The organism is candidate division WOR-3 bacterium, assembly GCA_016867815.1.
Classification (GTDB): domain Bacteria; phylum Hydrothermota; class Tepidihabitantia; order Tepidihabitantales; family Tepidihabitantaceae; genus UBA2258.
This window is the reverse complement of record VGIR01000018.1, coordinates 1-40,567: the sequence shown is the minus strand read 5'-3', so window position 1 is coordinate 40,567 and position 40,567 is coordinate 1. Positions and strand designations below refer to the sequence as shown.

The following is a 40,567-nucleotide window of genomic DNA, read 5'->3' as shown; positions in this document are numbered from 1 at the left end:
ATTCCAGCGAGACGATAAACCCACCCATTTCGAGATCGCCATGAAATCACTCGCCATTCAGCTTCTCTTTGCCCACACCCCGCAGGCCCGCGGCCGGGGCGAGCGGATCAACGGCTCGTTACAAGACCGGCTGGTCGCAGAACTCGACCATCACCACATCACCGACCCCGAAAAAGCCACCGACTACCTCAATCGGGTATTCATACCCAAGTACGCCAAACGCTTCGGAGTCAAACCACGAGATCCCAAACAGGCCTTCCGATCGATTCCCGAGGGACAAGACCTGCGCACCGTCCTCTGCGCCAAGTCCACCCGCGAGGTCCAAAACGACAACACCATCAGCTATCGCGGAATCATCTACCAGCTCAAGCCCAATACTCGCAGTTTCCCTATCGCCGGATCCCAAGTCAGCGTGCAGGAGTGGTTTGACGGCTCGATCCACGTCCGACATGAAAAGGCCGGCACCATTCCCGTCACCCGCGCCATTGACCGGTCTCGGCCACAGCGTCCGCCGAAGAGGACCCCCTATGACGTTTTCGCTGCGGTTTAGGTATGACGGAATCGCTGCAGTTTGACATAACCGCCGGGCAGTAGCCCCAACCAAGTGACATAGACGAGTGAGACATACAGGAACTCGAGCTAGGATTGTTGCCCACCAAACGCTCCGACAGCGCTCCAAACGCCTCAACCGCAGGCGGTCAGCGGCACTGCCCGGCACTAGTGCCCGGAAGGCGTCGACACCATGACGCGAGGCTGAGAAGCGGCCAGCCGGATGGGCTTGACAAGCGGCCCGGCTTGCGGCAAGATTGGCGCAGCTAGGTCATGCAATAATAGGAGGTTGCGTGAAACTCAAGTTCGTACTACTGGCCATCTGCAGCCTGCTGTGTGTCTCCGCCACTGCCCAGTGGCTTGAGACAGAGATCTGGCTGCCCGATTCGCTCGGAGGCATGGTCTACCCGCAGTCGATCGTCTACGACTCGGTGTCGGACGCCTGCTACGTAGGCGGCGTAGCCGGAAGGTGCGTAATCGCAGTCGACTGCTCGACCAGCCAACGGATCGCCCGCATCCCCGCCGGAATCGACGTGCAGGCGCTCTGCGTCAACACGCAGAACCACAAGATCTACGCCGCGAACCAGACCAGCGACAGCGTGACGGTCATCAACGGTTCCACCAACCAGCCGGTCGCCACGATCGCCGTCGGCAACGAACCGTTTGCGCTCTGCTACAACCCAACCGACAATAAGGTCTACTGCGCCAACGCCTCGAGCGACAACGTGACCGTCATCGACGGCGCCACCGACTCGGTGCTGGCCACGGTCGCGGTCAAAGACATGCCCTACGCACTCTGCTACAACCCTTACGGCAACACGGTGTACTGCGCCAACTTCGGGCGCGACACCATCTCGGTCATCAGCGGAACGAGCAACACGGTCGTCGCCAGCGTCCCGGTGGGCGACAAGCCGTTTGCCCTCTGTTACAACTCGCAGGACCACAAGCTCTACTCCGCGAACCAGGGCAGTAGCAACGTGACGGTCATCGACGGCGGAACGAACGCGGTGATCGCGACCGTGAGCGCGGGGACCAATCCCTGGGCGCTCGGCTACAACCCCAACGACAACAAGGTCTACTGCGCCAACTTCTCGAGCGCCAACGTCACCATCATCGACGGCGCCACCAACCAGCGGATCACCACGGTGGCTGCCGGCAACGGCGCTGCCGCGCTCTGCTACAACTCCAAGAACAACAAGGTCTACTGCGCGAACAGCACGACCGCGACGCTGACGGTAATCGACGGTACGACCAATGGCGTGGTGGCGACTGTGGACGTCGGCAGCATGCCCCAGGCCGTCTGCTACAGCCCGGAGTGCAACCGCGTGTTCAGCGCCAACTACGGCGAGGGAGCGGTGGCGGTTGTCGACGGCGCGTCGAATGCGGTGGTTGCCAGGGCAGTAGTCCAGGCCTATCCGCAGGCGCTCTGCTACAACGCCCAGCGTGACAAGGTCTACGCCGCGGACGAGAACTGGAGCACCGTGGCCGTGATCGACGCGGCGACCAACCGCGTCGTCGCCAACATCAATCCCGGCTACGGCCCGCGCGCGCTCTGCTGGAACCCGGCGAACGACAACGTCTATTGCTCCAACGAGTACTCGGACTCGGTGGCGGTCATCAGCGGCGTGACCAATACGGTCATCGCCAAACTGTCCACCGGCAACGCCCCGCACGCTTCCTGTGTCAACCCGGCGGAAAACAAGGTCTACATCGCCAACATGGCAGCCTCGACGGTGGCGATCATCGACGGCGCGACCAACACCGTGGACACGGTCGTGCCGGCCGGCGTCGTGCCGAACAGCCTCTGCTACAACCCCGAGCACAACAAGATCTACGCCTCTACCTACGGCAACAACGTGGTCGTGATCAACGGCGCGACGAATCACGTCGACACGGTCGTCGCGGTCGGCAGCAGCCCGGTCGCGGTCTGCTACAGCACCGGCTCGAGAGACGTCTACTGCGCCAACCAATACGGCAACAGCATAACCGTCATCGATGGGGCTACCAATGCCGTGGAGACGACGATTGCGCTCGGCGCCGAGCCCTGGTGCCTGTGCTACAATCCGCAGGACAACAAGATCTACAGCGCCAACCGGGCCGACAGCAAAGTCACGGTCATTGACTGCGCGACCAAGCAGACAGACACGACCCTGACTGTCGGCTATCTGCCCCAGTCTCTCTGCTACGACTCGATCAACAACCGGATCTACTGCGCCAACGGTGGCGGTACGACGGTAACGGTCATCGACGGTGCGACCAACGCCATCGACACGACCATCACTGTCGGCGCCGAACCCAGCGACCTGGTCTGGAACCCAGCCGAGAACCGAATCTACGTCGCCGGCCTCTATTCAAGCAGCGTTGTGGTCATCCGCGACAGCGTGCCGGTCGGGATCGAAGGCGCGCCGCAGTCGGGAACGGGACCCGCGCCCCTTGGCACCACCATCGTCCGCGGCGTGCTGCGCTTGCCTTTGGCTTCAGGCGTCGAGCGTGAGACGTCAAGCTTCCTGCTAGACATCACCGGACGCAGCGTCCTCGACCTACGTCCGGGCGCGAACGACGTGTCGCGCCTCGCGCCGGGCGTGTACTTCGTCTGCGAAGTGCGGCCCCGCACTGGTGGCCGGACCGGGACCGTGACCAAGATCGTCCGAGCCGACTAGAATCGGTGTTCGTCGGGAAAGAGCTGCCCGCGTCGCTGCCGGCAGCCTTCTCTTTGCGGGACGGCGTTCAGGACTACTGCCGACCTACAAAACGACGCTACCGACGGGCAGCTGGCTCGCAGCCTGGTGCTAGTAGCCGCCCGCTGCGTCGGGGTGACATTGCGGATTTGGCTCGTCGCAGCGACATCTCCCGAGTGCGGTGAGGCCCGCCCGAATCATGCCCTCCGCCGCCCTGACCCGGAACGACCACTTCTCTGGGTCGCGATCGTACAGCGCCGCCAGTCGCGACTGCCGGGCAGCGTCAGCCGCGGTATCTTGATACTGATCGGCAGATTCCCAGTCCAGACCATCGACTTCGACGTACTCGAGTTTGACTCCGCGCCGGAACGCGATGGCCGGCCACTCGGTATCAACGCCGAAGGTAGCATCGCTACTGCTTTCCCGCAGCAACATGCCGGCAATGTCCCGGCTCATGCGGCGCGTCGCGGCACAAAGGTCCATCTCCTGTCCGAAAATGTGAGAGAAGAGGCTGTTGATCGGTCGCTCGGTCTCCCTTATCGCGAGCGGGTACGTCGAGTACGCTTGCTCTGATCTACCGATCACAACGAAAGGAGTATGAGCCGCCGTCTCGGTCACCCTATGCAACTCGTCCGGTCTTGTCTCTATCCACCTGAGCAGATGGTCCATATCAACATACTCGATGGCCGAGGCGCCGCTGGCGACAGCCAGGCGCAGAGCCTCGTAGCGCCCCCTGCTCCAATTCGGTGCGGAAGAGATCTGCTGCCGAACCGCCCCGACCTGATCGGCGAGTTGAGCGCTGTGCACATCCGAAGGCACGACTATCGACACGGCGCGAAATGTCTCGCTGATTCTCCTCCACGCTCGGGCGAGGCGCTGCGTCTCACCCCTTGGGTGCCAGGTGGCCGCGAGGGCAATGTCGTCAGGCATTCCGGGGTCCGTGCGAGTCACTATCTGCATTCTCCATCATTGACGGCGGACGTGGAGCATCCGCGACCATCGAAAGCGATACTGCTACACGCATACTCTATCAGGCTGGAGTCTATCATGACCACGGCTCGGTTCAATCCGAAACGTGCAGGCGTGTAAGACGGCCGGCGTGAGTCGGATGACTTCGCGCGGTTCCGGCGCTATACTGGCTGCGTGAATGGCCGGTCCGGACTGCGGTTCCGCATGGGGCGCTGAGCCGTGTGCGGACGCATAGCCCTCTTCTCCCCGCCGGACAAACTCTCCGACCTCTTCGGCGTCTCCATGGGCATCGGGTTCAAACGCCGCTACAACATCGCCCCCCAGACCGAGGTCGAGGCCGTCGCGCTCGACCGGGCGAGCCGCAGCCGTACCGTCCTGCGCCTGCGCTGGGGACTCGTGCCCTCGTGGGCCAAAGACGAGACCATCGGCAAGAAGCTGGTCAACGCCCGGGCTGAAACCGCCGCGACCAAACCCGCGTTCCGCCACGCCATCGCGCACAACCGGATGCTCGTGCCCGCGGACGGATACTACGATTGGCAGCCCACAGACCACCTCAAACAGCCGTGGTTCATCCGCATGAAAGACGCGTCGCCGTTCGCCATCGCGGGCATGCACGAGATGTGGGAGCACGATGGCCGCAGCCTTGCCACCGGCGTCGTCCTCACGACCTCGGCCAACAAACTGCTCGAGCACATCAACGGACGGATGCCGGTCATCATCGCCCGCGACGACTGGGATGCCTGGCTCGACCCGGAGAACAAAGACTACGGCGCCCTCCTCCGCCAGTTCAAGCCGGACCTGATGGAAGCCTACCGCGTCGACCGCTGGGTCAACAACCCCAACTACGACACGGACCGCTGCATCCAGCCCCTACCGGACCAGCCTGCCTAGCCCGGCTCGCGCCTGCACGGCGTCTCCACCTTGAGCCCAATCTGACCCTAGCCGCTGCGTGTCAAACTGGATGGCCGGATGCCGAAGGCGGATCTTGGATCTGGGATCTAGAGTCCGAAATGCCCTAGGTGGTCGGGATTGGGGCAAGTCCCGAGACACCTTGAAGCGCTTCTTAGTCCATACGGAGAGGTAGAGCTTGTCTCAGGACTGGCCAGTAGCATAGATGCGCCACAGTCAGTTGTACCTGTTGTCTGGCACGAGTCCAATCTGTGGTAGCTCGCGGATGCGAAATTCGAGCCATTGGACAAGCTCGGTGTCCCCCCTGGTATCCACGACACAGTCTGCCAGAAAACGGAGAGAAGACAAGGAAGGCAGGCGCGGAGGGGATTCTCACCACAAAGACACCAAGACACAAAGGTCCAGGTGTCGGTCGGTTCAGAGATCGGAATGCAGAAGTGCGGCGCAAAGAAATCAGGCGATCTGGGGATCGCGTGGCGGAGGAACCGAAGGCAGAAGCGAGAGGTTGGCGAGTGGCGACCAGAAAAGCGGCGTGCTTGCATCCATCACTTGCGGCCCGTCGGCGGCAGTGCTGCATCTCTGCAGTTTAGGCCAAGTCCGCGCAAAACCGCCACAACTCCCGTATCCTCAATCTCGAAGCCTCTTTCTGGAGGGCCTGCCCCCCGCCGCCCCCGGGACTGCTCGGGGGGTAGCCCCCGAGATAGATCCAGGGATACGTTGGATTGCGGTCCGCCGAATCGTCTCGGGGAGTCCCTGGTCCTTCATCCTGCGGACAGTCCCGGCCGCAATTCGTTGAGGAACCCTGTCCGGATCTTACCCGGTCGTTCGGACCGGAGATTGCCGGGTTGCCGCCCATACTGCCCGCCGTTTCACTCGCACCGCAACCGGTCGAGCTACTCGATGAGCTGCCCTGACCGATACTACCCAGGGCGTCAGGGAAGCTGCGAGGACGCGAAGTCCAACCACAAGGACACAAGAATCAGGAAGGACAGGACGGCGGGAGTATCGTCCCGCAGGGGCTGCTGCGGCCGAGGATCGAAGATGGACGAGGGACTCTCCGACGACACAGACATCTGTATCCGCCCGGTGACGCCCTGTGACCAAGGAGAGACGCTTCATTGCCCCGGCCTGCCACTAAGTCTCGCATCTGCGCCATGTCACTTGATGGCACCATCAGTGCATATGGTCAGCCATGATGGAGTTGATGACACACCTCGCCGTGCTCCAGTGGGTGGCGCTGGCGCTGGCCTTCTATGTGCTCGCCGTCTGCCTCGGCAACCTGCTGACCATGCCGCGTCTGGGCAGGTACCCGTCTCAACCGCACTATCCGCGCGTCTCTATCCTCGTCCCGGCCCGCAATGAGGAGGAGAACTTGCCGCGCCTCATCCCGTCGCTCCTGGCTCAGGACTATCCCGACTTCGAAGTCGTCGTGCTGGACGACAATTCGACCGACCGGACCGCGCAGATCCTGGCCCAATTCGCCCGCCGCGACTCCCGCGTCCGCGTGCTTTCCGGGCTGCCGCGCCCGCCCGGATGGGTAGGCAAGAACTGGGCGTGTCAGCAGCTGTCCGAGGAGACGTCCGGTGACTGGATCCTCTTCACCGACGCCGATACGGTACACGCGCCGGGCGCGCTGCGGGCCGCCATGGACGCAGCTTTGCCCGGCCGGCTCGAATTCGTGTCCGCAATCGTCGGCCAGGAGATACGCACCTGGGGCGAACGCCTGGTCGTGCCTTTCTACAGCATCCACCACGTGTTCTGCACCATTCCTTTCGAACTCTGCCGCCGGCTGCACCTCCCGATATCCGCCGCCAACGGGCAGTTCATGCTCTTCCGCCGGCAGGCCTATGACTGGATAGGCGGGTACGCCTCGGTTCGGGGCGAGGTACTCGACGACCGCGCCTTCGCGGCCCGGGTGGTGGCGCACGGCCTGAACTGGTGCTTCTGCGACGCCCACCGATTCGTAACCTGCCGGATGTACAAGAACTGGGCCGGCGTCGTCGAAGGATTCACCAAGGGCGTATTCGCCGCGTTCGACCGCGCGCTGGCGCCTTTTGCCCTGGCGTGGGCCGGGATCGTGCTGCTGTTCTTCCTGCCGCCTGCAGTGCTCGTGCTCGCCGGGCTCGGTATCGCGCTCGCGCCTTCCCAGCTGCCCCTGGCACTGGCCGGCATCGCGGTGCCGCTCTGCTTCTTGCTGCTGTCCGGCCGGCGCTTCGGCGTGCCGTCCTACCTCGCCTTCCTCTACCCGGCGACGGTCAGCCTCGCACTGTTTGTTGCCGTGCGCTCGGTCGTCATGCTCTCCACCGGGCACGCGACCTGGAAGGGCAGGACCATCGAGGCCGCGGGCGAGAGCGGACCGAACCGGGCCCTGCGGCCGGCTCCCGGCTTGCGGACTGCGGCCCTGGTCTTCTGGTTCCTGGACGTAGGCCTGACCGCAATTGGATATGCGTACCACAGGCTGAGACGGTAGGAACAGAACCATGAAGAAGTTGGACACCAGGGACGCGATGCAGCGGGTGGTGCGGCTCCGGATGCGGGGAGAAGAGACGGATGAGATGTCGGAATGGAGAGTCCGGTTACAGAAGAGAAGTACGAGGAGATGAAGGAGCAATGATGAAACAGGAAACGGGAACCGGGTGCGAGGGAACGCGAAACGACAGAGAGGAGCGGAGCGGCCGGGCGGAGCCGGCAGGCCTGGACAGATGCCCGGGCAAGGTCGGGTGCTCCCGGACACGGCCGTCGAAGGCCGAAGGGCCGCTCGAGTGGAACCCGACGCAGTGGCTCGCCAGCTCGCCGCTGATCAGGCCAAGGAGAGTGGAGGTCGGATGAGGAATGCCGCAATCGTACCGCTCGCCATAGCCGGTGTCCTGCTTTCTGGGTGCGCTCTGTTCGATCCGGGGCGGGCCCACCTTCGCTGGCAGACGGAGATAGGGTCCAGAAACATGCACACGCCTGCTGTAGCGCCGGACGGCATGATATACGTCTCCACGGGTGACGGCATCTGGGGGTTGGACTCGACCGGCGCAATCAAGTGCAGCATTCCGGGGAGCGGCAATAGTGGCGCGCTGGCGATCGCCTCGAGCAGTCGCATCTACGAGGTCAAGTACGAGGAGCTCGTTCGACTGGCAGCGCTCGACCCGTTGAGCGGCCAGAAGGTATGGGAGTGTGTCGTCGACACTGGCCAGCCGTGGCGGTTTCAGGATCTCGCTCCGGCGCTGGGAGGTGACGGCACGGTGTACGTGCCGGGGTGCAGTTCGATGGTCGCGGTCAATCCGGATGGTGGCATCCGGTGGCGTTGCCCGACGGGAAGTGAATTGCGCGAGCCTCCCGTGCTGGGAGCCGACGGTACTATCTACGTGACAACGGTCGTAGGTTGCCTGGCGATCGGCCCGGATGGATCGGTGCGCTGGCGCTACTCGGTCCCAGGTGTCAGAGAATCCGGCCCGATGGCGATCGGCGAAGACGGGGTCATCTACATGCATTGCTTCAGCGGGCCGGTCGTAGCGCTCAACCCGGACGGAACGGAGAGGTGGGTGAGCCCGGTGAGCATCAGCCTTGACAATCCGCCGGTGATTGATGGATCCGGGATGATATACCTCGGTGACGGACTGGATACGCTCTTTTGCCTGAATCAAGACGGCACCCTCCACTGGCAGCGCCACAACTACCCCGCACCCGCCGGTTCGTGCGTCATCGGGGCAGACGGCAACGTGTACTTTGCCGGAAACACGGGCGGCTGGTGGACTGAACAAGAGTATCACATCGTGGCGTTCAGTCCGGAAGGCAGGAAGCTCTGGGAGTACTCGGAAGAAGGAGGAGCCGAGAGCGACCCCTGCCTTGGCCCGAACAACGCCCTGCTAGTCTCGCGCCATAACCGGGGCGTCTCCGCATTCTCCGTTTCGAGCACGGGCGGCGGCGGCCAGTGGCCGATGTACCAGCACGACCGCGCGCACACCGGACGGGCCGGGAAGTAGCAGCCATGGGCCTGAGGGCAGACGACCTGTTGTGAACTCGAACCACGAAGCCGGCGTACCATGCAGACCATGGTTGTGCTGCAGGTCGGTAGATTGCCATCTCTGGGAACCTCGCAGCCGTCCCGGCGCGATTCGCCCCGACCGGACCAAGGCAGGCGCTGCGTGTCACGCGCCAGCCACCTGATACAACTGGCAGTGACGTAGGCTCGCCTGGGAAGAAGTGGGAAGGAGAACGAATCTGGACTGTTTCGAAGAAGATCGCGGCGCGGAACGACCGACCGCGCGGTTGACGGACGGGAGCGGGAGGCCCGAAATGCCGGGGGTGGCGGAAACGATGACGACCGTTCCAGACGCAGACCGTAACATCTCCGGCGGGGAGAGAAGCCGTGCATGCCGACAATCGACCTCAGCCACATCGAACGCGAGGACAGGGCGAACGCCGGGCATGGCGTCCACTGGCCGGCCTGAATAGCCGTGAGGACCGGAAAAATGAGATGCGCACTTGTGCAGAGCGCTATGGCTGCCAGTATCCTGCTGACCGCAGGCGGTCAGCGGCACTGCCCGGCACTTGTGCCCGGAAGGCGTCGACACCATGGCGCGAGGCTGAGAAGTGGCCAGCCGGATGGGCTTGACAAGCGGCCCGGCTTGCGGCAAGATTGGCGCAGCTAGGTCATGCAATAATAGGAGGTTGCGTGAAACTCAAGTTCGTACTACCGGCCATACGCAGCCTGCTGTGTGTCTCCGCCACTGCCCAGTGGCTTGAGACCGAGATCTTCGTCGGCGCGTCGGTGGGCGACAAGCTCCGCGTAGTGCCGGAACTGCACCTGAGCCGATTCGACAATGTCGACGAATACCGCGGCCCCGAGTTCGGCTTCGGTGTGTCGCTGCAGTACTGGCCGCACGGAACGAAAGCCGGGAACACTCCCTGGTGACGACACCACCAGATGGAAGATAGCGCCTTGCGCAGTTGCGGTAGGCGCGTCGCAGTTGCTTCGATTTTCCCGGAGAACTCCGGCGGAGGCGGAGGTATTGTGGCGCACGAACTGACGCGGCATCTGGCCGAGCGTTGCGAGGTCCTCCTGCTCTGCCCGGGTGAGAGAACCGCGCTGGCGACGAATAGCCGCGGCGTGAAGGTACTGACCGTGGCCAGCGCCGGGCCCGACCAGGTCTACTACCCGTCGCTCGACCGCTCCACCTGCAACAGGACCATCGCCTGGCTGGACGAGTTCCGACCGGAAATAGTCCACAGCCACGACCCGATAATGCTAGGGGCGATAGCCCAGTACTACGCGCTTGGCCACTCGATCCCGTTTGTCATAACCCTTCACGGTCTTCCCAACCGGATCCTCGAGTTCGGCGCCTGTGAGCTGCCGGGGTTCCGAGCCCGCCGGCTGGTGCAGCCCGTAGTTCACTCCTACATCAGCCGCTTCCTCGCTGACTGCGACGGCATCGTAGCCATCAACGACTCGGTAATCCGGGCGCTGCGCGAGTACCCGCTCCGGGCCCGGGTCTTCCCTATCTCGAACGGCCGCGACCTGGCGCGTTTCCGCACCGGCCGCTTTGCCGACATGGACGGCAGGGCACGCAATCTCTGCTTCATCGGCTTCCTCTCCGAACGCAAGAACCAGATGTACCTGCTGGAGATGCTTGCGCACCTGCCGCCGGACTACCGCTTGCGGTTGGTCGGCAAGACGCTTGTCCCGGGCTACGAGAGAAGACTGCGCCGCTTCGCCTCCGAGCACGGTCTGAACAACGTCGAGTTCCTCGGCCAGCTGGACCAGTCTGCGATACCGGCGTGCCTGGCTGATACCCACGCCTTCGTCTCGGCCTCCCGGCTGGAAGTCCAGTCCCTGACCGTAATCGAGGCGCTTGCCTCGGGAACGCCGGTTATCGGTCTCGCCAACGAGACAGTTGACGAACTGGTTGACGACGCTGTGGGCCGAAGACTGCCCAGAGAGACGCCGCCTGCCGAGTTCGCCCGCTGTGTCGAGCGGGTCTGCAGCTTGCCCCAGGCCCGGTATGACCGGCTTTGCCGCCAGGCAACGGATCGCGTTGCACAGATGGACTGGACCCGGGTGGTGGATGCGACAGCGGCCGCATATGAGACCCTGGTCGCCGAATTCAGCCCGCTGACCAGGCCCGGACACGCCCCTGCTCTTGGGGTCCACGGCCTCAACCCCCTCACCTACATCTACGGCCATCTTAACATGAGCGCGTCCGCGCTCTTCTACTCCTGCCACCGCTACTGGCATAGGTTGGGGCGGCTGACCAACGCTCACCGGTCGCCGCAGGCACGCTAGCTCCGGGCCCGGGACCGTTCTCCCCGGCCGCTTTCCGGGCCTGCAGCCTGTCTCCGTGAGAATCCGACCGGGACGCGTGGCGGAGCGCTGAGCGTAGCGTGCACGAGTCGGTGAGCCGGTTTTCTTCTTGCGCTCGTTGGCCGGGATATATACAATCTACAATTGACCTGGAAACAACTGACTTCGGAGGATTCTTGAAGAGAGCTCTGATTCTATTCGCCTTTGTGCCGGCCCTTTTGCTTGCCGAAACCGTGATTCATACGCTGAACACGAGCCCGGGCGCTGTCCGGTTCTCGTCGCTCAACGGGTTCGATGTGGTCGAACTCCCCCAGGGAGCCCTGTCGCCCGACCCGGGCAAGCCGTCGCTGCCCGAGGTAGCGGTTACGCTCGCCATTCCCGCGAACGCGCAGGTGACCGGCGTTTCCGTCACGCCGCTGGCCGTGACCGAACTGGGCGTCTACAACGTCGTGCCGGCCCAGCCTCCCTATCCCCTTTCGAAGCAGGCCGCGGCCTGGGTTCCTCCGGACGCGCAAGTCTATGCTTCCAACACACCCTTCCCGGCCGGCATCCTGCTTGGGTATCACTCCGGCTCCGCCGCCGGGTTCCGGGTGGTCGCGGTCCGGGTGTCGCCGTTCTCGTTGCGGCCCCGGTCGGGATTGCTCTCGCTGCACACGCAGCTAATGGTGAAGGTGGACTATGTGGAAGGTGCGGACAGAACGACCCTGACGCCGTCGCAGCACGACCGGGCCCTTGCCGGGTTGCGCTCGCTGGTGCAGAACCCCGAAGACCTGGAGCGGTTCTCGCCGCTGGCGGCCAAGGCCGGTCTGCCGGAGATCAACTACCTCATCATCACGAACGACGCCCTCGCTCCCGAGTTCGTGCCGTTTGCCGACTACCGGAGCAGCCGCGGCCTGCGGGCAGAGATCCGCACCAAGGAGTGGATCGGCCGCAACTACGAAGGCCGGGACCTGCAAGAAAAGACCCGCAATTGCATCCGTAACTTCTTCGAGCACCGCGGTCTGTCGTACGTGCTGCTGGCCGGAGACAACGCGCAAGTGCCGTCGCGCCGCATCCGCGTCAGCGTCGGTGATGAAACCGGCGACATCCCGACCGACCTCTACTTCGGCGACCTCGACTATTCGTGGGACTCAAACGACAATGACCTGTTCGGCGAGATGTCCGACTCGGTCGACTTCTATGCCGATGTCATAACCGGCCGGGCCCCGGTCGACCGCGCCTCCCAGGTCCGGAACTTCATCGCCAAGGTGAAGACTTATGAGGGGAACCCGGCCACCGACTACATCAAGCGGAACTTGCTGCCTTCCGGCTGGCTCTGGTACAACATCGGCTACCACGGCAAGTTCGTGAACGACTCCATCGCCAACCTCACCCCGTCCGGCTGGACCGACGTCAAGCTGGAGAACCCGCCCGGCGCCGGCGTCGTGCGGGATTCGTTCGATAACGGTTTCGCTTTGTTCGACCCGGCCGGCCACGGCAACGAGGGCGGTGTCTATGACGAGAATGGCACGCCCATCTACCTGAGCAGCAGCGCCTCGCAGCAGCGCAATCGCCGGCGCTACAGCATCATGACTTCTCTGGCCTGCACGCCGGGCAACTTCGAAGCCGAGGACTGCCTCGCCGAAATCGCGCTCAACTGTGACTCGGCGGGCTGCATCGCCGTGATGATGAACTCGCGCTACGGCTGGGGCACGCCGCCTTCGATGGGCCCGTCGGAAAAGCTCTGCATCCGGTTCTACGACCACCTTTTCCATTCGCAGGAGTACGTCATCGGCACGGCCCACAGCCGGTCGCGCGAGGAGTACGCGGGCCCGGCCCAGAACAACTCCCTCTGGCGCTGGTGTATGACCGAGTTCAACCTGCTCGGCGACCCGGCCATCGACATCTGGACTGAAGCGCCGGGCCAGCTTGCGGTCTCGGCTGCCGACACGATATCAACCGGCGGGCAGAATCTCTCGGTCACAGTGACGCCGGGATTCGCGGGCGCGCGCGTGTGCGCCTGGAAAGGCGGCGAGGTATTCGCCACCGGACAGACCGATGGCTCGGGCCAGGTCTCGCTGGCAATCCACCCGGTCACGGTCGGCACACTGAAGCTGACCGCCACCGGTCACAACCAGCTGGCCGGGACCAGGGACGTAGTCGTCAAGGCCGGCGTGCCGGAACCGTACGTGACGTACCGCCGCAGCCGGATAGACGACGCAAACCAGTCCAATCCCAACGGCATCCTCGAACCGGGAGAGACCGCGAACCTGGTTCTCACCGTTGCCAACACGGGCAGCGGCGATGCCGACGACGCGAGCGTGGTGCTGCAGATCACGGGCGGGCGGGGCTCGGTGCTGGATTCGACCGCGGACTATGGCAACATTGCTGCCGGGGACTCCGCGACAACGCCCAGCCTCAGCATCGCGGCCGCGCCGGACGCCGAACCCGGCTCAGGCCTGCGATTTCTCGCCCGTGTCGCCGGCGGCGGTTCGAATTGGGACTTCGAATTCGAAGTCGTGCTTGGCTATCCGGGCCGGACCTGCGCCGACATCGACACCGGTCAGGTCGCGCTGACCATCACTGCCCGCGGCACCGCCGGCTACGACCGCGAGGGTGGTTGCAGGGGCCGGGGATTCCGCTTCCCGCAGAACGATACGTCGAGTCTGAGAGCCGCGAGCTTCTGTCTTGTTGGGTGCCCGGAGTACGTCGCCGACCGTTTCTACAACCTGGATAGCGGGTATGACAGCGACTGGCGGCTGGTGGACAGCGTCCGCTCCCGCGCCCCGATGTGGAACGCCGACGAGTACATGACGTCCGCCTTCAACGACGCCGGTCACTCCAACGCCCACAACGTCACGGTCCAGCAGCACGCTCTGGGAGTAGATGACCCCGGGAACAATGACTGGGTAATCATGGTCTATGACGTGCACAACGGGGGCGGCGAGGCGGTCACCGCCCACGCCGGCATCCTTGCCGACTTCGACGTCGTTGCCACGGACCGGCTGCATGACGTCGCCTTCACCGACGCCGGCCAGGCCACCGCCTTCATGCGCAACGTCCTATCCCGGAACCGCTGGTGCGGAGTGAAACTCCTGACCCATGAAGCAGCCGCCAGGCTCGCCTGCATCGACCACGGCCGCTACGTTGACTCCGACTCCGGTTTGAGCAACGACATGAAGTACCGCATCATGACCGGCTCGCTCGGCACACAAGGCTCTGACCGCCCCTACAACTGGTCGATCGCGGTTTCCACCGGCCCGCTGGGCCTGCCGCAGGGCGGGGACCGGCGCGTCGCCCTCGCGTTCGTGGCGGCCGGTGATTCGGCGACCTACCTCGACGCCTGCCAGCGCGCCCAGGACTGGTATGACGCGAACGTGGGCGTAGCCGAACCCGACCCCAAGCCGCAGGCCTCAAGCTACAGACTGGAAGCCTACCCCAACCCGGCAACGAACGCAGTCAATATCCGGTTCTCCACTCCCCTTTCCGGGCCCTCGTCTCTGCGCGTCTACGATGCTCAGGGTCGTCTGGTCCATTCGACATTCGAACAGAGACCTTCGCCGTTCCGGCTCGACCTGCGGTCAATGCCGGCCGGTGTCTACTATCTGCGGATGACGTCCGGCGACCAGACCCTGTCCCGGCGCGTGGCCATCGTCCGCTAGGACTGCGATCCAACTCCCGGGCCGCCCGCTCTTTGCGGGCGGCTTCCTTTTGACCTGGCGGGAAGCATCCGACAACCACAGATGGACGCAGATGAAGACAAGAACCAACCATCATGACCGGAGTTCGTGACTCCTCCTCTCACTCGATCCCCGGCTCCCTTGATCCCTCCATCCCTTCTCGGTGCTCGCGGACGCTTGACAATGTAACCCCGAGTCAATAGCATCTCGGCAGTGGATTCTGCCCGACGGGCCGTTCTTCTCGCCGTTCTGCTGCTGGCGGCAGTGGCACTCGCCGCCGACCAGGAGCCGACGGTCATCCGGGTGAGTGATGCGGTCGGCGATACGATTGACCGGTCTGAGCGCGACACCTTTCATCTGTTCCCCAATTCGGTCGGGTTCCAGCACGCCGTCATCGTCGAGCGGCGCGGCCCGGAGATACGCGCCGAGGTTACACTGGCAGGAAACGATACCGTCTGGGAGGTCGACTTCCGTCTCGCGCCCACCCAGCTGGAGAGAATCCGCTTCCTCGTTGACAATCGTGACTTTGTAGCCAAGGAAGTCGCGTCCGACGCCGGCGCGGCACAATCGCTGGCCGCCTTCTGGCGTTCGATCGAGGAGCAGCCGCCCGGCGAACCGGCTGTTCCTGGGACGACTGAGAACCGGTATGACTATGCGCTGCACGGAGCCACCCTGGGCTCGGTCGCAGGCGGCTGCCTCGGGTCACACGCCGGGATCACATATTCGTACACCGATGAGCCCAAAGAGTGCTGCCTGCCGGCAGTCGCGCATTACAGAGTCAATTCGGCCGTGTTCTGGGGAGCATCGTGCGGCATCACGGCCATCGGGACCGCAGCGGGTTACGCGCTGGGCGATAGACTCGACCGCAAGCAGACCGTCACGATGTCTGAACTGAAGGAAAGCACCAACTGGCGCACGGGCCTTGCCCTCGGCGCTCTCGTCCCAGGTGTGGTTCTCGGGTTCACGGTGTTCTGGCTCACCGCTTCCTCCCGGTACGGCGTGCTAGCAGACTGGTTTGCCCAAATCGACAACGACCCAGACAATTGGACGGCGCTGCCGATGGCTTTCACCGGACTCTGCATAACCGTTGAGGCTGCGACCATCGGGTACCGCATCGGCCGCGCCATGGACCGCAGGAAAGCAGAGGATGCCGAGATGCGACGCCGGGCGCTCGGCCGACAGGCGCAGCCATGAGCCACAAAGGAACCGCGCTGGTTCTGCTTGCGGCCGTTGCTACCTTTGCCGCGGCCTCGGAGCCGACGGTCGTCCGCATCAAGACTGCGTTCGGAGACACCATTCGTCGTGCCCAACGCGACAGCTTCCACCTGTTCCCGAACTCGGTGAACTTCCGGTACGCCGTGATTCTCGGCCTGCCCGGGTCTCAGGTCTACGCCAAAGTGGCACAGGCTGACGGCGATACGCTGGTGCCGGTCTACTACCGCATCCTGCCCGGTCAGTTGGAGAGGATCCGCTTTCTCATCGACTATCGTGATTTCGTCGCCGAGCAGCAGAAGACCGATACGACCGTCGCACCCAGCCTGAGGGCATTCTGGCGCGAGGTGGAATCGCGGCCGCTGCGGGATGAGCCGAGCGGGAACGCCGAGTCCGGTGCCGAGGATTCCCCTACCACTCCGTCGCTGATGACCGAGAACCGGTACCACATGACCATGGCAGGTGCGACTGCCGGGTCGGCTCTCGGCGGCTGCATCGGTTCGTGGGCCGGCATCAAGAAGGGCGTAGGCCAGGGATCTGCGGCCAACTGCCTCGACCAGAACATCACCGTACCCGTCTACTCGGTCAACCACCCGATTTTCTGGACCACGGCCTGCTGCCTGACCGCGGTCGGCACGACCGCCGGCTACATAGCCGGCGACAAGCTCGACCGCACGCGACCACCCGCGTTGCCGCTGCCGGAAGAAGGCAAGGAGTGGCGGACGAGTTGCGCCATCGGCGCGGTGATACCCGCACTCGCTGCGGGCGCGGGCTTCTTTCTGCTTGCAGGACCGCTTCACTACGGTAGGACCGGGCCGCTGAACGACATGCCGGACGACGGTTCGGTCCTGACCATGCTACCGATGGCGCTGACGGGCATGTGCATAGCAGTTGAGGTGACGACCATCGGCTACTACATCGGACGCATCATCGACCGCCAGAACGCAGAGAAGATAGCGGCGACGCGGCAGACACTGAGCCGCTAGAACTGGCGGTGGACCACCTGTCCACCGTAGATCGTCATCCAGACCGGGTTGTGACCCAGGCGATAGACGATGTGCCGGTAGTCCGGCACGTCGGTAACGACGACGTCCGCGGCCTTGCCCGGCTCCAGCGTCCCGACTTCTGAATCGATTCCCAGCGCTTTGGCGGCGCTGACGGTGATACCGCGCAACGCCTCCTCGATCGTCATCCCGTAATGGAGGCAGCCGAACTGCGCGGTCAGAGGCTGGGCCAACATCGGGCAGGACCCCGGGTTGAAGTCGCTGCCGAGCGCCATCACGATGCCGAGCTGGCGCATCTTCGCGACCGGCGACTTGTGGACCTCGCGCAGGAAGAAACAGGTCCCGGGCAGGAGCACGGCCACGACGCCGGCCTGTGCCATCGCCCGCAGGCCTGAGTCCGAGGGCTGCAGGAGGTGGCTGGCTGAGGCGGCGCCGACGCGGGCGGCAACCTCGGCTCCGCCGGAGGATTCGATCTCATCGGCGTGGATGGTGGGGACAAGACCGTGCTTCTTGCCCGCTTCCAGGATGCGAAAGCTCTCGGCCGCGTCAAAGACGAAGTCCTCGCAGAAGACGTCGCAGAACCGCGCAAGTCCGGCCGCCGCCACCGCCGGAATCATCTCGAGCTCGAGGCGCTCGATGTAATCCGCCTTGGGCGTGCGCTTGGGCACGCTGTGCGCGCCCATGAACGTCGGCACCACACGGCAGAACTCCAGCTCGCCCAGCCGCCGCGCCACGCGCAGCATCCGCAGTTCCGCCTCGGTGTCGAGCCCGTAGCCTGACTTCACCTCAACCGTGGTCGTGCCCCAGAGCAGCATCTCGTGCATCCGCTCGAGCGCCCGGTTGTACAGCTCGTCCTCGGTCGCGAGCCGGGTCTGGATAACGCTGGATATGATGCCGCCGCCCGCTTCCGCTATCTCCCGGTAGGTCCGGCCGGCGAGCCGCATCTCAAACTCGTTCTGCCGCCAGCCACCGAACACGAGATGGGTGTGCGGATCGACAAAGCCCGGCATCACTACTTTGCCCTGGCAGTCGATCTCGGTTTCTCCCTCAACCGGGGTGAGCGGGTGGTCGGCAACCTCGTGGATCCTGCCGTCCCTGACTCTGACCACGCCGCACTCGACTACACCCAGCCCGCCGCCGGTCATCGTCAGCACCTGTGAGCAGTTGTTCAGAATGAACCGGGTCTCATTCACGGCACAACTATACCGAGCGCACCTCGCTGCTGCAAGCCGGACGCTCGACCCGACTGGCTAGTGCTGGATGAGACGCAGGTCGAGGATGGCCTGGAACCAAGTCTCGACCTGCACCGTCCCCCTGACGGTGTCGGGACTGCCAAACCTCACCAGGGCGTAACGGCGGATGACACTGGCGATCGTGTCAACCGTGATGGTGGTATCGATGGTGGAACTGGTATCGATGACGAGAATAGTATCGAAAGCGATGGCCGTATCGGTGCACACCACGGCCGCAAGAGTCGAGTCTCGACTCAGCTTGAGGTGGTTCGCGTACCGGGTCGACTCGAACAGGGGCAGCGGCAACTGCCCGCCGTCGGACAAGGAGATGAATCCGTTCGGGCGCCACGGACCAACCGGAACGAAGCCGGCACTGCCGGGCTCGTGCGGCCCCCAGTCCGGGCTGGCCGCGTAGTAGTCCGGCCCGGCAAAACCCGCCGACCAGTCGGTCACGTAGAAGTCAACGCGGTCCGCGTTGCTGGCATAGCCCATAGTGAAGATCGACCCGGCGCCGCTGTCCCGGTCCCAGCCAAAGCCTGAGTAGATAGTGCCGTTGAGTTCGCCGACCATTGTGGCACCGGTGTGTACCGGGGCTGAAGTCGGGGTCTGGGTCGCGGGATAGGATCCACTGCCGAACACCGAACTGACGCGATAGCGTCCCGTCCGGCCCAGCGGATTGTGGTCGGCATGGGTGGCACTGTCGCCGGCGCTGCCGACATCGAGCCACGTCGAGGTGCCGGTCTCCATGAAGGCAATCAAGTAGCTGTCCGGCACGCTCCCGGCCGGCGGGGTCCAGTTGATTCTGACGGTCGTGTCGGAAGCCGCGGTAAGCAGAAGCCCGGTCGGCGGTCCCTGACTCAGGTCCCCGCACCCGGCTGCCAGTACCAGCACACCGGTGAACAGCACGCCGACTTGAATTCGGAAGCGGCCCTTCGTCTTCACGCTTCAAATATACGCCCGTCCGGCTGCGGTTCAAGCCGCACGCGGGGCGCGGCGCGAGGCAGCGTTCACACCGGGCGAACAAAAGGACCGGGGGCCGAAGCCCCCGGTTGCTCAAGCTCTTCCGCTCGTGCTAGTTGGCCAGCCAGCGAAGTCCGTCGACCTTCTGGAAGCCAACCTGCATGGTCACCTTCGGGCCGGCGATGGAGATGATCTTCGCCTTGGCGAAGTTGTCTTCCGCGCTCCAGCCGTCATTGGTGCGGTCCAGCCACAGGTAGTAGACGCCGCCGGTCACGATCGCCAGCTGCGTAATGTATCCGCTGCCCGGCGCATCGGCCAGTACGGCGTCATCGTAGACCGTCGTGCCCGCATCCTTGACCGCGTTGCCTTTCGTATTCCAGCCCTTGTCGCCCGGGTTGATAATGTACATCGAGCCGGGGTAGGCAACATCGTCAGCATAGAAATCGAGTCCGGCCAGGTTGACATACGCCAGCGAGTAGGTGATTATGTTGCCGGCTGAACTGAAGGCGAACCCGGTGTGGTGCGTGGTATCAGTATCGCTGATGCCGTAGACGTCGATTGAGGCGGTCTCGACGACCTCGCAGTCGATCTCATCCGCGTCGCTCTTGTCGCTGCCATTGACCGCTCTGACCTCGATTGTCACGCTCGGTGTGGTGACGTCGAAGCTCGTGGATGTCGTCGTGTAAACCGAATCGTCGGTGGTGATCTCGTAGGAAGCGGCGTCGGTGACCGCGGTCCACGTCAGGCGTAGCCCGCCGCCGTCATTGATGGCAGTGGCCGTCACGGTCGGCGGGTCCAGCGTAACGATGGTGTCGCATCCCGTGCCGATGAAGAGCAACGCGGCAGCGAATACGACCAGCAGTGCGTTCTTTCTCATTTTACTCTTGCTCCTGTCTGGCTGTTGGCCAGGCTTACTTCTTGGTCGGCGGCTTCAGAGTGCCGGCGCCCGGGGCCTTGCTTACCGGCGGCTTGGTCATCGTGCCACCCTTGACCGGGGGCAGCTTGGCCATAAGGTCGACCACTACCTTATTGAGCGAGTCGCGCTCGGCGGTCAGCGTGGTCACCTGGGCGGTCATGTCGGTTATCTGCTGCGTCATCTTGTCGACCTGCCCCTGGAGTTCGGTCACCTTCTTGGTGTCCTGGCATCCAAGGACGAATACCACAGCCAGTATGGCCGCGGCAGCGATCAGCTTCCTCACATCTTCCTCCTTGTGTTCGTGGCTTCTGGCCACGGACTTGTCTTTCCGGCTTCATGTTGCGGCAGCCAATCGCCTTGCGGCTCCGCAACGATTCCTGCTTGCCCGCGCGGGCACAACTTCTTCTGCCGCGTAATTGTAGGCATGACAGTCTGACTGTCAAGACCTTTCAGAGCGGGTTCGCGGCTACATACTCCCCGCAAACGCGCCGCATTCCATTCCTTGCCTTGTTCCGGTGCAGGGCTATAATCGACCCACCACCGGCCGCAAAAGGAGGCAAGCTGGACCTTTTTGACAAGTGCCGTCAGCTCGACTTCGCACTGCAGTCGGCCCGGGCGCGCAACCGTTTCTTCTACTCGCGCGCCATAACGCCGGCTGCGGCCCCGCTCGCCACCCGCGACGGACGGGAACTCATCAACCTCGGCTCCAACAACTACCTCGGGCTTACCGAACACCCCAAGGTCCAGGCCTCCGCGGTCGCGGCCGTCGCGGAATACGGCACCGGCAGCGCCGGTTCCCGACTGCTCACCGGAACCACGCCCCTGCACCTCGAAATGGAACGTACGCTGGCGGCTTTCAAGAACGTCGAGGCAGTCGTCACTTTCTCCACCGGCTTCATGGCACTCTCCGCGACTGTCAGCGCCCTGGCCGGAGAGGGTGACTTCATCTTCTCAGACGAACTGAACCACGCCTCCATCATCGACGGCTGCCGCCGCTCCCAGGCCAAGACGGTCGTCTACCGCCACAACGACCTGGCCGATCTTGAGGCGCAGCTCAAGGCGGTACCGGCGGAGACAGCCAAGTTGATAGTCACTGACGGCGTCTTCTCCATGGAGGGCGACATCTGCGATTTGCCCGGCCTGCGCCGGCTGGCCGTTTCCCACAACTGCAAGTTGATGGTTGACGATGCTCATGCCACGGGCGTCCTCGGCCGGACCGGACGCGGCACGGCCGAACACTACAACATGGAAGGCAGCGTTGACGTCACCTCCGGCACGCTCTCCAAGTCACTGGCCGCTCTCGGCGGTTTCAGCGGCGGGCCGCACGCGGTCGCCGAGTTCCTCCGCTACAACGCCCGGCAGTCGGTCTTCTCGGCCAGCCTGCCGCCTTCGGTGGCCGCAACGGTGATTGCCGCTCTCGGCATTCTCAAATCCGAACCCGAGCGGGTCGAGCGGCTGCGCGCGAACGCCCGGTTCATGAGCAGCGAACTGAAGAAAGCCGGGTTCTCGGTCCACGACCACGGCACGCCTATTCTGCCCATCGCGGTGGGCGACGACGACCGGACCTACCAGGCCGCGGGACGACTGGAGCAGGAAGGGGTGTTTGCCAACCCGGTAGTGTTCCCGGCCGTACCACCCGGCCAGGCGATAGTCCGCATCAGCCTGATGGCCACGCACACCGAGGAGCAGCTACAGACTGCTCTCCAGAAGTTCGTACTTGTCGGTAAAGAGCTGCATATCATATAGGAATACCGAATGACGAAGCTCGAAACCCGATTGAAACTCGAATGCAGACAGAATGACAAATTCGGAATGTTCGGATTTCAATCGTCATTCGGGTTTCGAACTTCGGACTTCCCGAAGGGAGCGCTATGCCTGACACCGTCTACGCCTGTTTCGCTGAAGTAGCGAAGAAGTTCGCGGACCGCACCGCCCTGATGCGGAAGGTCGAAGGGAAGTACCAGGGGATCGGCTATGCGGATCTCTCGCGGACTGTCGACGAACTGGCCGCGGGTCTGGCCGAACGCGGAGTCAGGCCCGGTTCCATGGTGGGCATCTATTCCTACAACCGGCCGGAATGGGTCGCAACCGATCTCGCCGTCGCCAAGCTCGGGGCCATACTGATTCCGGTCTACCACACGCTCGGCGCGGATGCGATTCGCTACATCCTGAACGACGCTGGGGTGACGCACCTGATCGTCGAGAGCCCGGAACTTCTGGCCAACATCACGCGGATTCTGCCCGAGGTCGCCCCGCTGCAGGATGTGGTCACGGTCTACGGCCAAAAATCCAAGAGCCAGGCGGGCAAGCAACTGCTCAACTTCGACGAGTTGCGCAAGTCCGGCGCCGAGGCGTTGAAGCAGAACCCGAAGCTTGCCGATCCGCACAAGCCCGAACCGGACGACCTGTTCACGGTCTGCTACACCTCGGGAACGACCGGCGAGCCAAAGGGCGCGATGCTCACCCACCGCAACATCCTCTCCAACGTCCAGGCCCTGATTCCGCTGTTCGGCATCAACGAGAACGACGTGCTGGTTTCCTTCCTGCCCCTGTGCCACATGTTCGAGCGCACCGGCGGTTACTACTGCGTACTGATGGCGGGCGGCTCGATTGCCTATGCCGAATCGGTCCAGACCATCCGCGAAGATGTCCAGCTCGCTCGTCCGACCGTGATGATAGTCGTGCCGCGGGTGCTGGAAAAGGTCTACAACGCGGTTCGGGAAAAGGTCGAATCCGGCTCGGCACTCCGCCGGGCACTGATGGTCTCGACCCTCCGCACGTACAGCCGCTACGCCCGGCTCCGTGCCGGCGGCCACCCGCTCTCCCTCTGGCTCAGGTTCAGACACTGGCTCCTTGGCCGGCTGGTCGTCAGAAAGCTGACGGCGCTGGGCGGGGGCCGGCTCAGGCTGCTGGTCTCAGGCAGCGCGCCGCTCGACCGGAGGCTGGCCCGCATCGTCCGCAACCTCGGGTTCAACCTGCTCGAGGGCTATGGCCTGACCGAAACCTCTCCCGCAGCCAGTATCGCGGTCCCCGGCCAGGAACGAGTCGGCACGGTCGGCAAGCCGCTCAAGGGCGTCGAGGTTCGCATCGGGCCCAACGACGAGATCCTCATTCGCGGCCCCAACGTGATGAAGGGATACCTGAACAAGCCCAAAGAAACCGCTGAGGTCATCGACACCGAAGGCTGGTTCCATACCGGCGACCAGGGCAAGTTCGACGCGGAAGGCAACCTCATCATCACCGGCCGCATCAAGGAACTGATAGTCAGCTCCTACGGCAAGAACATCGCGCCGATCGCCATCGAGCAAGCCATCGCCCAGTCCAAGTACGTCGAACAAGTAATGGTCTACGGCGACAAGAGACCGTTCCTCACCGCGCTGGTCGTGCCGAGCCCGCTGGCACTGGAAGGATTCGCCCGGGAGCGAGGCATCGCCTGCAAGCGCTACACCGACGTGCTCGACCATCCTGAAGTACTCAAGCTATACGACAAAGAAATCAAGGAGGCGCTGGCGGGCTTTGCCCAGTATGAGCAGGTCCACCGGTTCTGGCTCGTCCCGGACCCGCTCACAGTCGAGAACGGACTCCTGACCCCAAGCCTGAAGATGCGGCGCCCCCAGGTTGTCGCCGCCTTCCGCGGCCAAATCGAGAAGATGTATGAAGGGCACTAGAACCGGGAAAGTGGAAAGTTCAAAGGACAAAGGACGAAGTAAGGAGGGAAAATGAAACGGCTGCTTCTACTCGCAGCGATAGTGACTCTGGCAGGTGCCGCGACTACGGACCGGGCCGAGTACATGTTCTTCAACCGCCACCTCAACCGCACCTGGCTCGACTCGGCCTACAACATGCTGGCGAAGGCCCACGCAGCCGAACCGAAGGACGAGCATCTCCTCTACCTCTGGTCGCGCATCCACATCCAGAAGGGTGACGACGCCGCGACCAAGGGCGACAAACTGAGCTATTTCGGTCGGGCCAAGGCCATAGCCGAAACCCTGATTGCAGCCAATGACAAGAGTGACGAAGGCCACTGCTGGTGGGGCGTAGCCCAGGGCCGCATCGGCCAGACCCGCGGCGTCCTCAACTCGCTCTTCATGGTGCCGGGACTCAAGAAGGCGTTCAGCCGCGCTCTTGAGATCAACCCAAAACACCCGACCGCGCTCGACGCGCTCGGTGTGCTCTACTACGAACTGCCCGGGTTTGCCGGCGGCGACCTGTACAAGTCGGAGCAGTACTACAAACGCGGAATCGAGAGCGCCCCGAACTACTGCCTCATCCGGCTCGACCTCGCCAAGGTCTACGTCAAACAGAAGCGCTGGCTTGCCACCCGGACCCAGCTCAATGCCCTGCTCGCCACCGCTGACCCGCTCTACCCGGCCGACGCCGAACTCGACGACAAACCCGAAGCGCGGGAACTGCTCAAACAGATAGGAAACAAAGAATGAGGATTCAAGGAATCAAGGACTCGAGGATTCAAGTGAACCGGATCGATCCGAGCACTCGAATCCTGGAATCTTCGACCCCTTGACCCCTCCCTGAGAGGATCTCCATGCCCAAATCACTCGACAACCTGGCCGCGGCCTTTGCCGGCGAGAGCCAGGCAAACCGCAAGTACCTGGCATTCGCGAAGAGAGCGGACCAGGACGGATTCCCCGAGATCGCCCGGCTCTTCCGCGCCGCCGCCGAAGCCGAGACGGTTCACGCCCACGCACACCTGCGCGCGATGGGCGGCGTGAAAGACACGAAGGAAAACGTCAGGGCGGCGATTGCCGGCGAGCACCACGAGTTCATCTCGATGTACCCCGAGTTCATCAAAGATGCTGAAGCGGACAAACACGCGGCGGCCCTGACCTCGTTCCGCTACGCCAATGCGGTCGAGAAGATCCACCACGAACTCTACACCGCGGCCCTTGCCGCACTTGAATCAGGCAAGGACCTGCCGAAGCGCGAGGTCTACGTCTGCCCGGTCTGCGGCAACACCGTGTACGACTCCGTGCCGGACGCATGCCCCATCTGCAAAGCGAAAGGCAGCACCTTCATCAAGATCTAGACGCGGAAGCGCCTACAGACAGCGGCGGGCTTGCGCCCGCCGCTGTGTCTCCAATCCGGGACTAGCTCTGGCTGTTCGGAACGCCGGCGGCAACGGGAATGCCGATTCCGGGTTCTTCGTACACCGGCTCCGGATAGTCAACGACGACCAGCGTGGTTTCCGCCGGGGAAACCTGAACTGCCGGCTCCGGCTGAGGAATCCGCTCCGGGACCCGCGCCAGCGCATCCACGATGATGCGGGTCTTGGTTTCGGATGCCAGCCGCCGGTTGAGAATCAGGTAGAAAGACCCGCGCAACCGGCACAGCCCGCCCTCGCTGCGCAGGTCGTCGTAGATGAGCTTAACGCCTCGCGTGTGGCACTCCTGCTCGAGCTGTTCGAGCTGCTTTGCTTTGCTCATAACCAACTCCGCTCTTCGTACCACTTCACTGCTTCGGACTTCCGGATCGGATTCGGACAAGGATGCCACGAAGACACGAAGGCCACGAAACGGAAGAGCTTGGAGTCGGCTGGCTCATTTCGTGTGTTTCGTGCTTTCGTGGCAATACTTCGGGTTCCGATTGCGCTGGTCATCTTCCCAGCCTCGGTTCGATCTCCTTCTCAAAGTAGCGGAGGCTCTCAAGCGCCGACTCTTTCGGCCGGACTTCGAAAACCACGAGCGCATCGGTCTTCTCAAGCAGCTTGAAGAACGGCACGAAGTCGATCCGGCCGCGGCCGAGCGCCGAGTGCTCGTCGCGCAACCCGGAGTTGTCGTGGACATGGCTGTGGAAGATGTGCGCCCGGTGCTTGCGGAAGAACGCAAGCTCCTTCGCCCGCACATCCGGCTTCAGTGTGTTGATGTGCCCGACGTCAAGGCAGAGGCCGAGGTTGCCGCCGATGAGCCGGTCGAGAATCGGCGGCGTAAGGTCGTACCGGAACCCACCGACGTTCTCGACGCAGAGCCGCGACTCTCCGCGCGCGTAGGCCTTCAGCTCGGCGAGCGACTCGGTCAGCGCTCGCGTGTAGTACTCCGGGAATTCCCGGTGAGTGTAGCGCGCGCCCCCATCCATTCCGAAGTTCATGTCGAACCCGAGGTGCATCACGACGTTTTTCGCGCCGACTCCGTGCGCCCAGTCGAGTTCCTGTTTGAGCTGGCGGATTCCGGCCGCGCGTACACTGACACTGGGTATAAAGAAAGATGGCCCGTCAATCGCGTGGATTGCCAGGGCCACCTCCTGTCGGAGCGCGGCGGCGCGTATCCGCCGCCGCTCGCGGGCGTGGGCCAGTTGGCGCTGGAACTCGATATTGCCGAGGTTGAGCTCAAGCACACGGAGCCCGTTGTCGGAGCAGAAGCCGATGGCGTCGATTATGCTTGAGAAATCAAAGAGAATCTGTAGGCCCAGCCGCTGCCGGACCGGTTCGGACGGATGCACGTGCGATTATAGAAACGCGCCACCCGCTGTCAAGCACTTCTTGGGCATTGACGGTCATCTTACGCTTGCAGGCACAGCAACTTAGCCGTCTTTGACAAATCGGCTCGCGCCTGGCATACTGGCAACACCATGGCAACTATCGGCCTGCTGATTGTCTCCAACATCTTCATGACTTTCGCGTGGTACGGGCATCTTAAGTATCGGAATTCCCCTCTCTTGCTGGCCATCCTCGCCAGTTGGGGAATCGCGCTCGCCGAGTACTGTTTCCAGGTCCCAGCCAACCGCATCGGCTACGGCCGGTTCAGCGGGGCGCAACTGAAGACCATTCAGGAAGTCATCACACTGGTGGTGTTCTCGGTCTTCTCGGTCGTCTACCTCAAGGAGCAGCTTCGCTGGAACTACCTGGTTGGTTTCGGCCTGATTGTCGCGGCGGTCTTCTTCATCTTCAAGAAGTGGTGAACTTCGCCTTAGCGCAGTCCTAACACAAAACTGATACGCACTTGACTCTACTCAGTATATTAGTGTCAGTCGCATGCCGACACCATTGCGGTACTTCGTGGCCCTCGCGTGCGCGGCGCTCCTTTCGCTGCTCGGGTGCAGCCGCGGCTCCAAGAACGCGCTGACCGTTGCCGGTTCCACCTCGGTGGAGCCTTTTGCCGAACTGCTGGCCGAGCACTACATGGCCATACACCCCGGCAGCGAAATCAGCGTCCAGGGTGGCGGGTCGAGCGCCGGCATCCGGGCATGCCAGAATAGGATCTGCGCCATCGGCATGTCCTCCCGGGAACTGCATGATGCCGAGACAAGCCTGGTGGAAATCCCCATCGCCCTGGACGCCATCGCGCTCATCGTCAACGCGAGGAACCCGGTGCGTAAACTGACACTGGTGCAGGCGCGGGACGTTTTTGCGGGTCGCATCCGGAACTGGCAGGAACTCGGCGGACCGGACCAGCGCATCACCCCCATCACGCGCGAGGAAGGCTCGGGCACGCGCGCGAGCTTCGACGAGAAGGTGATGGTCGCGGGTATGCCAAGGGGCAGGGACGGCAAGGCGGAGCCGGCCGCGCTCGCGCCCGACGCGCTCGTGCAGAACTCCAATGGCTCGGTTCGCGAAATCGTCGCTTCGGACCCGGCCGCAATCAGCTATATCTCTTCCGGCCTCGTCGACGAACGCGTGGCCGCGGTGGTACTGGACGGCGTCGCTCCGACCGAGACGGCAATCCGCAGCGGCAAGTACCCGGTGGTCCGCCGGTTCCTCTTCCTCACCAACGGCGAGGCCACCGGCGCGGCAAGGGAGTTCATCAACTACGTACTCAGCGACTCGGGCCAGAAGGCACTGGCTGAAGAAGGACTCACGAGAGTACGATGAGAAGTCAAACTGCAAGATGCAGATGTCAAAATGCAGATCGCCGGAGTCCGGTATCCGGCACTGAACCACTGGACGACTGGACCACTTGACCACGCTCTGATGCGCGAGAAGCTGATCGAGAGGGGACTGCTCCTCGTCGCCCTGTCGGCCGTGGCGACGATATTCATCATCGCCTACTTCATCTTCCGCGAGGGCGTTCCACTGGTCGCGAAGGTCGGGGTCTGGGACTTCATAGCCTCGGCGCAATGGGCTCCAGGCAAGGGACGGTTCGGCATCCTGCCGATGATTGTCGGCTCGCTCGAGGTCACTGTCCTGGCGGTCATCATCGGCGCTACCCTCGGCCTCTCCTGCGCCATGTTCCTCGCGGAGTTTGCCCCGCGCTGGAGCGTACGCGTCCTGAAGCCGATGATCGAACTGCTGGCAGGCATCCCTTCCGTCGTCTACGGCTTCATCGGCGTAGTCGTGCTCGTCCCGATGATCCGCCGGGCATTCGGCGGTCCCGGGTTCAGCGTGCTCGCCTCAGCCATCATCCTCGGCATCATGACCCTGCCGACCGTAATCGCCATCTCGCTCGATGCGCTCCATGCGGTACCGCCGCTGTACAAAGAAGGCTCGCTCGCGCTGGGCGCCACTCGGTGGCAGACACTCTACCGCGTGCAATTGCCCGCAGCCAGGTCCGGCATCATCGCCGCGTTCATCCTTGGAATGGGCCGCGCCATCGGCGAGACCATGGCCGTCATCATGGTCGCGGGCAACGCCTTGACCCTGCCCACGTCTCTGCTCCAGCCGGTCCGCACGCTTACCGCCAACATCGCGCTCGAGATGGGCTACGCCTCCGGGGACCACCAGGCCGCGCTCTTCGCCACCGGCATGGTCCTCTTCATCATCATCGCCATCCTGAACACCATCGCGCTGGCGGTCACGAGGCCGAGAACGTGAGAAGAGTGACCAAGTGTCCCAGTGATCCAGTGGCCCAGTGTAGAACGCCGGATTCCGACTCCGCCACTCGACCACTGGGCCACTTGACCACTAGACTACCATGGTGATTCGCCCTCTCGCCTGGCAGCGCATCGCCTGGGTCCTGCTCGCGGCGATGACATTGTTCACGCTGATAGTTCTCTTCTTCATCATCGGGTTCATCACCAGCAAGGGCGCGCGCGTCATCACCCCCGAGTTCCTGTTCGGCATGCCAGAGCGGATGGGCAAAGAAGGCGGCATCCTGCCGACCATCATCGCCACCATCTACATCAGCCTGCTCGCGATCGCCATCGCCACTCCCATCGGCGTCGGCAGCGCCGTCTACCTGTGCGAGTACACGCGCGAGTCGGTAATCACGCGGGTCATTCGCTTCGGGGCGGACGCGCTCGCCGGCGTCCCCTCGATAATCTTCGGCCTGTTCGGCTTCATCCTCTTCGTCATCCGACTGCGCATGGGCTGGTCGCTTGCTGCCGGCGGCCTCACGCTCGCCTTCATGATTCTGCCGACCATCATCCGCACCAGCGAAGAGGCCATCCGCGCCGTGCCCTACAACCTGCGGGAGGTCAGCTATTCGCTCGGCGGGGCCAAGTCTCAGACCATCATGCGAGTGGTCCTGCCCAACGCCCTGCCCGGTATTCTCACCGGTGTCATCCTCGGCATGGGCCGCAGTGTCGCTGAAACCGCGGCCACCATCTTCACTGCCGGTTCGTCTTTGCTCATCCCGAAGTCGCTCTTCGACCCGGCCCGCACCATGGCGGTCCACTTCTACATACTGGCCCGCGAGGGCCTCTCGATGGAGCGGGCCTACGGCACCGCGTTCCTGCTCATCGCCGCGATTCTCCTTATCAACGTCGTCGCCTACTCGCTGATGTTCCGCCTGACCCGGAAGATGCGGTAGGGAGAGGTTAGGGTCAAGGACTCCATGCCTCAAACTCAACCTCGACCTCAACCTGCTCCTGAGAGCTCCGCGTCTCAACTTGAACCTCGACCTCAGCCTGCCTCCAAAGTCTCCATAAACAACCTCGCGGTGGCGGTGAACAAGCGCCTGATACTCAAAGGAGTAGACCTTACCATCGCGGCGAACTCCATCGTCTCGGTCATCGGGCCGGCCCACAGTGGCAAGACCACTCTCCTGCGCGTCATCAACCGCATGATTGAAACCCAGCGCGAGTTCCTCCGTTCCGGCGACGTCCTGCTCGACGGCGAGGAAGTGCGCCGGATTAACATCGACGCTCTGCGCCGCCGGGTCGGGCTAATTTTCGCGACCCCGGTCCCACTGCCCGGCACCATCTATGACAACATCGCCTATGGCCCGCGCCTCAAGGCCCGACCGCACAAGTCGCAACTCGCCGACCTGGTCGAACAGAGCCTGCGCGCCGCCGCTCTCTGGGACGAAGTCAAGGACCGACTTCAGACCTCTGCGCTTCGTCTGTCGGGCGGCCAGCAACAGCGTCTCTGTATCGCCCGCACCATTGCGGTCAACCCCGAGGTGATCATGATGGACGAGCCGACCTCCGGGCTCGATCCGATATCAACTGCCCAGATAGAGAACGCGATGCGTGAACTGAAGAGCCGTTTCACCTGGGTGCTGGTAACTAACAACGTCAAGCAGGCGGCCCGGGTCTCGGACCGCGTCGCCTTCTTCCTCTCCGGCGAGCTCGTCGAAGAGGGCGAGGCGGCGCAGATGTTCACTACCCCCAGGGACAAGCGCACCGACGACTACGTCTCGGGCCGCATCGGATGAGGGATAGAGGGATGAAGGGCCAAAGGGATACAGTGGTGGAAAGTCCGGGTTCTGCACTTGATCCCTTGATCCCTCGCTCCCCCGATCCCTCTTCTGTCAAACTCTCCACCCGCAACCTCGACGTCTTCTACGGCAGCTTCCAGGCAGTCAAGTCCGTGTCCATCGCCTTCCCCGCCCGTGCGATAACCGCCATTATCGGCCCTTCCGGTTGCGGGAAGTCCACACTCCTGCGCAGCCTGAACCGGATGAACGAACTCGTGGACGGAGCCCGCATCAAGGGCGAAATTCTACTCGACGGACACGACATCTACCGGCTCAGTGTGCTCGGACTCCGGAAGCGCGTCGGCATGGTCTTTCAGCGCCCCAACGTCTTTCCACTCTCGGTGTTCGATAATGTAGCCTATGGCCCGCGCGTCCACGGCACCAACAACGGCTCCGAGCTTCAGGCCATTGTCGAACGCTGCCTCCGCTCGGTGCACATGTGGGACGAGGTCAAAGACAAGCTGAACGAGAGTGCGCTGCGGCTCACCGACGAGCAACGTCAGCGGCTCTGCATCGCCCGGATGCTCGCGGTCGAACCCGAGGTGCTGCTGATGGATGAGCCCTGCTCGGCGCTCGACCCGATTGCCACGCTGCACGTCGAGGACCTAATGCGGGGCCTGAAAGAGAAGTACTGCATCGTCATCGTGACCCACAACATGCAGCAGGCGGCCCGGGTCTCCGACTATACCGGCTTCATGCTGCTGGGCGTGCTCAAGGAATTCGGCGCGACCAAGCAGATCTTCACCACCCCCAAACAAACCGACACCGAGAACTACATCTCCGGCCGCTTCGGATAGCCGCTGGCCGCCTGACGGTCGCAGGGCCTCTGGTCTCGCCTGAAAGCGACTGCCCGCCGCCGGGACGGCAGCGGGCAGTTGCGAAACCGTTCTGTCAGTCGGCCAGGCCGGCCTGACTGTGACGCAGCGCGAAGTCTATGTCTTTGGTCACGCGTCCGGGCTTGACAGGTACCGGGCGCGGATAGGCCTCGGGCACGTAGCCGCGGGCGCGGGCAGCGACCTGGTAGGAGCCCGGCTTGAGCTTGAGAACGTAGTGGCCGCGGCGGTCGGTCAGGGCGCGTCCGTTTCCGTGCTCGCCCCGGGCGACTACGACCGCGCCGGCAATCGGCTCACGGGTACGGGCGTCTACTACCCGGCCGGTGATTGCGCCCGACCTTTGCCGGGAAGCGAGCGCGAAATCGATGTCCTTGGTCACGCGTCCGGCAACGACCGGCACCGGCCGCGGGTACGACTCCTTGACATAGCCGCGGGCGCCGGCGGTGACGCTGTACCGGCCCGGCTTGAGTCCTCGGAGCAGGTATCTACCCCGACCGTCGGTTCTTGCCTTGTACCTGGCGCCGCCGCCAACCGCGACAATTGTCGCGCCACGGATTGGCTCGTCGGTCCGTCGGTCTACAACCCGTCCGGAGATGGCGCCATCACCGGCCCGCTTCCCCGCCAGTCGGAAGTCAATGCCATCGGTCATCTCGGTCGCGCGAACCGGGACCGGGCGTGGGTAGCGGGAAAGCAGATACCCGCGAGCCTTGGCAGCAACGCTGTACTTGCCCGGCTCGAGGTCGGTGATGCGGTAGACACCGCGTTCATTCGTCTGCGCCCGGCCGGCGTCGCTCGCTGACCTGGCGACGACGACTGCCCCGGCAATCGGGTCGCCGGTCTCAGCATCTACGACCTGGCCTGTGATGCCGCCGGCAAAGGCGGCGGCAGCGGTCAGGATCAGGGCTAGCAGCAGTCTCTTCATAGCAGTCCTCCGTTTGTTGACAGATTCTTGGCGGTCATCGCACTGGAGCATTGCACCCGGCATGCCAGACCTTCAGACTCTCTGTTACAGGCAACTGATCCCCGAGGACGGATGCGCAGGCGTGCGCGAACGTCCAAAGGTGAACGGGACCGGACAGCGACGCGGGCGCTACAGCCCGTATCTGAGTTCAAGGGTGAAGATACGCGTTGAAAGGTCACTCGACTTGTCCCCGTGCCACTCGGGCGAGATAACCGCCATGCCGTTGAGCGACAGCCCGCTGCGACCGGCCTTGAATACCGTCCAGTTGACCATCAGGTTAAACTCGTTGAAGACGTAGTTCGACTGGAACGAGGAGTCGTCGAGCGGATAGCGCCGAACGCCGAGCCGGTCTTCGAGCGAGAACCAGAGCCGGTCCAGCTTCATGTAGTCGATTCCGGCGGCGACCGAGCTTTCTCGATAGTCGTCAGCCGTCGGCTGGGGCAGACTGCGACCGGCGTCGAGTTGGGGCCCGGCGCGCAAGCTCAGTCCCCCGGTCGCCTGCCATTGGACCGCTAGCTTCAGGCTGTTCTCGAAGAGGTCGGTATAAACCGCGGTCGGCGTGTCATACCATGTCCAGCGCGCCTCGTCTTCGAGATTCAATTCCACGACCGGCGACAGGTTGAAGCCGAGGCGCAGGCCGGGTGCTTCCTCCCAGGAGCTGCGGCTGCGCGCCGGGTATTGACGCCGGGCTGCGGCATTGGTCAGATTCAGATGGGGGCCGTCGTCGAGGTACAGCTCGAGTTCCGCATCAAGACCGTGCTCCAGGAAATCCTGGCTGTCTGCCGCCGTGGCCCAGCGGCGCGACCACTCGTAGTCCAGGCTTAGCGACGACATCCCGCCCAATTCCTGATCCACGCCAACCCCGGCCCGTCCCAGCAGGTAGTCGTAGTTGAACGAATCCGGCTCCGGGTAGTGAAAAATCTGCACCTGTCCTGAGGCAGAAAGGTCCAGCCCGGGCCGGGCTGCGAAGTCGAGTTCGAGATCGCTGGTATTGGTCAGGTAGTCTCTCTGAAATCCGGTGTCGGCCAGGCTGGGCAGCGCGTCGTGGTACCACCTCCCCTCGGCATCGTTGCGCAGCTCAAGGCCGAGGTTCTCGGCGAGCTTCTGACCGAGTGTGAGCGAAAGGCCCTCACGCAGCGACCGGGTCGAGATGTCGAAGTCATTCGCGACCGTGAAGCGCGTGCTGCCCTTCCCGGCCTCGAGATCCAGGTTCCAGAACGTCCTTGCCTCGGTCTCGATGTCCAGCGTGTCCCACTCATCCGGGTCGCGGAGTGTATCGTAGTCGATGATGCCGTAGGTCTGGTTGGTGTAGTCCCCAGCCATGCCGACCTCATGCCTGATGCTCAGGCCGGTAACAGCGGCAAGCAGCAGGATTGTCACCGGCCGTCGGGTGGAGTCCGCCGAGTCCGGGCCTGGCCTGCTTCCGCGCTGCGCGCAGGCAGGCTAGCGCGGCCCGTACGGCGCATCCTCGGTCTGGACCAATTCCACGGCGCGCTGGAGCAGCCGCCGGGCCTTGTGACATTCGGCCAAAGCCAGCCTGAGCTGCCCCTGAGCGAGCATCCCGCGCGCGTTCTCCTGATGCCGGATGCCCTGTTCGAGCAGCTTCGCAGCCGGCGAGTCCGCGCCAGCGCGGATTGACTCGGCCCAGTCGCTGACGAGCGCGTCATTCCCGGCCATCGCCTGCTCGACCAGCTCAAGGGTGACCCCGGCCCGGCCCGCCTCCCACGCCCGCAGCAGCAGGTCGCGGGCAGCCAGGGTCTGTCGCAGCGCGGCCAGGGGACGGTTCTCCGAGAATGCCTGCCGCGCCTGGCGCTGGAGTTCGACCGCCTTGTTCAAGACCTCGGTCGCACGTCTCGCGGTAGTCTGGCCAAGCCGGTCTCTTGCCTTCTCAATCAGACCGTCGGTGCGGTCGAGCTCGCGTTCCACGCGCTCTACGCCGACCCGACCACGGATTGCCGCGAACGCGGCCCGGCCGTGCTCGCGCGCGGCCAGGGTGAACTTGAGCGCGTACCCGTAGCGCGACGCTGCCAGGTGATTCTCGGCCGCCGCCTGCTCGGTCTGCGCCATCTTCCAGAGCTGATTGGCGCGTGGGATGTTGGCCCTGACAATCGCCGGTCCGAACTCGGCCATCGCGTCGCGGGTCCGGCGGACCTCTTCGCGCACCCGTTCCGGGTCAATTTCGGCCGCGACCTTGGCCTGCCTCGCGCGCTCCCGTGCGCGCAAAGTCAGATCCCTGGCCCGGCCATGCAGCCTGAGCTGGAATGAAGACCACGCTGACTGCTGGAGGCTGACAGCCCACCTGAACAACTGCTTGGCTTCCTCGACGCGCGTGCCGTCCACAATCGGCTTGACTTCGGCTAGCAGTTCATCGGTCTTCACCAGTTCCGTGCGAACACGCTCGCGCTCCGTCTGGGCAGCGGCAACACCGACCAACAACAGCAGACAAACGACAATCAGCCTTTTCATGTCGTATGGAACAATTGCACAAGGCGTGCCTGAGCTAAATCCTCTATTGCCGGCGAGTTAGCTTGGCGGGATCCTGTGCAGAATCGCACAACCTGTACCCTGAGGCACGGCCGAAGCACGCGTTCACTCTGCATCTGCGGCCTCATCTCTGGCCAGCCCGTGCCGTTCGAGCTTCGTGTACAACATCCGGCGGGTGATGCCCAGCAGCTTCGCTGCCTTGGACTTGTTACCGCCGGACTTGCGCAGCGCGTCCTCGAGCATCTGCCTCTCCATCTCGTGCAGAGGGCCGGCTTGCGAAACCGAGGACAGTCCCCCTGGCTTTGCAGTTCCCGGACTGGCGCGGACAAGGACCGGTTCCGGCAACTGGATGTGCTGCGGCGCGATAGTCCCGCCGCCGGACAGAATCAGTGCCCGCTCGAGCACGTTCTCCAGTTCGCGAACGTTGCCCGGCCAGTCGTGGTCGGAAACGAGCTCCATTACGCTGGCACCCAGGTCGGGCGCTGCGCCGAGCCGGGTCAGGATATGGCCACAGAGCGCAGGCAGGTCGGTTTTCCGCTCTCGCAATGGAGGCACAGTAATCGGGAAAACGGCCAACCGGTAATACAGGTCCTCGCGGAACCGGCCATCGCGCACCTCGGTTCCGAGATCACGGTTAGTCGCTGCCACGACTCGGGTATCGACCTTCAGCGTCTGGTTGCCGCCGAGCCGGACAAAGGTCTTCTCCTGCACAAACCTGAGCAGTTTCACCTGGAACGCGGGCGAGATCTCACCGATCTCGTCAAGAAAAAGCGTTCCGCCGTCCGCCGCCTCGACCCGACCCGGCTTTCGCGCATTGGCGCCGGTGAAAGCACCCTTCTCATAGCCGAAGAGCTCGCTCTCGAGCAGAGTTTCGGGCAGGGCTGCGGCGTGGACGACTACCAGGGGCCGGCCCGCACGCCCGCTCTGCCGGTGGATGAGCCGTGCAACCAGCTCCTTGCCGACCCCGCTCTCCCCGAGTATCAGCACCGACGTATCGCTCGGCGCGACCTTTTCCACCAGGTCGCGGACCTTCTTCATCGCGGCGCTGGCTCCGACCATCTCACCGAGCCGGTCGGCCTCAGATCTGAGCGCCCGGTTCTCACGTCTGAGCGCCAGCTTCTCGGCAATCCGCTCCAGGCGCAGCCGGAGCTGGTCCATCGCGAACGGCTTGGTGATGAAGTCGGCCGCGCCCTTCTTCATCGCCTCGACCGCGGTATCTACTGCTCCGAACGCAGTCATCACAATAACCTCGGTCTCCGGGCTGGCCGCCTTCACGCTCTCCAGCACGGCGATGCCGTCGACCGGCGTCATCTTCAGGTCGGTGATAACTACGTCGTACCCGGCGCCGGCCTCCCTTGCGGCCTCAGCCCCGCCAGTACGCACGGTGGTTTCGTGTCCCGCGTCCTTCAGCTCTTCGGCCACCAGCCGGGCAAAACGCTCCTCGTCGTCAATGACAAGTACCTTCATCGTGAACCCCTTCCCTTCTCGAATGGCAGCCGGACTTCCACAGTTGTGCCCGAACCGGGAGCTGCCTCGATCGTAACCCGGCCACGGTGCGCCTCAACGATCCGCTTCACCGAGAAAAGGCCGAGGCCCGAGCCCTTCTCCTTGGTCGTGTAGAAAGGTTCAAACACCCGAGCCAGGTCCTCGCGCCTGATGCCCGGTCCCTTGTCGCTCACCCCCACGACCAGCCAGTCCCTGTCGCGCCGACCGGCGATGCGGATTGCCCCGCCTTGCGGCTGGGCCTGAACTGCATTGAGGACGAGATTCAGAAAGACCTGCCGCAGCTCGACCGGGTTGGCATGGACTGTAGGCAGCCCTGCCAGCTCGGTCTCCACGGCGATGCCGCTGCGGGCGGTTTCGTGCTCCACGTCCTTCAGCACTCCGGCAACGACCTCGGCCACGTCGATCGGCGCCGAAGCGCCGGGCCGGGAAGCGCCCAGGCTCAGGTAGCTCGCAACCACCCGGTCCAGCCGGTCCACCTCCTCGGGGATGTAGTCGAAAGTGGCGTCACCTTCCCCGCCGTAGCGCTTCTTCAGCCGCTCGGCCGATGCGCGGATGATGCCCAGCGGGTTGCGGATATCGTGCGCCATCGCCGCCGACATCTGACCGAGGAGCGCCATGGTCGCAGCCCGGCCTGCGGCCTTTTCGAGCACCAGGGCCCGGCGGGCCAGGCTCGCCGACACCAGCACGACGGTGACAATGGCGACGAGGCTAAGAGCATTGATGAGCAGCAGCGACGTGCGGAACCCGGTCAGGGTCGAAAAGAACCGGGCGTCGGCCTCGACGCCGAGCACGGCCGCAACCACGCCGGAAGAATCAGCGAGCGGCGCGAACGCGCTCTTCAGGTAGTACGGCCCGGCCGCGTAGAGCCGGGTCTGGCTCGGCGCGCCGGCAAAGGCGGCGAGAACCTCGGCGGCGTCGACCTCGACCGCGGCCTTCTCGCCGGCGAGTTTCGGGTCGCGGGCGTTGGCGACATAGGCGAGGCTCTCGTCGACGACAAACAAGTTGAAGAGATTGTTCGACCGCATCACGTCGGAGAGCAGCGAAGCGGTGCCGGGCGAATCGTAGCGGCCGCCGAGCACGGCGGCGAGCGTAGTTGCGACCGCCTGGAGCCGGTCGCCCAGCTCCTTCTCCAGCACCCGGCTGGTCCGCGTCAGCACCAGCCATCCCTGAACGTTGAACGCGATGATCGCGACCACAGCGAGCACAACGGCCCAGAAGGTGAACCGCCGCATCGCCGGATTCTACAGGAAAACCCTATGACTACAACGACCGCTCAACCTGTCGCTCAGCCTCAGCACGCGCCGGGCCCGACGCAGTGCCGGGCCACTCTGGCCCGGCACTTCCCTACGACTGAAGGAGGCGCTACTCGTCGGCGGGGATCTCCTCGGACGGGTACTTGACGATATACGGAACACCCCAGGCTGCGGAGACGTACGGCTTGGAGGAATCGGCCCATAGCGTACCCCAGCCGATGGCGTCGTGTATGCTCGGCCGGACGTGCGGCCGGTCATACTCTGCCTCGTCGCCGATGACCCACGTCCTCTCGAACGTCCAGGTGCCGGCACGCCAGTACGGACTGCGCCACACGCGCGGTCGCGCCGGCCGGCCGTGATACAGGAATGCCCAGCAGGAGTCGTCGCTGCTCGTCACGGTAATGGTGACATCGACGGTATCGTTCGGCACGAAGCACGGTAGCTGTTCCTTGGTCAGCATCGTGTCCGATGTCGTCAGGTCGAAATCCTCGCCTGATACGCGGCCCACCGCGTGCAGGCTGGTGACCTGCAGTTCGTACGCTGCGTTCTGCGTGGCTACGACCAGCGGCGACACCTTGACGATATGCCAGCGTCCGGAGTACTTCTCAAGATAGACCTTGCGGACGGAGACGTCGTGGAACGGCTTGCGCCAGACGGGAATCGGGTTGGACGTGGTGTCGAACATCGTGCGCAACTCCCCTATGACATCCCACGTTATCGTCACGAGCGCGGTCGTGTCCGGCCCGCCCGGGAACGCGGGAATCTGGATGTTCAGGGTACGGGAGAACCCCTGCGGCGGGATGTAGCGGCGGAAGCGGACGAACGGTATCTCCTCGTAGCTCTCGGCCCCGAACGTACCGTCGCCCCCGGACTCCGGGGTCGTGTCGTTCTGACCGTAGCTCTGCGCGTTCGGGTCGTTCGTATACCCTGATCCGGCCAGCAGCGACTCGATGGCCTGCTGGTCGCGGTCCCGGCGCTGACAACCGACGATCGCGACCACTGCGACGAGCAGCGCCACGACGACCAGCGTTGTCGTTCTCTTCATCTCCTTCTCCTTGCTTCTGTTTTGACTTGCGGGCAGACCGCCGGCCGGACCTCGACTTTGGGCTCAGCCGGTTGCGGCCTGCACGTGGTGTACTTCATCTTGTCCCGTCCAATGCACGGAGTGTGCCAACGGCCAGGTTCGCTACTGCCGTGGGGTTCGGCCTTTGGCGGGGTGTTCAGCCCGGTACGCTATTGGCCCAACTGGACCACATGGGCTGCCGGCGCGGTTTGCGCCGCCTGGACAGACCTGTGGTGACAGGAACGCGGCGCCGGACTAGCCGCGTCGGCGGTAGTGGTCGACTAGCTGCGCCAAACCCCACGGCCGCAGTTGATTGGGACTGAAACCGAGCCGGGCCGCGACCGATCGGACCTCCTCAGCACTGCCGGCCTCGATCTCCAGCAGTTCCGGTATGAAGGAAAGCTCGCCGGCGTGGCGGTCGATAACGACAGAGGCGTTGCCCAGCCGGCAGCTTGCCCGGAACTTGTCGACACGCGTGGTTTCCACGAAACCGAGCGAGGTGAGCAGACTGCGGCATTCCTCAAAGCCTGCGACCTCGACCTCCGTTTCTTCCCGCACCTTCATTTCCTCTTCGGGCACCCGCCGCTTGGACGTCACAAAGCTCCGATCGCCCTCCCGGCGTAGCCGCAGCAACAGCCCGGCAGTACCGAGTCGTCCGTCAGGGAAATCGAAGAAGACCGCAGAGAAGCTTTGCTCCGGCCCTACAATCACCCCCAGTTCGGCCAGCTTCAGTTCCACCGCCGTTCGGTCGATGTCGAGGACCTTCGCCTCTACTTCCCGCAAATCAGGCTCCCTTCGCCCCCGGATGCCTGCGCGGCCGTCTCGTCGTCGTCAAATCGCGTGAGAATCGCAGATACTCCGAAACATCACTCCGCTCGAACTCGACCATCTTGTCATGCCTCGCCTTGACATCGCTCTGAACTGTGAGGGAAAAGAGGGGCGCTTTCACAATTCCTGCTCAGAGAAGTGTCAAGAATCCTGTCCTCGTTCCTGCCGATTTCGACACAGGAAGTCCCTGCCTGATGGTCGCCGGAGAGGAAGACCTTGCGGTCCTGGTCGAAGCGGTCAACCTGGCCTTCGAGGGAGTCGGAAGCAGACGCGCCCATTGCGGCAAGAGAATAGATGCTCTCTGCTGCAAGTCAAGCCGAAGTCAGAATTCAGAAGGGAGAGTGCAGAATGCAGATTGGCGGAGACGAACGGAAAGCATAAGGCATCAGAGCAGGTCAGCTTCGCTCCGGAGCCAACGCCGGAAGTTTAGTCTTTGGATACAAGCCTGGGGAGCCGCCAATCCACCTAACTGTCTGAGGAATCGAACGCTAGGTCACTTCCACGAAAGTCCCCTCCCTCGCCCGGGGGATTGCCCCCTGAATTGTCGGTGATGTCCTATAATCCCTGTAAATTCGGGGCTGATTTTGACCGGAAAGGAAGAAGGCGTAAGCTCCAATGTCGTTAGTCAAACCAACCGCCGGTGACGGCCGGCAGAGAGGAAACTTACGCCGTG

Annotated in this window: 34 protein-coding genes; 20 read left to right on the top strand and 14 right to left on the bottom strand. The window is 63.6% G+C overall.

Going from position 1 to position 40,567, the window contains the following annotated elements; genetic code table 11:
• The first annotated feature begins 40 nt into the window (after positions 1-40).
• Both FJY68_04520 and FJY68_04515 read left to right on the top strand, forming a co-directional pair.
• Positions 41-550 carry a hypothetical protein gene (locus tag FJY68_04520; GenBank protein MBM3331102.1) on the top strand — a complete coding sequence of 170 codons (510 nt, stop codon included), beginning with the start codon at positions 41-43 and terminating at the stop codon, positions 548-550.
• Positions 551-842: 292 nt separating this feature from the next.
• Positions 843-3,209, top strand: a complete 2,367-nt coding sequence (locus FJY68_04515) for a YncE family protein (GenBank protein ID MBM3331101.1) — start codon at positions 843-845, stop codon at positions 3,207-3,209.
• Positions 3,210-3,338: 129 nt separating this feature from the next.
• Here FJY68_04515 and FJY68_04510 read toward each other — a convergent pair whose 3' ends face one another.
• Positions 3,339-4,157 (bottom strand): hypothetical protein, encoded by an 819-nt coding sequence (locus FJY68_04510; GenBank protein MBM3331100.1) that lies wholly within the window; start codon positions 4,155-4,157, stop codon positions 3,339-3,341.
• Between the two features lie 258 nt (positions 4,158-4,415).
• Here FJY68_04510 and FJY68_04505 point away from each other — a divergent pair, with 258 nt between their 5' ends.
• The 8 genes from FJY68_04505 (at position 4,416) to FJY68_04470 (ending at position 17,254) form a co-directional block, all read left to right on the top strand.
• On the top strand, positions 4,416-5,087 hold the full coding sequence (locus FJY68_04505) for an SOS response-associated peptidase (GenBank protein ID MBM3331099.1): 672 nt from the start codon (positions 4,416-4,418) through the stop codon (positions 5,085-5,087).
• Positions 5,088-6,297: 1,210 nt separating this feature from the next.
• Positions 6,298-7,575 (top strand): glycosyltransferase, encoded by a 1,278-nt coding sequence (locus FJY68_04500; GenBank protein MBM3331098.1) that lies wholly within the window; start codon positions 6,298-6,300, stop codon positions 7,573-7,575.
• A gap of 232 nt (positions 7,576-7,807) precedes the next feature.
• Entirely contained in the window at positions 7,808-9,079 is a 1,272-nt protein-coding gene (locus FJY68_04495) for a PQQ-like beta-propeller repeat protein (GenBank protein ID MBM3331097.1), read from the top strand.
• Between the two features lie 692 nt (positions 9,080-9,771).
• Entirely contained in the window at positions 9,772-10,011 is a 240-nt protein-coding gene (locus FJY68_04490) for a hypothetical protein (protein ID MBM3331096.1), read from the top strand.
• Between the two features lie 12 nt (positions 10,012-10,023).
• The gene (locus FJY68_04485; GenBank protein MBM3331095.1) at positions 10,024-11,379 is read left to right on the top strand and encodes a glycosyltransferase family 4 protein; all 1,356 of its coding nucleotides are present in this window, start codon (positions 10,024-10,026) and stop codon (positions 11,377-11,379) included.
• Between the two features lie 194 nt (positions 11,380-11,573).
• Positions 11,574-15,038 carry a T9SS type A sorting domain-containing protein gene (locus FJY68_04480; protein ID MBM3331094.1) on the top strand — a complete coding sequence of 1,155 codons (3,465 nt, stop codon included), beginning with the start codon at positions 11,574-11,576 and terminating at the stop codon, positions 15,036-15,038.
• A 231-nt stretch (positions 15,039-15,269) separates the two neighbouring features.
• Positions 15,270-16,250, top strand: coding sequence for a hypothetical protein (locus FJY68_04475; GenBank protein ID MBM3331093.1), 981 nt, complete (start codon positions 15,270-15,272; stop codon positions 16,248-16,250).
• On the top strand, positions 16,247-17,254 hold the full coding sequence (locus tag FJY68_04470) for a hypothetical protein (GenBank protein ID MBM3331092.1): 1,008 nt from the start codon (positions 16,247-16,249) through the stop codon (positions 17,252-17,254). The genes FJY68_04475 and FJY68_04470 overlap by 4 nt, the downstream gene beginning before the upstream one ends.
• Here the strand turns inward: FJY68_04470 and FJY68_04465 are convergent.
• The 4 genes from FJY68_04465 to FJY68_04450 all read right to left on the bottom strand — a co-directional run bounded on the left by FJY68_04465 (position 17,251) and on the right by FJY68_04450 (position 20,663).
• On the bottom strand, positions 17,251-18,465 hold the full coding sequence (locus tag FJY68_04465) for an imidazolonepropionase (protein MBM3331091.1): 1,215 nt from the start codon (positions 18,463-18,465) through the stop codon (positions 17,251-17,253). The two genes, FJY68_04470 and FJY68_04465, sit on opposite strands and share 4 nt — an antisense overlap.
• Before the next feature lie 57 nt (positions 18,466-18,522).
• On the bottom strand, positions 18,523-19,446 hold the full coding sequence (locus tag FJY68_04460; protein MBM3331090.1) for a fibronectin type III domain-containing protein: 924 nt from the start codon (positions 19,444-19,446) through the stop codon (positions 18,523-18,525).
• A gap of 130 nt (positions 19,447-19,576) precedes the next feature.
• Positions 19,577-20,341, bottom strand: coding sequence for a hypothetical protein (locus tag FJY68_04455; GenBank protein MBM3331089.1), 765 nt, complete (start codon positions 20,339-20,341; stop codon positions 19,577-19,579).
• A 34-nt stretch (positions 20,342-20,375) separates the two neighbouring features.
• Positions 20,376-20,663 (bottom strand): hypothetical protein, encoded by a 288-nt coding sequence (locus tag FJY68_04450; protein MBM3331088.1) that lies wholly within the window; start codon positions 20,661-20,663, stop codon positions 20,376-20,378.
• A gap of 53 nt (positions 20,664-20,716) precedes the next feature.
• Here FJY68_04450 and FJY68_04445 point away from each other — a divergent pair, with 53 nt between their 5' ends.
• From FJY68_04445 to FJY68_04430, 4 genes are all read left to right on the top strand, one after another.
• A complete protein-coding gene (locus FJY68_04445) occupies positions 20,717-22,126 on the top strand; it encodes an aminotransferase class I/II-fold pyridoxal phosphate-dependent enzyme (GenBank protein MBM3331087.1) in 1,410 nt (469 codons plus the stop codon).
• 125 nt (positions 22,127-22,251) lie between these two features.
• On the top strand, positions 22,252-24,048 hold the full coding sequence (locus tag FJY68_04440; GenBank protein MBM3331086.1) for a long-chain fatty acid--CoA ligase: 1,797 nt from the start codon (positions 22,252-22,254) through the stop codon (positions 24,046-24,048).
• 51 nt (positions 24,049-24,099) lie between these two features.
• Positions 24,100-24,819, top strand: coding sequence for a hypothetical protein (locus FJY68_04435; GenBank protein ID MBM3331085.1), 720 nt, complete (start codon positions 24,100-24,102; stop codon positions 24,817-24,819).
• Positions 24,820-24,923: 104 nt separating this feature from the next.
• Positions 24,924-25,424 (top strand): rubrerythrin family protein, encoded by a 501-nt coding sequence (locus tag FJY68_04430; GenBank protein ID MBM3331084.1) that lies wholly within the window; start codon positions 24,924-24,926, stop codon positions 25,422-25,424.
• A gap of 61 nt (positions 25,425-25,485) precedes the next feature.
• Here FJY68_04430 and FJY68_04425 read toward each other — a convergent pair whose 3' ends face one another.
• On the bottom strand, positions 25,486-25,821 hold the full coding sequence (locus FJY68_04425; protein ID MBM3331083.1) for a hypothetical protein: 336 nt from the start codon (positions 25,819-25,821) through the stop codon (positions 25,486-25,488).
• A 169-nt stretch (positions 25,822-25,990) separates the two neighbouring features.
• Entirely contained in the window at positions 25,991-26,833 is an 843-nt protein-coding gene (locus FJY68_04420) for a sugar phosphate isomerase/epimerase (protein ID MBM3331082.1), read from the bottom strand.
• Between the two features lie 129 nt (positions 26,834-26,962).
• Here FJY68_04420 and FJY68_04415 point away from each other — a divergent pair, with 129 nt between their 5' ends.
• The 6 genes from FJY68_04415 to pstB all read left to right on the top strand — a co-directional run bounded on the left by FJY68_04415 (position 26,963) and on the right by pstB (position 31,763).
• Complete coding sequence (locus FJY68_04415) at positions 26,963-27,292, top strand: DMT family protein (GenBank protein ID MBM3331081.1); 330 nt, start codon at positions 26,963-26,965, stop codon at positions 27,290-27,292.
• A 73-nt stretch (positions 27,293-27,365) separates the two neighbouring features.
• Positions 27,366-28,202, top strand: coding sequence for a phosphate ABC transporter substrate-binding protein (locus FJY68_04410; GenBank protein MBM3331080.1), 837 nt, complete (start codon positions 27,366-27,368; stop codon positions 28,200-28,202).
• A 99-nt stretch (positions 28,203-28,301) separates the two neighbouring features.
• Positions 28,302-29,141, top strand: coding sequence for a phosphate ABC transporter permease subunit PstC (pstC, locus tag FJY68_04405; GenBank protein MBM3331079.1), 840 nt, complete (start codon positions 28,302-28,304; stop codon positions 29,139-29,141).
• 100 nt (positions 29,142-29,241) lie between these two features.
• Positions 29,242-30,078, top strand: a complete 837-nt coding sequence (pstA, locus tag FJY68_04400) for a phosphate ABC transporter permease PstA (GenBank protein ID MBM3331078.1) — start codon at positions 29,242-29,244, stop codon at positions 30,076-30,078.
• Positions 30,079-30,102: 24 nt separating this feature from the next.
• Entirely contained in the window at positions 30,103-30,924 is an 822-nt protein-coding gene (locus tag FJY68_04395; GenBank protein MBM3331077.1) for a phosphate ABC transporter ATP-binding protein, read from the top strand.
• 11 nt (positions 30,925-30,935) lie between these two features.
• Positions 30,936-31,763, top strand: coding sequence for a phosphate ABC transporter ATP-binding protein (gene pstB, locus FJY68_04390; protein MBM3331076.1), 828 nt, complete (start codon positions 30,936-30,938; stop codon positions 31,761-31,763).
• A gap of 94 nt (positions 31,764-31,857) precedes the next feature.
• Here the strand turns inward: pstB and FJY68_04385 are convergent, their stop codons facing one another.
• The 7 genes from FJY68_04385 to FJY68_04355 form a co-directional block, all read right to left on the bottom strand.
• Entirely contained in the window at positions 31,858-32,784 is a 927-nt protein-coding gene (locus FJY68_04385) for a carboxypeptidase regulatory-like domain-containing protein (protein MBM3331075.1), read from the bottom strand.
• Positions 32,785-32,889: 105 nt separating this feature from the next.
• A complete protein-coding gene (locus tag FJY68_04380) occupies positions 32,890-34,140 on the bottom strand; it encodes a hypothetical protein (GenBank protein MBM3331074.1) in 1,251 nt (416 codons plus the stop codon).
• Between the two features lie 63 nt (positions 34,141-34,203).
• A complete protein-coding gene (locus FJY68_04375) occupies positions 34,204-35,226 on the bottom strand; it encodes a hypothetical protein (GenBank protein ID MBM3331073.1) in 1,023 nt (340 codons plus the stop codon).
• 123 nt (positions 35,227-35,349) lie between these two features.
• Positions 35,350-36,711: a sigma-54-dependent Fis family transcriptional regulator gene (locus FJY68_04370; protein MBM3331072.1), complete on the bottom strand. Its 1,362-nt coding sequence runs from the start codon at positions 36,709-36,711 to the stop codon at positions 35,350-35,352.
• The gene (locus FJY68_04365) at positions 36,708-37,982 is read right to left on the bottom strand and encodes a GHKL domain-containing protein (GenBank protein MBM3331071.1); all 1,275 of its coding nucleotides are present in this window, start codon (positions 37,980-37,982) and stop codon (positions 36,708-36,710) included. The genes FJY68_04370 and FJY68_04365 overlap by 4 nt, the downstream gene beginning before the upstream one ends.
• Before the next feature lie 130 nt (positions 37,983-38,112).
• Positions 38,113-39,048, bottom strand: a complete 936-nt coding sequence (locus tag FJY68_04360; protein ID MBM3331070.1) for a hypothetical protein — start codon at positions 39,046-39,048, stop codon at positions 38,113-38,115.
• A gap of 273 nt (positions 39,049-39,321) precedes the next feature.
• The gene (locus tag FJY68_04355; GenBank protein MBM3331069.1) at positions 39,322-39,873 is read right to left on the bottom strand and encodes a class IV adenylate cyclase; all 552 of its coding nucleotides are present in this window, start codon (positions 39,871-39,873) and stop codon (positions 39,322-39,324) included.
• Positions 39,874-40,567 lie beyond the last annotated feature (694 nt).

Coding starts and splice junctions, on each gene's coding strand:
- FJY68_04520 (MBM3331102.1), top strand. CDS start 41: ATGAAATCACTCGCCATTCAGCTTCTCTTTGCCCACACCCCGCAGGCC.
- FJY68_04510 (MBM3331100.1), bottom strand. CDS start 4,157: ATGCCTGACGACATTGCCCTCGCGGCCACCTGGCACCCAAGGGGTGAG.
- FJY68_04500 (MBM3331098.1), top strand. CDS start 6,298: ATGATGGAGTTGATGACACACCTCGCCGTGCTCCAGTGGGTGGCGCTG.
- FJY68_04495 (MBM3331097.1), top strand. CDS start 7,808: ATGCCCGGGCAAGGTCGGGTGCTCCCGGACACGGCCGTCGAAGGCCGA.
- FJY68_04485 (MBM3331095.1), top strand. CDS start 10,024: ATGGAAGATAGCGCCTTGCGCAGTTGCGGTAGGCGCGTCGCAGTTGCT.
- FJY68_04470 (MBM3331092.1), top strand. CDS start 16,247: ATGAGCCACAAAGGAACCGCGCTGGTTCTGCTTGCGGCCGTTGCTACC.
- FJY68_04455 (MBM3331089.1), bottom strand. CDS start 20,341: ATGAGAAAGAACGCACTGCTGGTCGTATTCGCTGCCGCGTTGCTCTTC.
- FJY68_04445 (MBM3331087.1), top strand. CDS start 20,717: ATGTTGCGGCAGCCAATCGCCTTGCGGCTCCGCAACGATTCCTGCTTG.
- FJY68_04440 (MBM3331086.1), top strand. CDS start 22,252: ATGCCTGACACCGTCTACGCCTGTTTCGCTGAAGTAGCGAAGAAGTTC.
- FJY68_04435 (MBM3331085.1), top strand. CDS start 24,100: ATGAAACGGCTGCTTCTACTCGCAGCGATAGTGACTCTGGCAGGTGCC.
- FJY68_04430 (MBM3331084.1), top strand. CDS start 24,924: ATGCCCAAATCACTCGACAACCTGGCCGCGGCCTTTGCCGGCGAGAGC.
- FJY68_04425 (MBM3331083.1), bottom strand. CDS start 25,821: ATGAGCAAAGCAAAGCAGCTCGAACAGCTCGAGCAGGAGTGCCACACG.
- FJY68_04415 (MBM3331081.1), top strand. CDS start 26,963: ATGGCAACTATCGGCCTGCTGATTGTCTCCAACATCTTCATGACTTTC.
- FJY68_04410 (MBM3331080.1), top strand. CDS start 27,366: ATGCCGACACCATTGCGGTACTTCGTGGCCCTCGCGTGCGCGGCGCTC.
- pstC (MBM3331079.1), top strand. CDS start 28,302: ATGCGCGAGAAGCTGATCGAGAGGGGACTGCTCCTCGTCGCCCTGTCG.
- pstA (MBM3331078.1), top strand. CDS start 29,242: ATGGTGATTCGCCCTCTCGCCTGGCAGCGCATCGCCTGGGTCCTGCTC.
- FJY68_04395 (MBM3331077.1), top strand. CDS start 30,103: ATGCCTCAAACTCAACCTCGACCTCAACCTGCTCCTGAGAGCTCCGCG.
- pstB (MBM3331076.1), top strand. CDS start 30,936: ATGAAGGGCCAAAGGGATACAGTGGTGGAAAGTCCGGGTTCTGCACTT.
- FJY68_04385 (MBM3331075.1), bottom strand. CDS start 32,784: ATGCCGGGTGCAATGCTCCAGTGCGATGACCGCCAAGAATCTGTCAAC.
- FJY68_04375 (MBM3331073.1), bottom strand. CDS start 35,226: ATGAAAAGGCTGATTGTCGTTTGTCTGCTGTTGTTGGTCGGTGTTGCC.
- FJY68_04370 (MBM3331072.1), bottom strand. CDS start 36,711: ATGAAGGTACTTGTCATTGACGACGAGGAGCGTTTTGCCCGGCTGGTG.
- FJY68_04365 (MBM3331071.1), bottom strand. CDS start 37,982: ATGCGGCGGTTCACCTTCTGGGCCGTTGTGCTCGCTGTGGTCGCGATC.
- FJY68_04360 (MBM3331070.1), bottom strand. CDS start 39,048: ATGAAGAGAACGACAACGCTGGTCGTCGTGGCGCTGCTCGTCGCAGTG.